At 73.3% G+C, this 57,671-nt stretch carries 49 protein-coding genes, 1 rRNA gene and 1 riboswitch (1 of these 51 running past the window's edge); of the genes, 21 read left to right on the top strand and 29 right to left on the bottom strand.

What is annotated here, in order from left to right; genetic code table 11:
• From LUM46_RS25365 to LUM46_RS25340, 6 genes are all read right to left on the bottom strand, one after another.
• Positions 1-2,341, bottom strand: partial view of a S8 family serine peptidase gene (locus LUM46_RS25365; protein WP_274998000.1) — the 5' portion only. The gene continues 734 nt to the left of window position 1, outside the view; the window shows 2,341 of its 3,075 coding nt (coding positions 1-2,341); the start codon lies at positions 2,339-2,341; its stop codon lies off the left edge, out of view.
• A 171-nt stretch (positions 2,342-2,512) separates the two neighbouring features.
• Positions 2,513-2,869, bottom strand: coding sequence for an RNA-binding S4 domain-containing protein (locus LUM46_RS25360; RefSeq protein ID WP_274997999.1), 357 nt, complete (start codon positions 2,867-2,869; stop codon positions 2,513-2,515).
• Between the two features lie 27 nt (positions 2,870-2,896).
• Positions 2,897-5,344: a beta-xylosidase/alpha-l-arabinosidase gene (locus tag LUM46_RS25355; protein ID WP_274997998.1), complete on the bottom strand. Its 2,448-nt coding sequence runs from the start codon at positions 5,342-5,344 to the stop codon at positions 2,897-2,899.
• 90 nt (positions 5,345-5,434) lie between these two features.
• Complete coding sequence (locus LUM46_RS25350; protein WP_374727014.1) at positions 5,435-6,310, bottom strand: carbohydrate ABC transporter permease; 876 nt, start codon at positions 6,308-6,310, stop codon at positions 5,435-5,437.
• Positions 6,311-6,333: 23 nt separating this feature from the next.
• Complete coding sequence (locus LUM46_RS25345) at positions 6,334-7,296, bottom strand: carbohydrate ABC transporter permease (protein ID WP_374726962.1); 963 nt, start codon at positions 7,294-7,296, stop codon at positions 6,334-6,336.
• Between the two features lie 4 nt (positions 7,297-7,300).
• On the bottom strand, positions 7,301-8,620 hold the full coding sequence (locus LUM46_RS25340) for an ABC transporter substrate-binding protein (protein WP_274997996.1): 1,320 nt from the start codon (positions 8,618-8,620) through the stop codon (positions 7,301-7,303).
• 178 nt (positions 8,621-8,798) lie between these two features.
• On the opposite strand from LUM46_RS25340, the gene LUM46_RS25335 reads away from it, so the two are divergent.
• Entirely contained in the window at positions 8,799-9,908 is a 1,110-nt protein-coding gene (locus LUM46_RS25335) for a LacI family DNA-binding transcriptional regulator (protein WP_274997995.1), read from the top strand.
• 64 nt (positions 9,909-9,972) lie between these two features.
• Positions 9,973-11,109 (top strand): GNAT family N-acetyltransferase, encoded by a 1,137-nt coding sequence (locus LUM46_RS25330; protein WP_274997993.1) that lies wholly within the window; start codon positions 9,973-9,975, stop codon positions 11,107-11,109.
• 62 nt (positions 11,110-11,171) lie between these two features.
• On the opposite strand, the gene LUM46_RS25325 is transcribed toward LUM46_RS25330, so the two are convergent.
• The gene (locus LUM46_RS25325; protein ID WP_274997992.1) at positions 11,172-13,649 is read right to left on the bottom strand and encodes a glycoside hydrolase family 3 C-terminal domain-containing protein; all 2,478 of its coding nucleotides are present in this window, start codon (positions 13,647-13,649) and stop codon (positions 11,172-11,174) included.
• A gap of 63 nt (positions 13,650-13,712) precedes the next feature.
• Here LUM46_RS25325 and LUM46_RS25320 point away from each other — a divergent pair, with 63 nt between their 5' ends.
• Entirely contained in the window at positions 13,713-14,837 is a 1,125-nt protein-coding gene (locus LUM46_RS25320; RefSeq protein WP_274997991.1) for a GNAT family N-acetyltransferase, read from the top strand.
• Positions 14,838-14,853: 16 nt separating this feature from the next.
• Here LUM46_RS25320 and LUM46_RS25315 read toward each other — a convergent pair whose 3' ends face one another.
• From LUM46_RS25315 to LUM46_RS25285, 7 genes are all read right to left on the bottom strand, one after another.
• Positions 14,854-16,347, bottom strand: coding sequence for a M81 family metallopeptidase (locus LUM46_RS25315; protein WP_274997990.1), 1,494 nt, complete (start codon positions 16,345-16,347; stop codon positions 14,854-14,856).
• Positions 16,348-16,431: 84 nt separating this feature from the next.
• Positions 16,432-16,884, bottom strand: a complete 453-nt coding sequence (locus LUM46_RS25310; RefSeq protein ID WP_274997989.1) for a hypothetical protein — start codon at positions 16,882-16,884, stop codon at positions 16,432-16,434.
• A gap of 139 nt (positions 16,885-17,023) precedes the next feature.
• Complete coding sequence (locus LUM46_RS25305; RefSeq protein WP_274997988.1) at positions 17,024-17,689, bottom strand: response regulator transcription factor; 666 nt, start codon at positions 17,687-17,689, stop codon at positions 17,024-17,026.
• Entirely contained in the window at positions 17,686-19,170 is a 1,485-nt protein-coding gene (locus LUM46_RS25300) for a sensor histidine kinase (protein ID WP_274997987.1), read from the bottom strand. Before LUM46_RS25300 ends, LUM46_RS25305 begins: the two co-directional genes overlap by 4 nt.
• Positions 19,167-20,420, bottom strand: coding sequence for a phosphotransferase (locus LUM46_RS25295; protein ID WP_274997986.1), 1,254 nt, complete (start codon positions 20,418-20,420; stop codon positions 19,167-19,169). Before LUM46_RS25295 ends, LUM46_RS25300 begins: the two co-directional genes overlap by 4 nt.
• An 84-nt stretch (positions 20,421-20,504) precedes the next feature.
• A complete protein-coding gene (gene pgi / locus LUM46_RS25290; RefSeq protein WP_274997985.1) occupies positions 20,505-22,220 on the bottom strand; it encodes a glucose-6-phosphate isomerase in 1,716 nt (571 codons plus the stop codon).
• Positions 22,217-22,981, bottom strand: coding sequence for a copper homeostasis protein CutC (locus LUM46_RS25285; RefSeq protein WP_274997983.1), 765 nt, complete (start codon positions 22,979-22,981; stop codon positions 22,217-22,219). Before LUM46_RS25285 ends, pgi begins: the two co-directional genes overlap by 4 nt.
• 75 nt (positions 22,982-23,056) lie before the next feature.
• On the opposite strand from LUM46_RS25285, the gene LUM46_RS25280 reads away from it, so the two are divergent.
• A complete protein-coding gene (locus LUM46_RS25280; protein WP_274997981.1) occupies positions 23,057-24,241 on the top strand; it encodes a PrsW family intramembrane metalloprotease in 1,185 nt (394 codons plus the stop codon).
• Positions 24,242-24,259: 18 nt separating this feature from the next.
• Here LUM46_RS25280 and menC read toward each other — a convergent pair whose 3' ends face one another.
• From menC to LUM46_RS25255, 5 genes are all read right to left on the bottom strand, one after another.
• Positions 24,260-25,396, bottom strand: coding sequence for an o-succinylbenzoate synthase (gene menC / locus LUM46_RS25275; protein ID WP_274997979.1), 1,137 nt, complete (start codon positions 25,394-25,396; stop codon positions 24,260-24,262).
• Positions 25,393-26,268: a GNAT family N-acetyltransferase gene (locus LUM46_RS25270; RefSeq protein WP_274997977.1), complete on the bottom strand. Its 876-nt coding sequence runs from the start codon at positions 26,266-26,268 to the stop codon at positions 25,393-25,395. Before LUM46_RS25270 ends, menC begins: the two co-directional genes overlap by 4 nt.
• The gene (locus LUM46_RS25265; RefSeq protein WP_274997976.1) at positions 26,265-27,413 is read right to left on the bottom strand and encodes a M20 family metallopeptidase; all 1,149 of its coding nucleotides are present in this window, start codon (positions 27,411-27,413) and stop codon (positions 26,265-26,267) included. The genes LUM46_RS25270 and LUM46_RS25265 overlap by 4 nt, the downstream gene beginning before the upstream one ends.
• Before the next feature lie 148 nt (positions 27,414-27,561).
• Positions 27,562-29,352 carry a CocE/NonD family hydrolase gene (locus tag LUM46_RS25260; protein WP_274997975.1) on the bottom strand — a complete coding sequence of 597 codons (1,791 nt, stop codon included), beginning with the start codon at positions 29,350-29,352 and terminating at the stop codon, positions 27,562-27,564.
• 114 nt (positions 29,353-29,466) lie between these two features.
• Positions 29,467-29,889, bottom strand: coding sequence for a DUF6069 family protein (locus LUM46_RS25255; RefSeq protein WP_274997973.1), 423 nt, complete (start codon positions 29,887-29,889; stop codon positions 29,467-29,469).
• A 163-nt stretch (positions 29,890-30,052) separates the two neighbouring features.
• On the opposite strand from LUM46_RS25255, the gene LUM46_RS25250 reads away from it, so the two are divergent.
• Positions 30,053-31,243 (top strand): sensor histidine kinase, encoded by a 1,191-nt coding sequence (locus LUM46_RS25250; RefSeq protein ID WP_274997972.1) that lies wholly within the window; start codon positions 30,053-30,055, stop codon positions 31,241-31,243.
• On the top strand, positions 31,243-31,890 hold the full coding sequence (locus tag LUM46_RS25245; RefSeq protein ID WP_274997970.1) for a response regulator transcription factor: 648 nt from the start codon (positions 31,243-31,245) through the stop codon (positions 31,888-31,890). The genes LUM46_RS25250 and LUM46_RS25245 overlap by 1 nt, the downstream gene beginning before the upstream one ends.
• Before the next feature lie 28 nt (positions 31,891-31,918).
• Here the strand turns inward: LUM46_RS25245 and LUM46_RS25240 are convergent, their stop codons facing one another.
• The 3 genes from LUM46_RS25240 to LUM46_RS25230 form a co-directional block, all read right to left on the bottom strand.
• Positions 31,919-32,686 (bottom strand): ABC transporter ATP-binding protein, encoded by a 768-nt coding sequence (locus LUM46_RS25240; RefSeq protein ID WP_310243053.1) that lies wholly within the window; start codon positions 32,684-32,686, stop codon positions 31,919-31,921.
• Entirely contained in the window at positions 32,686-34,389 is a 1,704-nt protein-coding gene (locus LUM46_RS25235) for an ABC transporter permease (protein WP_274997969.1), read from the bottom strand. The genes LUM46_RS25240 and LUM46_RS25235 overlap by 1 nt, the downstream gene beginning before the upstream one ends.
• On the bottom strand, positions 34,365-35,453 hold the full coding sequence (locus LUM46_RS25230) for a thiamine ABC transporter substrate-binding protein (RefSeq protein ID WP_274997967.1): 1,089 nt from the start codon (positions 35,451-35,453) through the stop codon (positions 34,365-34,367). The genes LUM46_RS25235 and LUM46_RS25230 overlap by 25 nt, the downstream gene beginning before the upstream one ends.
• Positions 35,448-35,552, bottom strand: a riboswitch (TPP riboswitch). Its footprint overlaps the gene before it by 6 nt.
• A 37-nt stretch (positions 35,553-35,589) precedes the next feature.
• On the opposite strand from LUM46_RS25230, the gene LUM46_RS25225 reads away from it, so the two are divergent.
• Entirely contained in the window at positions 35,590-35,871 is a 282-nt protein-coding gene (locus tag LUM46_RS25225) for a DUF4235 domain-containing protein (RefSeq protein ID WP_274997966.1), read from the top strand.
• Positions 35,872-35,930: 59 nt separating this feature from the next.
• On the opposite strand, the gene LUM46_RS25220 is transcribed toward LUM46_RS25225, so the two are convergent.
• A complete protein-coding gene (locus tag LUM46_RS25220) occupies positions 35,931-36,722 on the bottom strand; it encodes a PAS and ANTAR domain-containing protein (RefSeq protein WP_274997964.1) in 792 nt (263 codons plus the stop codon).
• 272 nt (positions 36,723-36,994) lie between these two features.
• Between LUM46_RS25220 and LUM46_RS25215 the strand changes: the two genes are divergently transcribed.
• From LUM46_RS25215 to LUM46_RS25165, 10 genes are all read left to right on the top strand, one after another.
• A complete protein-coding gene (locus tag LUM46_RS25215; RefSeq protein WP_274997962.1) occupies positions 36,995-38,416 on the top strand; it encodes an FAD-dependent oxidoreductase in 1,422 nt (473 codons plus the stop codon).
• 131 nt (positions 38,417-38,547) lie between these two features.
• Positions 38,548-40,221, top strand: coding sequence for a carbamoyltransferase family protein (locus LUM46_RS25210; RefSeq protein WP_274997961.1), 1,674 nt, complete (start codon positions 38,548-38,550; stop codon positions 40,219-40,221).
• Positions 40,218-41,774, top strand: a complete 1,557-nt coding sequence (locus LUM46_RS26665) for an HAD-IIIA family hydrolase (RefSeq protein WP_310243050.1) — start codon at positions 40,218-40,220, stop codon at positions 41,772-41,774. The genes LUM46_RS25210 and LUM46_RS26665 overlap by 4 nt, the downstream gene beginning before the upstream one ends.
• Positions 41,771-42,877, top strand: a complete 1,107-nt coding sequence (locus LUM46_RS25195) for a glycosyltransferase family 9 protein (protein ID WP_274997959.1) — start codon at positions 41,771-41,773, stop codon at positions 42,875-42,877. Before LUM46_RS26665 ends, LUM46_RS25195 begins: the two co-directional genes overlap by 4 nt.
• The gene (locus LUM46_RS25190) at positions 42,874-43,881 is read left to right on the top strand and encodes a glycosyltransferase family 4 protein (protein WP_274997957.1); all 1,008 of its coding nucleotides are present in this window, start codon (positions 42,874-42,876) and stop codon (positions 43,879-43,881) included. The genes LUM46_RS25195 and LUM46_RS25190 overlap by 4 nt, the downstream gene beginning before the upstream one ends.
• On the top strand, positions 43,878-45,176 hold the full coding sequence (locus LUM46_RS25185) for a glycosyltransferase (RefSeq protein ID WP_274997955.1): 1,299 nt from the start codon (positions 43,878-43,880) through the stop codon (positions 45,174-45,176). Before LUM46_RS25190 ends, LUM46_RS25185 begins: the two co-directional genes overlap by 4 nt.
• Positions 45,173-45,838 (top strand): D-sedoheptulose-7-phosphate isomerase, encoded by a 666-nt coding sequence (locus LUM46_RS25180; RefSeq protein ID WP_274997954.1) that lies wholly within the window; start codon positions 45,173-45,175, stop codon positions 45,836-45,838. Before LUM46_RS25185 ends, LUM46_RS25180 begins: the two co-directional genes overlap by 4 nt.
• Complete coding sequence (locus LUM46_RS25175; RefSeq protein ID WP_274997953.1) at positions 45,835-47,370, top strand: PfkB family carbohydrate kinase; 1,536 nt, start codon at positions 45,835-45,837, stop codon at positions 47,368-47,370. The genes LUM46_RS25180 and LUM46_RS25175 overlap by 4 nt, the downstream gene beginning before the upstream one ends.
• Positions 47,367-48,122, top strand: a complete 756-nt coding sequence (locus LUM46_RS25170; RefSeq protein ID WP_274997952.1) for an SDR family oxidoreductase — start codon at positions 47,367-47,369, stop codon at positions 48,120-48,122. Before LUM46_RS25175 ends, LUM46_RS25170 begins: the two co-directional genes overlap by 4 nt.
• A 25-nt stretch (positions 48,123-48,147) precedes the next feature.
• On the top strand, positions 48,148-49,236 hold the full coding sequence (locus LUM46_RS25165; RefSeq protein ID WP_274997951.1) for a glycosyltransferase family 9 protein: 1,089 nt from the start codon (positions 48,148-48,150) through the stop codon (positions 49,234-49,236).
• Here the strand turns inward: LUM46_RS25165 and LUM46_RS25160 are convergent.
• Positions 49,130-50,092 carry a UDP-glucuronic acid decarboxylase family protein gene (locus tag LUM46_RS25160; protein ID WP_274997950.1) on the bottom strand — a complete coding sequence of 321 codons (963 nt, stop codon included), beginning with the start codon at positions 50,090-50,092 and terminating at the stop codon, positions 49,130-49,132. The genes LUM46_RS25165 and LUM46_RS25160 overlap by 107 nt on opposite strands.
• A 177-nt stretch (positions 50,093-50,269) precedes the next feature.
• Here LUM46_RS25160 and moaC point away from each other — a divergent pair, with 177 nt between their 5' ends.
• Together moaC and LUM46_RS25150 are read left to right on the top strand one after the other, a co-directional pair.
• Positions 50,270-50,740 (top strand): cyclic pyranopterin monophosphate synthase MoaC, encoded by a 471-nt coding sequence (gene moaC / locus LUM46_RS25155; RefSeq protein ID WP_274997949.1) that lies wholly within the window; start codon positions 50,270-50,272, stop codon positions 50,738-50,740.
• Positions 50,737-50,976 carry a MoaD/ThiS family protein gene (locus LUM46_RS25150; protein ID WP_274997948.1) on the top strand — a complete coding sequence of 80 codons (240 nt, stop codon included), beginning with the start codon at positions 50,737-50,739 and terminating at the stop codon, positions 50,974-50,976. Before moaC ends, LUM46_RS25150 begins: the two co-directional genes overlap by 4 nt.
• Before the next feature lie 12 nt (positions 50,977-50,988).
• On the opposite strand, the gene LUM46_RS25145 is transcribed toward LUM46_RS25150, so the two are convergent.
• The 3 genes from LUM46_RS25145 to LUM46_RS25135 all read right to left on the bottom strand — a co-directional run bounded on the left by LUM46_RS25145 (position 50,989) and on the right by LUM46_RS25135 (position 53,025).
• Entirely contained in the window at positions 50,989-51,486 is a 498-nt protein-coding gene (locus LUM46_RS25145) for a MogA/MoaB family molybdenum cofactor biosynthesis protein (RefSeq protein ID WP_274997947.1), read from the bottom strand.
• Positions 51,483-52,418 (bottom strand): sulfite exporter TauE/SafE family protein, encoded by a 936-nt coding sequence (locus LUM46_RS25140; RefSeq protein WP_274997945.1) that lies wholly within the window; start codon positions 52,416-52,418, stop codon positions 51,483-51,485. Before LUM46_RS25140 ends, LUM46_RS25145 begins: the two co-directional genes overlap by 4 nt.
• Positions 52,419-52,566: 148 nt before the next feature.
• Entirely contained in the window at positions 52,567-53,025 is a 459-nt protein-coding gene (locus tag LUM46_RS25135; RefSeq protein WP_274997943.1) for an RrF2 family transcriptional regulator, read from the bottom strand.
• A 54-nt stretch (positions 53,026-53,079) separates the two neighbouring features.
• Here LUM46_RS25135 and modA point away from each other — a divergent pair, with 54 nt between their 5' ends.
• Both modA and LUM46_RS26660 read left to right on the top strand, forming a co-directional pair.
• Positions 53,080-53,877, top strand: a complete 798-nt coding sequence (gene modA, locus LUM46_RS25130) for a molybdate ABC transporter substrate-binding protein (RefSeq protein WP_274997941.1) — start codon at positions 53,080-53,082, stop codon at positions 53,875-53,877.
• The gene (locus LUM46_RS26660) at positions 53,874-55,949 is read left to right on the top strand and encodes an ABC transporter permease (protein WP_310243048.1); all 2,076 of its coding nucleotides are present in this window, start codon (positions 53,874-53,876) and stop codon (positions 55,947-55,949) included. The genes modA and LUM46_RS26660 overlap by 4 nt, the downstream gene beginning before the upstream one ends.
• Positions 55,950-55,967: 18 nt before the next feature.
• Here LUM46_RS26660 and LUM46_RS25115 read toward each other — a convergent pair whose 3' ends face one another.
• Together LUM46_RS25115 and rrf are read right to left on the bottom strand one after the other, a co-directional pair.
• Positions 55,968-57,224, bottom strand: a complete 1,257-nt coding sequence (locus tag LUM46_RS25115) for an AGE family epimerase/isomerase (RefSeq protein WP_274997940.1) — start codon at positions 57,222-57,224, stop codon at positions 55,968-55,970.
• A 141-nt stretch (positions 57,225-57,365) separates the two neighbouring features.
• Positions 57,366-57,482: ribosomal RNA gene (rrf, locus tag LUM46_RS25110) — 5S ribosomal RNA — on the bottom strand.
• Positions 57,483-57,671: the final 189 nt, after the last annotated feature.

The following is a 57,671-nucleotide window of genomic DNA, read 5'->3' as shown; positions in this document are numbered from 1 at the left end:
GCTTCGGGAAGGGTGCCCTCGTGTACGGCTTGCCCACCTTGTAGCCGATCGACTCCAGCGACTTGGTCGTGAACCCGGCGCGCTGCCCCTTCACCGTCACGGTGAGCACCCGTCCGGTCGCGTAGCTCGACGGGACCCGGAAGCTGGAACCGGTCGCCCCGCTGATCGCCCTGCCGTCGATCTTCCAGGTGTAGCTCGTCGTGCTCCGTGCGGGCACCCACTGGGGCGTGGACGCCTTCACGGTCGCGCCGCGGGCGACGTTCCCGATGATGCGGGGGTACCGCGCGGAGAACGTCCCGTAGCCCACCGTGACGGCAGGGCTGGTGCGGGTCTCGGACACGTAGCCCGGGCGCTTGCCCGTGATCGTGACCGTGAGCTGCTTGCCGCGGTGGCTGCTCGTGGGGACGAACGTGAAGGACCTCGCACCGGAGACGGGCGTCCCGTTCGCCAGCCACTGGTAGGTGAAGGTGGTGCCGGAGGTCCAGGCGCCCGACTTCGCGTAGAGCGTGGTGCCCACCTTCGCCGCCGGGCTGATGGTGGGCCTGGTCGCGGTCATGACCCCGGGCGCGACCACGGCGGTCTCCGCACTGGTCCGAGCCGTGGGCGTGCGGCCGGTGGCCGACCCGAGCACCGTCACGGAGAGCCGGGAGCCGGCGTCGGCTCCACGCGGCGTGTAGGTGTTCTTCGTCGCCCCGAGGATCTTCGCCCCGTCCCGGCGCCACTGGTACGTGAAGGAGGCGGCCGGCGACCAGGCGGGCACCGTGGCGGTGAGCTGCACGCCGACCTTGGTCTGCGCGCCGGAGACGACCGGCTCGGGGGAGGCGGCGAACGCCTGCGCCTGCGCCAGCTCGTACGCCGCGAGGACGTCGAGCTTGCCCTCGCCCCACACGTTGTTGTCGTCGGTGGTGCCGCCACAGCTCGTGTCGCGCACGTCGGCTGCGGACCCGTCGAGGATCGCCCGGGTGCGCGTCACGTCACCCACGAGCTCGGGCACGGCGTCCCACAACAGCGCGACGGCGCCCGCGACGTGCGGGGCGGCCATGGACGTCCCGGACCACTGCTCGTAGCGTCCGCCGGGCACGGCCGAGCGCACCTTCTCGCCGGGGGCCGCGATGTCGGGCTTCACGGTTCCGCTCTGCCCCGGACCACGGGACGAGAAGGACGCGATCGCACCCGTCGGCGTGAACGCGCCGACCGAGTAGGACAGCGTGCGCGACCCGGGGCTGCCCGACGACTCGCAGCCGTACTCGCCCTCGTTGCCGTTGGCCCACGTGCTGAAGATGCCTGCGGCCTCCCAGGCGGAGATCACGTCCTCCATGAACGGGTCGGTGGAGAAGGACAGACCCCACGAGTTGTTCACGACGTGCGGCCGCTGGGCCGCGTCGGGCGCGCTGCCGTCCAGCCGCGTCGGCGCGAGGATCCACTGGCCCGACGCGATCAGCGCGGCGTCCGCGCAGTCGTCGGCGCAGCCGTTCGTCGCGATCCACTGCGCGCCGGGCGCCACGCCGATGTTCATCGCGCCGTCGTCCGTGCCCACCATGGTGCCCATGGTGTGGGTGCCGTGCCCGTGGTCGTCCCGCGGGGCGCTGGCGCCGACACGGGCGGCGTCGAACCAGTTGTAGTTGTTGCCCGACGTCGCACCGCGATACTGCGCGGCGAGGGCCGGGTGCGTACGGCTCACGCCGCTGTCGAGGCCCGCGACGACGATGCCGTCGCCGGTGGCCCCGCGGCGCCACACGTCGTCGGCGTTGATCGCCTTGATGCCGTACGTCGAGTTCGCCGCCGCGTTCGGTACGGCGCCGTCCGTCGTCTCCGGCTCGTCGATCACGTGCCGGGTCGTGGGCCGGACCTCCAGGACCTGGGTGTCCGCCGCGAGGTCGACCGCCTGGTCGAGCGAGCCGTCCTCGACCAGGATCGCGTTCGTGGCCCAGAACGAGGTGTACTCGGTCCCCGACTTCTCCAGGGCGGCGATCGCCTGCTCCTGGGACGCCTCCGCCGCGGCGACGAGCGTGTCGTGCACGTACTCGCCGCGCTCGGACCAGCTCGTGATCCCGCCAGCCGCCGAGAGATCGGGCTCTTCGGCGAACCGTAGCCAGAAGTCCGTCTCGCCCTCCGCCCGGAAGGCCCGGGCAGCCGCCGGGGTGATCTTGTCCGCCGGGTCGACCGCGGCACGCGGAGCCTGAAGACCTGGCTCGCCCCGGCCGGCGGTGGCGCTGGGCCGGACCCCGGACCGGTCACCCGGGGCGGGGTCCGGCGCGGCGACCGCTGCCGCGGGGGACGCGAGGAACGCGACGGCGGCTGCCGACGCGACAGCCCGGGTCACGAACGTACGACGATGCATGTGGGCACTCCGGAGAGTTGGACGGGGGTGCCCAGTCACGGGCCGGGGGCCCTGCCCGACCGGACAGGGAAGACAGCCGCACACTAGCGGCCGCAACGGCCCGATATCCCGCAATTTCAGAGAAATCACCCACCCCGCCCGGACGACCGCGGACGCCCGGGCCCGGAGGGTTCAGTGCCGTCCGCGCAGCTTGTCGATCTCGCGCCGCTCACGCTTGGTGGGACGCCCGGCGCCGCGGTCGCGCAGCCCGACCGCCTCCCGTTCGACCCGCGTCGGCAGCGGCGGGCTGTGGTCCAGGTACGCCTTGGCGGCGAGGGGCGCACCGACCCGCTTGGGCACCAGCTCCACAACCTCCACGACCCGGTCCCGGAGAGGGTCTCGCCACGTCACGCGGTCGCCGACGGCGACGGAAGCCGACGCCTTCGCCACCTTGCCGTTGATCCGAACCCTGCCGCTGCGGCACAGGTCGGCGGCGACCGACCGGCTCTTGGTCAGCCGCACCGCCCACAGCCAGACGTCGATGCGCATCGGCCTATCCTCCCACCACCTGGCCCGTCAGCAGGCTGCCACCACCGCGACCCATCGGGGGTCGGCGGTGGTCACCTCGTGCACGTCGCCCGTGATCGCGACGACCTTGCGGGCCGCCGGCGCGGCGACCACCGCACCGTCGCCCGGCACGTCGTTGGGCTCGTCGAGGTCGGCGATACCCTCGGCCACCACCCTGACAACGCTGTCGGCCGCATGCGCACCTACCCACACCTCGACGTCCCCCGGCTCGACGACCCGCACCATGTTCCGGTCGGTGAACGCGAACCTGGTGGTCGGCACGTCGAACGCGATCGTGGTGGACTCCCCCGGCTCCAGCGTGACCCGGTGGTAGCCGAGCAGCTGCGCGGTGGGCCGGGCGAGGGAGCCCAGCACGTCGTGCCCGTACAGCTGCACGACGTCGGCCCCGGCCACTGCACCGGTATTCGTCACCGTCACGACGGCGCGGAACGTGCCACCAGCGGCGACCACCGGGTCCACGGAGACCAGCTCGCGCGCGAACGTCGTGTACGACAGGCCGAACCCGAAGGCGCGCGGCGGCGTCGAGTCGGTCGACGTCACCTCGGACGCACCACCGAGGATCGGGTGCAGGTACGAGTACGGCTGCGAGCCCGTGGACCGCGGGAGCGACACGGGCAGGCGGCCCGAGGGGTTCACCCGGCCGGAGATGACGCCGGCGAGCGCACTGCCGCCCTCCTCGCCCGGGAAGAACGCCTGGAGCACCGCGCCGGGCTTCCTCGCGCCGACCTCGCCCGAGTCCTCCGGGGCATCGAGCGCCCAGCCCACCGCGTACGGACGGCCGGTGATGAGCACCATGACGACCGGCTTGCCGGCGGCGAGCACCGCCTCGACCAGCTCGCGCTGGACGCCGGGCAGCTCCAGCGACTCGCTGTCGTTGCCCTCGCCCACGGTGCCGCGGCCGAACAGTCCCGCCTGGTCGCCCACGACGACGATCGCGACGTCGGCGGCCTCCGCCGCGGCGACGGCCTCGGGGAACCCGGAGGTGTCCGCACCCTCGACGTCACAGCCCCGCGCGAACGTCAGCTCGGGCGCGGGCAGGCCCGCGCGGTCGAACTCCACGGCCAGCGCCTCGGCCACCGACGGGATCTCGAAGCCCGCCGGCACGCCGGGGAAGTGCGCGAGCACGTGGTTCGCGAACGAGTAGCAGCCCATCAGTGCCTCGGGCCGGGCGGCGTTCGGCCCGATCACCGCCACGCGGGCCGGCTTGTCGTGCCACGAGCCGAGCGGCAGCACGCCGTCGTTCGAGAGCAGCACCACCGATTCCTCGGCGAGGCGCCTGGCCACGTCGCGGTGCGCCGGCGAGTCCAGGTCGACGACGGCGGGCGGCGCGTCCTCATACACGTCCGGCTCGAGGAGACCCAGCTCCTCCTTCTGCTTGAGCGCGCGCAGCACCGCCCGGTCCACGATCTCGACGGGTACGGTGCCGTCCGTCACGAGCGCGGCGAGCGGCTCGAGATACGCGTCGCCCGACGGCAGCTCGATGTCGACGCCGGCTTCGAGCGCCGCCGCGGCGGCCGCGCCCCGGTCCGCCGCGATCGCGTGCATGACGTTCAGGAACGCCACCCCGAAGTAGTCGGCGACCACGACGCCATCGAACCCCCACCGCTCGCGGAGCACGCCGGTGAGGTACTCGCCCGACGAGTGCATCGGCACGCCGTCGACGTCGTTGTACGAGGCCATGACGCCGCGCACCCCGCCGTCGAGCACCGCCATCTCGAAGGGCGGCAGGAAGATGTCGGCGATCTCGCGCGGACCGGCGCTCACCGGGGCGTGGTTGCGCCCCGCCTTGGAACCGGAGTAGGCGACGAAGTGCTTGAGCGTGGCGTGCACGCCCGCCCCCTGGAGCCCGCGCACGTAGGAGGTGCCGAGGGTGCCGACGAGGTACGGGTCCTCGCCGATGCACTCGTCGACGCGCCCCCAGCGAGGGTCCCGGACGACGTCGAGCACGGGCGCCAGCCCCTGGTGGATGCCGAGCTCATGCATGGACTGCCCGATGACCCGGCCCATCTCGGCCACCAGGTCCGGGTCGAAGGAGGCGCCCCAGGCGAGCGGCGTCGGGAAGGTCGCTGCCTGCCAGGCCGCCAGGCCGGTGAGGCACTCCTCGTGGACCAGCGCCGGGATCCCGAGGCGCGTCTCGCGCTTCAGCCTCCGTTGCTCGTCCCAGAGCCACGCCGCCCGCTCGACGGGATCGACCGGGCGCGTGCCGTACACACGGGTGTAGTGGCCGAGGCCGTTCTTCGTGATCTCGGGGAGTGTCGCGGAGCCCTGGGCCCCGGCCATCTCGCCCTGCATCGGTGCCACGACGTTGCCGCCCTGGTCCAGCCAGTACCCGACCAGCTGGGCCAGCTTCTCCTCGAGAGTCATCTGGGCGTGCAGCTCGCGCACGCGCTCCGACACCTCGGGCATCGCCCGAAGCGCCACGGGCAGCTCCGTCATAAAAATCCCTTTCTCGACCTGCTTGTCCAGGCCTGCTTCGAAACGTGCCGGCCCGGGTCACGTGACCCGGGCACGGCGGCCACGCCCTGCTCAGCCCTTGACGGCTCCGCTGAGACCACCGACGATGCGCCGCTGCATGGCCAGGAAGAACACCAGGGCAGGGATCATGGCGAGGGTCGTGAAGGCGAACACGCCTGCCGTGTCCGCCGCGTGCTCCGACGAGAAGTCGGCGACGCCGAGCGGCAGCGTCTTCATGTCGGACTGCAGCAGGAGCAACGGCAGCAGGTACGCGTTCCACGAACCGACGAACGCCAGCACGCCGACCGTCACCATGCCCGGACCCGACAGCGGCAGCAGGATGCGCCAGAAGAAACCGATCCGTGAGGTGCCGTCGAGCTGCGCGGCCTCCTCGAGCTCCTTCGGGATCGCGGCGAGGAACGGCCGCAGGATCACGACGGTCACCGGCAGCGCGAACGCCGCCTGCGGCAGCGCCACGCCCATCCAGGTGTTCCCCAGCTGCAGGTTCTGCGTGATGAGGATGAACAGCGGGACGATCGCCACGGTGGCGGGGAAGAGCAGGCCCACCACGAAGACCATGAACAGCGTCTCGCGGCCCTTGAACTGGTACCGGGCCAGCGGGTAGGCGGCCATGACGCCGAACACCACGGTGATCGCGGTGGTCAGCACGGCGATCACCGTCGAGTTGAGCGCGTACTGCCAGAAGCTGGGACCGGTCAGGACGCCCACGTAGTTGTCGAGCACCCACGGGCTCGGCAGGCCCGACGGGTCCTGGGCGATCTGCGCGTTGGTGCGGAAGCCGCCCAGCACGCCGTAGAGGACCGGCCCGAGGGTGAGCGCGACCACCACGAGAGCGATCGCGTAGACGACGGGGTTGCCGCCCCCGAAGGAACCGCGCCTGCGGGTCCGGCCCGGCTTGGCGGGTTCGCGCGTGGTCGGGGCGTGCATCAGGACAGCCGCGTTCGACGTACTCACCGGATCACCTTCTTCGTCTTCTTCCTTCTCGCCGTCACCACGTCGGACCGCGTGTCCCGGCTGAGGATCAGCTGCTGGTACAGGACGGCCATGATGAGCGCGATGACGAAGAGGATCACCGAGGCGGCTCCGGCGATACCGAAGTTCTGGCTCCGGGTGCCCTGGTTGATCAGGTAGGTGGCCATGGTGGTCGTGGAGTTGGCGGGGCCACCGCCGGTCAGGATCCACACCATGTCGAACAGCTGGAGCGCGCCGATCATCGACAGGAACGCCCAGGTACGCATCGTCGGGCCGAGCAGCGGGACGGTGATCTTGCGCTGCACCTGCCACCACGAGGCGCCGTCGAGCTGGGCGGCCTCGTAGAGCTCGTCCGGCACACCCTGCAGCCCCGCGAGGAACAGGATCACGGCGAGACCGAGGTACTTCCACGTGAGCACGACGAGCACCGTCCACAGCGCGAGGTCGGGGTCACCGAGCCAGCCCTGCTCCGGCGCCCGCAGGCCGACGGCGCCGAGCAGACCGTCGATCACGCCGTACTCCGGCTGCAGGAGCTGGAACCAGACCACGCCCGCGATGACCTCGGCGAGCACGTACGGCACGAAGATGATCGTGCGCAGCAGGCCCTGGCCCCACATCTTGCGGTTGAGCAGGAGGGCGATGGCCAGGCCCAGCGGGAGCTGGATCGCTATGGAGCCGCCGACGATGATCAGGTTGTGGACGATCGAGTTGACGAAGACGTCGTCGGCCAGCACGGTCACGTAGTTGCGCAGGCCGACGAAGTCGACCAGCGGGCCGAAGCCCTTCCAGCGGTACACCGAGAGCTGGACCGCCGTGATGATCGGCCACACCACGAAGAGGCCGAAGAGTGCCAGGGCGGGCGTGACGAAGAAAAGGATCTCTAGGCGCTTGCGCCACGCAGAGGTCACCCTGCCGCGCCCGCCCATGGCTGGTGCAGTCACTGGCTCACTGCTCCGCTTCTGCCGCGGACTGGATGGCGTCGACGACGTCCTGCGGGCCGGACTCGCCGGCGAACATGAGGGCGATCTCGTCGTTCATGGCGCCGCCGACCGACTGGCCGAGGCGCGTGTCGAGGTAGAGCTGGGTCACGCCGCCGCCGTCGCGCACCGGGATGAGCTGCGCGAGGGTCTCGTTCGTGAGCGAGTCCGTCGCGGCGGGGTTGGTCGGCAGGCCCATGTCGAGCTCGGCGAAGCCCTGCTGGACCTCGTCCGAGAGCAGGTAGTTGGCGAAGTCGACCGCCGCGTCGGGTGCTGCGGCCGAGACCGACCATGCGTCGCCGCCGCCCATCTGGTCGGCAGGGTCGCCGCCCTGGCCGTCGAACGTCGGGAAGGCGAACCAGCCGAGGAAGTCCGGCACCTCGCCGCTCTCGGTGAGGCCACCGGCCACGCCGGGCTCCCAGTGACCCGCGAGCTCCATCGCGACCTTCTCGGTCGCGAGCAGGCCGGAGGCCGACGTCGGGCCCGTCTGGGCCGGGGTGGTCAGGAAGCCCCGGTTGAACGGCTCCTGCGCGATGATGTCCTCGACGTGCTCGCCCGCCTTGAGGAAGCACGGGTCGGAGTAGTCGGTGCTCTCGATGGCGGCCTCGACCACGTCGTACGGGCACTCGCGGACCACGCCGTAGTACCAGTAGTGCGCGGCCGGCCACTTGTCACCGGCACCCACGGAGATCGGGGTGGTGCCGGCCTCCTCGAGCTTCTCGAGGTAGCCGTCGAACTCCTCGATCGTCGGGCTCTGCGACACGTCGGTGATGCCCGCCGCCTCGAAGAGGTCCGTGTTGTACCAGAAGCCGACCAGGCCCATGGAGTACGGCAGGGCGTAGACCTTGTCGTCCACCGAGTACTGATCGGTGAAGTTGGAGATCGTGCTGATCGTGTCGGCGGAGTCCTCGGTGAGGTCACGCACCAGGCCGGCCTCGACCTCGGCGGCGAGCTCACCGCCACCACGGCTCATGTAGACGTCGGGGATCTGCGCGTCGTCACCGGACTGGAAGGCCGCCTGCAGCTTGGTCAGCATGTCCTCGTGCTGCATGGCCTGGACGTCGACCTTGACCCCCGTCTCGGCCTCGAAGTCGGCGGCGACCTGGTCGTAGTACGCCTTGCCCTCGCCGGTGTTGGAGTTGTGCCACCAGGTGAACTCCTGGGCGTCGGCGTTCTCGTTGGTCTCGCTCTCGCTGGGGCCGGAACCGGCTCCGACACAGCCGGCCGCCAGCAGGGCGACGGTGCTGCCGAGCGCGATCAGTGCCGCGCCGCGCATCTTCCTCTTCATTGTGGAACCCCTTGTAGTCGTCATCGACGGTCGGCAGGAGTCTGCCGGTGACGGACGACAGGTCCGTCAGTCAGGAGCGTGGCAGCCGGGCGACCGTTTCGTCAAACGGTTTCGATATCGATTTCGAAACGGATCGGTCTGCCAGACATACCGCGTTGCCCGGGGTACCCTCACTTCCGTGCACAGTGGGACAGGCTCACCCGGGTCCACTGCCGGACCGGGTGACAGCGTGGCGAAGGTTCCGGGGACCCCGGAACCGTTCGCCACCCAGGAACGTGCGACCGGCCGCGCCACCATCACCGACGTCGCGCGCGTCGCCGGCGTATCGGTCGCCACCGTGTCCAAGGTGGTCAACGGTCGCTACGGCGTGGCGGCCGCGACCGCGGAGCGGGTGCTCGGTGTCGTCGCCGACCTCGGGTACGAGTCGTCCCTCGTCGCGCGCAGCCTGCGCCGCCGTCAGACCAACGTGATCGGCGTGCTCGTCGCCGAGTTCGAGCCGTTCAGCACGGAGCTGCTCAAGGGCATCTCCGCCGCGGTCGACGGCACGGGCTACGAGCTCCTCGCCTACTGCGGTGACGCCGGGCACTCGGACCACGTGGGCTGGGAGCGACGCTCCCTGTCCCGCCTGGCCGGCACCCTGATCGACGGCGTGGTGATCGTCACGCCCACCCTCGCCCTGCCCGAGCACGACGGCGTCCCGATCGTCGCCATCGACCCGCACACCGGCCCCACCGGACCGGCCACCGTGGACTCCGACAACCTGGGCGGTGCCCGCGCCGCGACCGAGCACCTCATCGGCCTCGGCCACACGCGCATCGGCTACCTGGGCGGACGTTCCGACCTGGAGTCGGCCCGCCTGCGCGAGCTCGGCTTCTTCGAGGCGATGGCGGCAGCGGGTCTCACCCCGGACCCCAGCCTGGTGCTCGAGGGCGGCTACCGTCCGGACCGGTCCGACCGGCCCACGCACGACCTGCTCGAACGCACCGACCGGCCGACCGCCGTCTTCGCCGCGAACGACCTGTCGGCCATCCACGTCATCCAGGTGGCCCAGGAGCTGGGGCTGCGTGTCCCCGAGGACCTGTCGGTCATCGGGTTCGACAACATCCCCGAGGCCGCGGCGTCGACCCCGCCCCTGACCACGATCGCGCAGTCCCTGCACGAGATGGGCGCCGAGGCGCTCCGCATGGTCATCGCGATGCTCGAGTCGGGTACGACGGCCGGCAAGCACACCCGTCTGCCCACGCGGCTGGTCGAGCGCGCGAGCACGGCTCCCCCGCCTGCCGCCTGACCCGGACGTCCTGCTCCGCCGAAATAACCTCGCCGCCGACGGTGGACCGGGGCACTCTGGTGGCATGAGCTCCCTCACCGGTCCGACAGCGGCACCGAAGCCGTGGCACGTCCTCGAGGTGGCGGCCGTACCGTCCGCCGACCATCCGGACGCCTGGGCGTACCACGGGATGGCCGCCGTCGAGCGGGCCACGGAGATCGCCGACCGCGGGTACGACGACCTCGCCCGCCCGGCGCTGCAGACCATCAGCGGCATGCTGCACCAGGAGTACGCGCGCAAGCAGCGGTTCGTCGCGGTCCTGGACCGGCCCGACGGCGGGGCGCCCACTGCCGACGACGTGGTCGGCTTCGGGTTCCTGGCGATGACGCTCCAGGACAACACGCATGCCGCGGACGTCTACGTGGGCGTCCATCCGGACCACCGTCGGCGGGGCATCGGCACGGCCCTCGCGGCACGCGTCGAGGAGGCGGCCGCCGATGCCGGGCGGACGACGTTCTTCGTCTGGGCGGCGTCGCCGCGCGAGGCCACCGCCGACGAGGAAGCGGTGGTGCCGACCACCGGCGTCGGGCGGATCCCCGCCGATGCCCCCGCCGTGCGGTTCGCGCTCGGGCGGGGATACACCGTCGAGCAGGTGGAACGCATGTCGCGGCTCGACCTGCCGGCGGATCCTGACAGGCTGGCGGCGTTCGAGGCGGAGGCGCGGGCCACGGCCGGCGCCGACTACCGGACGCACACGTGGGAGGGCATCCCCGAGGAGTGGCACGAGGGATACGCCCAGCTCATGACCCGGATGACGACGGACGTGCCCCAGGGCGACCTGGACTTCGGCGAGGAGACATGGGACGCCGAGCGGGTGCGCGTCTACCTCGAGGAGCGCGCCGCGAGCGGCCAGCGCCTGCTGACCACCCTGGTGGAGCACGTCCCGTCGGGCGAGGTCGCGGGCGGCACGTCGTTCCTGCTGCAGGACGGCAAGCCGGCGTTCGTGTTCCAGGAGGAGACGATCGTGCTGAAGTCGCACCGCGGGCACCGGCTCGGCATGCTGGTCAAGGCGGTCAACCTGCGCGAGCTCGCCGCCCGGTACCCGCAGACCGAGCGCGTGCACACGTTCAACGCCGAGGAGAACGCGCACATGCTCGACATCAACGTGGCCCTGGGCTTCCGCCCCTCAGGCGCGGAGGCGGCCCTCCAAAAACGCCTCTGACCCCTCGTTGAGTGCTGGGTATCTGCGGCTTCGCGGGCCCGAGACCCGCAGATAGCCAGCACTCAACGGTGCTTGCGGAAGCGGCCGGCCAGGGTGAGGAGGCGGCCGGTCGCCCGGGTGACCACGCCGCCCGTGCCGTTCGCGACGTCCAGCAGCTGACGTACCTGCTTGTGCGTGACGTCCGAACCTGGCTGATAGGGCAGGCGGTCCAGGGGCATCGCGCTGGTCATGATCATGACGTCGTCGGACAGGCCCGCGCCCTGCAGCATGCCCATGACCGTCGGGCCGATGACGGGGTGGGCCATCGCCTCGCCCAGCGAGGAAGCGGCGGTGAGCGGCGCGACGACGCCGTCCGACGGCACCTCGGAGTCCGTCGTGGCGCGGACATCGCGGCTCGAGGCGCCCACCTCCACCCGATAGGTACCGCCCTCGACGCGCCAGCGGTCGGCCAGGACGTCCCAGTACGCGAGGTCGTCCCGGGCCACCGAGAGCTCCACCTCGCGGGACTCCCCCGGCGCGAGATCGACCACGGCGAACGCGGCGAGCGAACGCGGGGCACGCGGGATCTTCGATCCGGGCAGGGATACGTAGCACTGCACCACCTCGCGTCCGGCGACGTCGCCGGTGTTGGTGACGGTCACGCGCACGGTGAGTCCGACGTCGCCGGACACACCCTTCCCGTTGGTCGAGCCTGTCGAGACCCCCAGCCCCGAGTACGCGAACGTCGTGTACGAGAGCCCGTGCCCGAACGGGAACTGCACGTCCAGGGCGCGCGCGTCGTACCAGCGGTAGCCGACGTAGATGCCCTCGCCGTAGGTGACGCGCAGGCCCGTGCCGGGAAAGCTCGTCCAGGCAGGGGTGTCCTCGATGCGCAGCGGGACGGTCTCTGCGAGCCGGCCCGACGGGTTGACGCGTCCGTACACCACGTCGGCGAGCGCCCCGCCGCCCGCCTGCCCCAGCAGCCAGCCCTCCACGATCGCGGGCACCCGGCCCGCGAACCCGGACAACCGGACCACCGAACCGTTGGACAGCACCACCACCACACGCGGATTGACCTGCAGCACCCGGTCGAGCAGCTCGAGCTGGACGGCGGGCAGCTCGATGTCCACGCGGTCGCGGCCCTCCGCCTCGGCCGACTGCGGCAGGCCCGCGAAGAACAGCACCACACCGGCGTCGCGGGCCGCGGCCACCGCGTCGGCGGCCAGCGCCTCGACGGCGTCGGCCGCAGCGGCCGACCTCTTCCACGACCTTCCGAGCGCACCCCCACGGGCCGCGCCCCCGTTGCCGGCTCTTCCGCCGGTCGAGCTCGTCGAGGCCCCTCCCGGGCCGAGCCCGTAACCAGGCGCGAAGACGACGTCGGGCGCTGAGTCCTGGATCGCCGCGAGTGCGTCGTCGAGCTGGGTCGGGACGATCTGCGACGATCCCGACCCCTGGTAGCGCGGCGTGCGGGCGAGCTCGCCGATCACCGCGACGCGCGTGCTCGGCGCGAGCGGCAGCAGGCCGTCGTCGTTCTTGAGCAGCACCACCGCACGGCTCGCCGCCTCCCGGGCCAGGGCGTGGTGTGCGGCGTCGTGCCAGGCCTCGGGGTCGTGGCCGCGCTCGGCGAGCGGTGGTGCGCCAGCGTCCGCCGCCTCCTCGCGCGCGGCCCGCGCCGCGAGCGCCAGCGCGACGACCCGGGTGGCCGAGCGGTCGACGTCGACGACGTCGAGGGTGCCGGACCTCACCGCCGTGACGAGCTCCTTGACGCGGGTCTCCCCGGCGGCGGGCATCTCCAGGTCAAGACCTGCGCCGACTCCGGCGACCCGGTCGTGGACCGCACCCCAGTCGGACATGACGAGGCCCTCGAAGCCCCATTCGCCACGGAGGATGTCGGTGGTGAGGCGGCGGTCCTCACCGGTGTGCGTGCCGTTGACACGGTTGTAGGACGACATGAGGGTCGCCGGCTGCGCCGTGGTGACGACCCGCTGGAAGCCGCGCAGGTAGATCTCGCGGAGGGTGCGCTCGTCGATGTCGGCGGAGACGCGCATGCGTTCCGTCTCCTGGTTGTTGGCGGCGAAGTGCTTGAGGCTCGTGGCGACGCCGTTGCCCTGGATGCCGGTGACGAGGGCCGCACCGATCTCGCCGGCGAGCAGCGGGTCCTCGGACACGTACTCGAAGTTGCGCCCGCACAGCGGGCTGCGCTTGATGTTGATGCCGGGCCCGAGCACCACGTCGACGCCGCGCCGCTTGGCCTCGTCCGCCACCGCCTCGCCCACACGCCGGACCAGGTCGACGTCGAACGTGCTGCCGAGTGCGACCGCCGGCGGGAAGCAGGTGGCGGGAACCGCGCCCTCGATGTCGCCGACGTCGGGGGCGAGCCGCCGCACCCCGTGCGGGCCGTCCGCGAGAAACACCGAGGGGACGCCGGGCACCTCGGCGGTGGTCCAGAACGAGGCGCCGGACAGGAGCCGCGCCTTCTGCTCGAGGGTGAGCTTCCTGACGATCGCCCCAGGCCCCGCTGCGGTGGCGACTGCGGTGCGGGCCTGCGGCTTCTTCGTCATGTGGTCACGCTACCCGGCGCAAAAAGCCGTGCGTTCCGGCACGTCCGGGAGCACTCTGGGCACATGACCTCACCCTCAGCAGTACCCGCCCCGGCGACGTCGGCGTGGCGGTTGATGGCCCCTCCGCACCCGTCCTCGCTCGAGGACGCCGACGCCTGGGCGTACCGGGGTATAGCGAACCTGCACGCGGCCGCGCAGCGCGCCGACCTCGGCAATCCGGACGGCGCCCCGGCGCCGCTCGGGATCCTGGTCGGGATGAACAACCAGAGCTACATGCGCAAGCTGCGTCAGGTCGCCGTCGTGGCGACGCCGGGCGGCCCGCAGGTTGTCGGCGAGGCCACGGTGTTCCTGCACGTCCGGTCGAACCCGGAGCTGGCCCACACCGGCGTGGTGGTGCATCCGGACCACCGGGGACAGGGCATCGGCACCGCCCTGGCCGAGTGGGCGACGAGCACGGCCCGGGCGGAGGGCCGGACGTCGCTCAGGGCCTACGTCGACTTCGGACCGGACGGCGCAGACGGCGAGACGCTGGTCCCGGCGTCGGGCAACGGAAAGGTCTCCGCGGACCTGCCGGGGGTGCGGATGGCGCAGAAGCTGGGCCTCACCCTGCAGATCGTCGAGCGGCGGTCCCGCCTCGATCTGCCGGTCGCGCCGGAGACGGTCGCCCGCCTCGAGGCCGAGGCGCGGGCCGCCGCGGGTGATGCGTATCGGCTCCACACCTGGCTCGCCCCCACGCCCGAGCAGTGGGTGGCGCCGTATGCCGCGCTGGAGCAGGCGCTGGCCGACGACGAGCCGCGTGGCGGTCTCGACATCGAGTCCGACGTCTGGGACGCCGACCGGATCCGGGCGCAGGAGGCCGTGATCGCCGCGCGGGGTGACCGGTACGTGGTGACCGCCGCGGAGCACGTGGCCACGGGCGAGCTCGCCGGGATCACCATGCTGCTCTGGAACGACGAGAAGCCGGACCACACCGATCAGGAGTCCACGGTGGTGCTGCGTGCGCACCGGGGGCACCGGCTCGGGATGCTCCTCAAGGCGGCGAACCTGCGCGAGCACGCTCGGCTGCGGCCCGGCGCGCAGCGCATCTACACCTGGAACAACGAGGAGAACCCGCACATGCTCGGGATCAACATCGCGCTGGGCTTCGTCCCGGCGGGCGGCTGCGCGAACTTCCAGGGCCCGCTCTAGCGGTGTGTTGTGAGCGTCAGAGGAGGTGCGGGGTCAGGTTCGGAGACTCGCCGAATGCCTCGTCCGGGTCGAACGGGTGCACCGGGCCGCCCAGGTTCGTGTGCCGCAGGCGGAGCAGGTCCTGGTCCACGGCGCCCGGGCTGAGCATGAGCATCCAGTCGTCGGCCATGTCGTAGAGCTCGGTCTCGAGGTTCCCGATCTTCACCACCACGACGTCAGTGCCGCGCGGGTCGAGCCCGAGCGCCGTGAAGTCCGACTCCAGGTGATAGGGCCTGCGGCGTTCGGTGAGGATCACCTTGAGCCCGCCGGCCGCCACGACGCAGACGGTGCCGCCCACCGGGTCGTCCTCCCGGACGTGCTCCACCACGCCGCGCAGCGTGACCGGCCCGTGCGGGCCGGCGTCGACCCGGGCACCGGCCGTCACCTCGACGACGTGGCCCACGCCGGCGTCGGCCACGGTACGGACGGCGTCGGGGTCGGGCAGGGACGCGTAGATGGCGCTGCGGCCGCCTGCCTCGGGCAGGTTGGCGAAGGCGGGCTCCGCCAGGAGCCGCGCGAGGGTCCAGGTGACGTCACCCGCACCGCCTGCCATGGGGTTGTCGCCGGAGTCCGAGAGGACGAACGGCTGCGCGTCGCTCGCGAGCACCGCCTTCAGGCACTCCTCGTAGGTTCCCGCCGGCGCGACGAACTCGAACTGGTCGCGGGCGTCCCAGTACCGGCGCGCGAGCCGCTCGGCCTCGCGAGCGATGAGCGCGTCGTCGTCCCCCATGACCACGACGGCGGCCCGGCAGCGCGGCTCGTCCGCCCACGCGTACCCGACCCATACCGAGGCGTCCAGGACGCCGTCCAGCGCTCCGACCCGAGCCACGTCCTCGTAGATGCCCCGCGCCGGCTCGAGCCGGGTGCTCGTCTTCTCCCCCGGCAGCAGCACCGGGACCTGCACCCAGGCCTTGCGTGGCCGGCCCGACCCGTCGATCCGGCGCAGCAGGTTCGTGGCCGCGCGGTCCCGCGCCTCGTCATCGTCCTCGTGCGGGGTCATGCGGTGGCAGGTGACCAGGTCGGCGGTCTCGGCGAGCTCCCGAGACACGTTGCCGTGCAGGTCCATCGAGGCGGAGATCAGGCAGTCCGGCCCGACGGCGGCACGCACCGCCCGCGCGAGGTCCGCCTCCGCGTCCGTGTACCCGAGCACCGTCATGGCGCCGTGGACGTCGAGCAGCACGCCGTCGAACGGGCCCTGCGCCTCCAGCGCCAGACCGATCTCGGTCCGGACCGTCTCGTAGACGTCGGTGAGGACCGCCCCGCCCGGGAGCGCCCCGGCCCGCAGCACCCCCACCCATTCGGCCTCCCGGCGCAGCGGCGCGCCGTCCCGCAGGAACGGGTACCGGCGGACGAGCTCGTTGCCGCGCAGAAGGGTGAACGCCTCCCAGCCCGAGCGGTGCGGAGAGAACGTGCTGGACTCGATGGCCATGCCGCAGATCGCGATCCGCGGCCGTCGGAGGGTACGGGTCACGCGCGCAGTGTAGGCGGGACGGGTTACGACTTAGCGCTTATTCCACGGTAAAAGACCAGGTGTCGGGCATCGGGCCGCCGGACGTCAGTCGTCGCCCCGGTCGTCCGCGTCGTCGTCCGCGTCGTCGTCCGCGTCGTTCGGGGTGTTGTCGTCCTCGTCATCGACGTAGTTCGCGTCGCCCGGCGAGTCCGCCGACTGCGCGGAGCCCGGGGTGTCGTGCGCCGACTCGTTCGGCGAGTCCGCCGACTCCGGCGAGGGGTCGTAGTTCGCGTCGCCCGGCGAGTCCGCCGACTGGGCGGAGCCCGGGGTGTCGCGGGCCGACTCGTTCGGCGAGTCCGCCGACTCCGGCGAGGGGTCGGCGGTCGCAGGGGCCGCACCGCCGTCGGGCTGCGTGGGGCCGTCCAGGGCGACGGCCGCGGAGGACACCGCCCGCGGGGCCGGGTCGTTCAGCGCCGCGGCAGTCGTCGCGCCGGCGACTCCGAGCACGGCAGCCGCCCCGACGATGGCCCAGCGCTTCTTCATGGTCGAGGGGTTCATCTCTGTGACCTCCGGTCTCGCGGCACCCCCTGCCGGGTGCCTCCTGGTAGAGAGTCTGCGCCGCCAGGATGAGGCGATGAGGAGACCCGCATGAGACACCTCTCATCTCGAGCCGGACGGCAGGAGCCCCTGCGGCGAGTCAGCCCCGGAACCGGTAGCCCGCCCCGCGCACCGTCTCGATCCGGTCCGCCCCGAGCTTCTTGCGCAGGTATCGCACGTACACGTCGACCACGTTGGAGCCGGGATCGAAGTCGTACCCCCAGACCCGCGACAGCAGCTGCTCGCGCGACATCACCTGGCCCGGGTGCTGGAGGAACACCTCGGCGAGCGCGAACTCGCGCGCCGACAGCTCCACCGCACGCCCCGACACGGTGGCGGTGCGGGTCCGCAGATCCAGTCCGACGTCGCCGTGCTCCAGCCGGTCCGACGACGCGGCCTCTCCCGTGGCACGGCGCAGGCGCAGCCGGATGCGGGCGAGCAGCTCGTCGAAGCCGAAGGGCTTGGACATGTAGTCGTCCGCACCGCCCTCCAGGCCCGCCACCCGGTCGGACAGCGAGTCCCGGGCGGTCAGGATCACCACCGGCAGCGTCGAGCCGACGTCGCGCAGGCGCTGCAGCACCGTGAACCCGTCCAGCACGGGAAGCCCGATGTCCAGGACCATCAGGTCGTAGCCGCCGGACATGGCATGGGCCAGCGCGGACGCGCCGTCGGACACCACGGTGGGCTGGAACCCGTGCGCCTTCAGCCCTTTGCGCACGAACTGCGCGATGCGTTCCTCGTCCTCCGCGATCAGGATCTGGTTCACCCTGTCTCCTCCGTCGCCGAACTCCTCGAACCGGGCTGGCTGCTCGCCGGCGCGGCGCCGTCGGCCGGCCAGGTCATCACGAAGCGTGCACCGCCACCATCGGACCGCTCGACCACCACGTCACCGCCGTGCCCCTGCGCGATGGCCCGCACGATGGCGAGGCCCAGGCCGGAGCCGGGCGCGCCACCCGTCGTGCTGCCCCGCGCGAACCGGTCGAAGATGCGCTCCGCCTCCCCGGGCGGCACGCCGGGGCCGGTGTCCCGGACCCAGAGCCGCACCTGGCGGCCGGCGGGCCCGTCGAACACCTGCGTGCCGATACCCACCTCGTCGTCGGGTCCCGTGAACTTCACCGCGTTGTCCGCGAGCTGCAGCACCGCCTGGGTGAGCCGGTGCGCGTCGGCGACCACCTCGGCGTCGGCCCGGGCGTCCACCACCCAGCGGCGCGCGCCCAGCGCGCGGGCCTTGTCGTGCACGTCGTCGGTGAGACGGCCGAGGTCCACGGGCGCGGTGGTCACGAAGTCGGACCGTTCGGCCTTGGCGAGCAGCACCAGCTCCTCGACGATCTGGCCCATCCGGGACGTCTCGTCGAGCAGGAGGTCCCGGGTCTCGCGCACGTCCGCCGGGTCGTCCGGGTCGAGCACCTCCAGGTGGCCCCGCAGGACGGTCAGCGGCGTCCGGAGCTCGTGCCCGGCGTCGTCCAGGAACTGGCGCTGCGTCTCGATGGCGGTGGACAGCCGGTCGAGCATCGTGTTGAACGCTCCCGCGAGCTCGCCGAGGTCGTCGTCGGTGGCCACGGGGACCCGCTGGGACAGGTCGGTCTCGGTCACCCGGGTGGCGGTCGAGCTCAGCTGCCGCAGCGGGCGCAGCAGGCGGCTCACGACCAGCCACGCGAACAGCCCCAGGAGCACCAGCGCCACGCAGCAGACGATCGCGTAGGTGCGCATCACGTCGGTCTCCGCCCGGAGCGCGTCGTCCAGCGCGGAGGCCATGACGAAGGCGCCCACCTCCTGACGGTCGGGCACCGTCACGGGCACGATGACGAACCACACACGGCCCATCTCCGGGGTGTCGATCTCACGCTGGACCGTCCGCGCCGACTCCGGCGTCAGGTCCTGGACCGCGGCCTGGACCACCGGGTGCTCCGCCACCACCCGACCCCTCGTGGGCGGGTTGGTCTGCTGGTGCTCGCCGTCCAGGTAGCTCACGAACATCTCGTTGGTGCCTGGCACGTTCCGCTCCATGGCGATGCTCATGAGCCGGCCGGCGCCGTGGAACTCCTCGCCCGTCTCCGGGTCCACGCCGGTCTCGGCGAGCTGCTGCAGCTCCCCGATCTCCTGGTCGAAGTCCTCGGAGATGTCGTCCATGATCTGCTGGGACTGGATGGCGTGGGTGAGCAGACCCGTCGCGAGCAGCCCGATGGCGGTCACCGACACGACCACCGTCACCACCTTGGCCCGTACCGACGGCCGACGCAGACTCATGCGCGGCCCACGCCGGACTCCGCGAGCCTCGACCCGTCGAGCCAGCCGGCCACGACGTCCAGACGGCGTGATGTCGCCGCCTGCCACCCCTGCTCCTGCACCCGGTGCGGCCCGGTGGCCAAGGACAGCAGCACCCCGGCGACCCGTGCGGCCAGGTCGCTCCGGTCGGCGCCCCGACCGCCCGGAGCCGCCACGAACCCCGCGGCGTAGTCGGCGGCGAGCTTGCGCATCCGGGCCGCGTACGTCGTCTGCGCGGCGTCCGGACTCTGCACCAGGGACAGCACGTCCAGGTGGGCGACGAGGCAGGCGAGGTCGTCGGCCCGGTGACCGGGACCGGCGGAGTCGACGTCGAGCAGCCCGGTGATCCGGCCGTCGGTGAGCATGATCTGTGCCTCGTAGAGGTCGCCGTGCGTGGGGTCGGCGCCGGTCCCACGTTCCGCGAGCCGCGCCTGCACGTCGCCGGCCAGATCGGCGGCCCGGCCTGCCTCTGCGGGCAGCGCCGCCCCGATGACGCCGGCGTAGTGCGCTGCCGACTCGCTCCAGGCGGGGCGCCGCGGCAGGTCCCGCACCTCGGCGGGCAGGCGGTCGAGCAGCTCCAGCACCTCCAGCGGGGTCGGGATGCGCCCACCGTCCCGGACGGCGGTGCGCATCTCGGTGCCGTGCAGCGGGGACAGGACGAGCAGACCGTCCTCCGACCAGCCGAGCGGCCGCGGGACGGGCAGGCCGGCCCTCGACAGGAGCTCGTGCCGCCGGTGCAGGTCGGCGACCTTGCGGGGGCGCAGCACCTTGAGGAACACGCGCGCTGCCCGGGCCCTGGCCTCGATCACCGCGCGCCGGGTCGGGCGGTAGGCCCGGACCTTGAGCTCGGGGTGTGCGCGCGCCTCGGGGCCGACGCCGAGGCCTGCGAGGAGCTCCTCCACCGCGTCAGGGCTGAAGGCGCGGGGCAGCGCGGGCAGTGCCGGGTCGCCGGGGAACCGCCACACGGCGACCGTCGCGTCGCCGTCGGACAGCGTGACCACACCCGGCTTGCGGCCGTCGCGGGAGCGGCCGACGCTCGCGCCGAGCGTCTCGGACCGCTCCACGCCGTCCCAGCGCACCGTCGCCCGGTAGGCGACGGTGGTGGTCGAGCCCGGTCGATGGTCCACCTGACGCACCCGCCAGTCCACGAGCTCGCCACCGGCCGTGGCCACGGCGGCATCGAGCAGCCCCGCGGCGGCGTCACCGGTCAGCAGGTCGAGGTGCGTGTTCACCCGGCAATCCTCGCAGCCGCCACCCACGGAAGCCCCTTGGTGCGGATGAGAAACCTCTCATCCACCCAGTCCCTTGGTTGTGGGTCAGGCGCGCAGCTCGCGGTACTTCGCGATCAGGGCTGCCGTCGACGGGTCCTGCGCCGCCAGGGCCGCCTCGTCACCGGCGACCGCCGGGGCGATCTCGAGGGCGAGCTTCTTGCCGAGCTCGACACCCCACTGGTCGAACGAGTCGATGCCCCAGACGACGCCCTGCACGAACGTGATGTGCTCGTACAGCGCGACCAGCTGCCCGAGCACCGACGGGGTCAGTGCGGGGGCGAGGATCGACGTCGTCGGCCGGTTGCCGCTGAACACCTTCGCCGAGACCAGGTCCTCCGCGACGCCCTCGGCCCGCACCTCGTCCGCCGTCTTGCCGAACGCGAGCGCCTTGGTCTGCGCGAAGAAGTTCGCGAGGAACAGGCCGTGCACGTCGGCGCCCGCCTCGACCGCGCCACCGTCGCCCACGGCGTCGGTCAGCGGGTAGGCCGGGTTCGCGACGGCGATGAAGTCGGCCGGGATGGTGCGTGTGCCCTGGTGGATGAGCTGGTAGAACGCGTGCTGACCGTTGGTGCCCGGCTCGCCCCAGAAGACCTCGCCCGTGTCCGACGTGACGGGCGTGCCGTCCCAGCGCACGGACTTGCCGTTGGACTCCATGGTGAGCTGCTGCAGGTACGCCGGGAACCGGTGCAGCTGCTGCGCGTACGGCAGGACGGCGTGCGTGTGCGCGTCGCGGAAGTTCACGTACCAGACGTTGAGGAGCCCCATCAGGACCGGCACGTTGCGCTCGAGCGGCTCGGTGCGGAAGTGCTCGTCCATCGCGTGGAATCCGCCCAGGAACTCGGCGAACGCGTCCGGCCCGATCGCCACGGCGAGCGAGGTGCCGATCGCCGAGTCCACGGAGTAGCGGCCACCCACCCAGTCCCAGAACCCGAACGCGTTCTCGGGGTCGATCCCGAACGCCTCGACCTTGTCGAGGGCGGTGGACACTGCCACGAAGTGCTTCGCGACGGCGTCGGCGCGGCCCTCCTCGGAGTCCTCGACGGCCCCGGCGGCCACCAGCGAGCGCCACAGCCAGTCGCGGGCGAGCCGCGCGTTGGTGAGGGTCTCGAGGGTCCCGAACGTCTTGGACGCGACGATGAACAGGGTCGTGGTGGGGTCGAGGTCGGCGGTCTTCTGCGCGACGTCGGTGGGGTCGATGTTGGAGACGAACCGGACCTCCAGCCCGTCCTGGACGTACGGCTCGAGGGCCTCGTACGCCATGACGGGGCCGAGGTCGGAGCCCCCGATGCCGATGTTCACGATGGTCCGGACCGGTTCGCCGGTGACGCCCGTCCACTCTCCGGAGCGGACCTTCTCCGCGAACGCGTACACCTTGGCGAGCTCGTCCTGCACGTCCGCGGTGATGTCCTGGCCGTCGACGGTCAGGGGCTCCTCGGCCGGGCGGCGCAGCGCCGTGTGCAGCACCGCGCGGTCCTCGGTGACGTTGATGTGCTCGCCGGCGAACATCGCGTCGCGGCGCTCGGTGAGCTTCACCTCGTCGGCCAGGGCCAGGAGCGCGGCGAGGACGTCGTCCGTGACCAGGTTCTTCGACAGGTCCACGTGCAGGTCGGCGGCCTGGTGGCTCAGACGCTCGGCCCGGGCCGGGTCCGCGGCGAACCAACCGCGCAGGTCGGGCCGGAGGTTCTTGGAGAGCTCGGTGAGCGAGCCCCAGGCGTTGGTGGTGGTGGCATCGACAGGCAGACGGGCTGGCACTGAGGTCATGGGACAACCGTAGTCCGGAGCGCCTCCGCCGCAGCCCTGGCCAGTGTCGGGTCGGTCACCTCGTAGCCGGCCTCGTCCCCGCCGCCGGGTCCGCCGGCGTCGACCACCGAACGCTTCGCCGAGAGATGGACGGCATCGACACCGGTGCCGAGCAGGGCCGGGATGTCCGCCGCCGTCACGCCGCCGCCCGCCATGACCTCGATGCCCAGCTCCGCGCTGCGCTCGACGAGGGCGGCCAGCCGGCTCAGGCCGGCACCCGCGCGGGCCGCGCCGCCGGAGGTGAGCACACGCGCCACACCCAGCTCGGCGAGCGTGTCGAGGGCGGCCAGCGGGTCGGCGATCACGTCGAGGGCGCGGTGGAACGTCACCTCGGCGTCCTCTGCGGCGGCGATCAGGTCGCGCATGCGCGCGACGTCCACGGTGCCGGACGACGTCAGGGCGCCCAGCACGACACCGTCGGCGCCCTGGTCGGTCGCCAGGGTCACGTCGCGGAGCATCAGGTCGATCTCGGCGGACGAGTACACGAAACCGCCCGGCCGGGGCCGCACCAGCACGTGCACCTCGAGGAGAGGGGCGTTGTCGGACGACGGGACCACCGCCGCGGCGTCGACCACGGCCTCGATGAGTGCGGCGCTCGGTGTGAGGCCACCGGTGGCGCCGAGCGCGGAGCAGAGCTCGACGCGCCGGGCGCCGACGTCGGCTGCGATCACCGCCCCGGCCGGGTCCTGGACAGCGAGCTCGAGAGCGACACGTTGGGGCACGGGCGCCAGCGTAGCCGTGCGTGGGGGCGGTCTGTCGCCCGCCGTCCCAGGCGTCGAGTCGGTAGTGTCCCTGGCATGGCCATCGATCCCAGTGCGATCCTCACGGGTCGTGCCCCCGGGCGTGCCCCGATCGGAGTGATCCTGGGGATCGTCTTCGCGTCGCTCTGCCTGCTCCTCATCCTCGCGTTCGACGCGATCACGGGCGGCGCGTCGTTCGTCGTCGGGCTGCTGCTCGCGGTGCTGCCGGTCGCCGTCTGGCTGCCGCTGGTGCTCGCGCTGGACCGGCTGGAGCCGGAGCCGCCGAACGCCCTGATCTTCGCGTTCCTGTGGGGCGCCGGGGTCGCCGCGCTGTTCGCGAGCATCCTCAACACGCTGGGCCTGTCGCTCCTGACCGAGACCGAGCTCACCGGCGAGGAGGAGGGCTGGTACATCGTCGCGACGTTCGGCGCGCCGGTGGTCGAGGAGCTGCTCAAGGGCGCGGTCCTGTTCGGCATGCTCTGGTGGCGCAGGGAGGAGCTGAACGGACCGACCGACGGCGTCATCTACGCCGCGATGGTGGGTCTCGGCTTCGCCGCGACGGAGAACATCCAGTACTTCATCGACGCGCTCGAGGTGAACCAGCTGGGGTACGTGTTCGTGCTGCGGGCCATCGTCTCGCCGCTGCTGCACCCGCTGTGCACGGCGATGACCGGTATCGGCGTGGCGGTGGCTGCCCTGGCCGGGCCCGGGAAGCTGCGCCGCCGGGCGCCGCTCTACGGTCTGCTCGGCGCCATCGCCCTCCACAGCCTGTGGAACGGCTCCACGAAGTTCGGGCTCCCCGGCCTCGCCGGCGCGTACCTCGTCGGGTTCATGGTGCTGATCGGGCTGATCGTGATCCTGGCCCGCGACCGGCGTCGGATCGTCCAGCTCATCGGCCACTACCTGCCGCTGTACGGCCCGGTCGGCATCGTCACGCCCGACGACCTGCGGATGCTGTCGACCCTGCCCGGCCGCCGGGCGGCGCGGCGCTGGGCCCGGGCCGCGGGCGGCCGCCCCGCCGAGCGCGCCATGACCGACTACCAGCAGGCTGCCACGGAGCTCGCCCTGCTGCACCAGCGCGCGGGCGCGCAGAGGGACCTCGACCCGCACGGGCTGGAGCAGCAGCGGCAGTACCTGGTGTGGGTCATGCAGCAGGCACGGGCCACCTTCCTCGCGAGGCAGCCGCGCCCGCCGGCCAGCCCCTGGGGCGCCACGGGCTTCGGCCCCCCGGGCCACCACTGACCCTGGCTGTGCGGTGGGTCAGGGCAGCGGTATCCACTCGGTCGTGGTGGTCACCTCGTCGAGTATCTCGGGCAGCGGCGTCACGCCCAGGCCGGGGCCGGTCGGCACGGCGATGTGGCCGTCGTCGAGCACGAACGGCTCCGTGATGTCGGTGGCATAAAAACGGCCTGATGCCGAGATGTCACCGGGCAGCGTGAACCCCGGCAGCGCGGCGAGCGCCGCGTTCGCCGCCCGCCCGATCCCGGTCTCCAGCATTCCGCCGCACCAGACGGCGACACCGTGCGCGACGGCGAGATCGTGGATGCGCCGGGCCTCGAGGTAGCCGCCCACGCGCCCGGGCTTGATGTTGATGATCGAGCAGGCGCCGAGCGTGATCGCGGCGGCCGCGGTCTGCGCGGAGACGATGGACTCGTCGAGGCAGACCGGCATCTCGATCCGGCGCGCGAGCTCCGCGTGCCCCAGCACGTCCTCCTCCTCCAGCGGCTGCTCGATCAGCAGCAGGTCGAACGGGTCGAGGCGTGCGAGGTGGCGCGCGTCCCGCAGCGTGTAGGCGGTGTTCGCGTCGACCTGCAGCAGCACGTCGTCGCCGAAGCGCTCCCGTACCGCCCGGACGGGCTCCAGGTCCCAGCCCGGCTCGATCTTCAGCTTGATCCGCACGTACCCCTCGGCGAGGTAGCCGCCGACGGCGTCGAGCAGCCGCGGTATCGAATCCTGGATACCCACGGAGACGCCGCTCGGCACCCGGTCGACGACGGAGCCCAGCTCCCGGGACAGCGGCCGCCCCTGGGCGCGCAGCTCGGCGTCGAGCACCGCCATCTCCAGGGCCGCCTTGGCCATGCGGTGCCCCTTGACCGGAGCGAGCGCCTGCCCGACGTCGATCGCCGACGTGATCCCGGCGCCCTCGCGGTACGCGCTCAGCGCGGGGACGAGGAACCGGCGCAGCACGTCGGCGGAGGCGTCGACGTACTCCGAGGAGTACAGCGGGTCCTCCCCCGCGACGCACTCGCCCCAGCCCTCGCCGTCATCGGTCTCGACACGCAGCAGGAGCACGTCGCGCTCGGTCTGCGTGCTGAACGACGTGCGGAACGGCGACACGAGCGGAAGCTCGACGCGGCGCAGCTCGATGCCCCGGATGTTCATGCCTGTGCTGGTCATGCGGTCTCCTCGGTGGTCGGGTCGCTCGTCGGTCCGCTCGTCGGCTCACCGGGCGGCGCGGTGGGCGCCGCCGTACGCACCAGGTAGCCGTCACGGCCGAACCCGACGACGGCCCCGCCACCGGACAGCACCGGCAGCAGGCCGTCGCGGACCGCCGCGCGCCAGCGCCGGGCCGCGGCCGGGTCGGTCGTGCGCAGGGCTTCGATGTCGGCGGGTACGGCCACCGTGCGGAGGCCGCCCTCCTCCGCTGGTCGAGCCGATCGAGATCCCATGCACGCCGCCGCGACGTCCGGGTCGCGCAGGTCCCAGCGCACGAGGACCCGGTCGGACTCGTCGCCCCGGTTGATCGCATCGGGCATCGCGCCGTAGAAGTTCGGCAGGTACTCGACCGGCCGCGCGTGCAGCTTGGTGAGGTTGAAGTGGGCGTTCCGGGCGATCAGCGGGTCGTAGGTCCAGGTGATGGCGTCGAGGCCCCGTTCGAGCGCCCAGACCCGCTGGTGCAGCTTGAGCGCGAACCCGACCCCGCGGCCCGCCGCCTCGGCGGACACCCCGGCGACGTGGCTGTGCAGGGCCCGCTCGGCCGGGGCGTGGAAGAACCCGGCGCACGCGCCGACCATCCGGCCGCCCGCGTAGGCGGCCGCGACGTAGTTGTGCGCCTTGGCCAGCGCCCGCAACAGCTCGGCGGACATCGCGGACCCGCCCCAGACCGCCGTCCACAGCCGGTCGACGGCGGTGTGGCCGGCCATGTCGTCGACCTCACGGATCTCGATGCCGGCCGAGCGGGCTGCGGCGTCGGCGGCGCGGACGGCGTCGGCGAGCGGCTCGTCGGCGGCGGCGACGTCGCCCACCGCGTCGCCATCCGGGGCGGTCACCGGGCACCTGCCGGGCTCGTGCCGTCCCGGTCGCCGGCCGGGTTCGCGATCAGGTCGACCACCAGCGCGCGCAGCAGCGCCGTCCGGTCGGCGATCCGGTCGACGAGGACGTGCTCGTCGTCGGCGTGCGCGCCGCCGCCCACTGCCCCGAGACCGTCCAGCGTGGGCGTGCCGACGCCGGCGGCGAAGTTGCCGTCGGACGCCCCGCCCACCGCCACTCCGGTGAGCGTCGGGAAGCCGGCCGCCGCCGCGAGCCGCGACGCACGCGCGAAGAGTGCGGCGGACAACGCTCCCTCCAGCGGCGGCCGGTTGATCCCGCCCTCGATCTCGAGCACCGCGCCGGGCAGCACGGGGACCAGCGCACGCAGAGCGGTGTCGACCCGGTGCTGCTCCGCGGCGGTCCGCGCCCGGACGTCGACGGCGAACGACGCGTCGGCCGGGACCGTGTTCCGGGTGGTGCCGGAGACGGCGTCGGTCGGCGTGACGGTGGTCCCGAGCGCCGGATCGCCCAGCGCGGCGACCGCGAGCACCTGGTGCGCCAGCTCGACCGAGGCGTTCACGCCCTTCTCCGGCTCCAGGCCCGCGTGCGCGGCCCTGCCCTTCACCAGCACCCGGTAGATCGAGGTGCCCTTGCGCTCCAGCTTGAGCGCACCGCCGTCGGCCGAGGCCTCCAGCACCAGCGCGGCGTCCGCCCCGCGCGCCTCGTCCTCGATGAGCGCCTGGGACGACGGCGAGCCGAGCTCCTCGTCGCCGGTCACCAGCAGGGTGACGCCGGTCCGGTCGTCGAGGGACCCCAGCACGTGCAGCACCATGGCCAGGCCGGTCTTCATGTCGAAGCTGCCAGGACCGCGCAGCACCCCGTCGGAGATGCCGAACGGGTGCGTCCGGAGGGTGCCGACCGGCCACACCGTGTCGTGGTGCGCCAGCAGGAGCACACGCGTCGGGCCGCCGAGCCGCCACCGCAGGTGGATGCCGAGCCGCTCGGGCTCGGCACCGAGGTGCGCGGTGCCGAGCCGGGCCACCAGGTCCGCCGACCGGGCCAGCGCGCCCGGGTCCGACGACGGTGACTCGCACTCGACCAGCGTCCGCAGGTCCTCGATCAGTGCGTCGACGTCGGGTCCGGCGGGAGTCTCGTGGAAGGCCATGCAGGCACGGTATCGGCCGCCCCGCCTCGGGGTGGACCTCCTCGCTGTGCTCCGCCCCTCCCGCGCGGGGGCAGCACGTGGTGGACGTGATCGTTGCGCCAACGACGGACACGTCGTCGCAACGGTCACGCCCACCACAAGGCAGGGGTCAGGGGTTCAGGACGAAGCTGCCCTTCCCCACGTCGGCGAACGTGGTCGTGTACCAGGAGAGGTAGCGCTCCAGGTAGGGCGCCGGCGCGCCCTCGGTCGCGGTGTCGCCGGACGGGTCCTGCAGGTCGAGCGAGAGCCGGGCGCCGGTCACGAGCACCCGCTTGCCGGACGGCTCGGCCAGCCAGCCGTCCGACTCGATGGTCCCGATCTGCACGCCGAGCTGGTGCCCCTCGGCGAGGGTCCAGTCGGCCGACTTCAGGTCGAACGCCGTGCGCCCGCGCCGCTCGATGCGGGCCACGTTCTCGTCGAACATGGTCGCCGTGCCGTCCGGCGCGACGTCCCACAGCCGCACCATCACGTCCCCGGAACCTCCCGCGCGGAGCGAGACCGAGGGTGTGCCCGTGATCCGCACGGCCGATGCCACCGGCCTCGAGAAGGTCAGGTACGACGACGACGCCGCGCCCGCCCTGGCAGCTGACCGGCCCCGCTCGGGGAGCGCCGGCGCGTTCTCCATGTCCCAGCCGTCGACCCGCGCCGCCGTCCGCCCCGTCGCCGCACGCGACGACGGCCCGCCGTCGTCCACGTAGGCGCCGTGCCGCAGCCTGGCCACGGTCGAGCGGTCGACCTCGGGCCACGTGTCCTGTGCACGCCAGGCGCCGGTGCTGTCCTGGATCGCGTACGCCGGGTCCTCGGCGCTCGGCTCCACGCCCTTGAGGTGCTCGTCGTAGAACCGCATCACCTCGTCGAAGAAGCCTTCCCGCCCCATCGCGAGGCGCCCGTCGGAGACGGTGTCGTTGCCCCGCACGTGGTCCCACGGGCCGAGCCAGCCGCGCTCGACGCCCGTGTGGTTGTCGAGGTAGACCTGCATGTCCTCGGGCTTGGTGTTCGGCTCGATGAAGCCCTGGGTCACGAACAGCGGGGTGTCCGTGCCTGCGGCGTCGTCCGCCAGGTTGCGGGCGTCCCAGTACTCCGACTCCGGGTCGGGGTGGTTGGGGTCGGACAGGTTGTCCGCCAGGCACTCGGGGTGCTGGTCCTCGTAGCGGGCGTTCGCGGCGTACCGCTCGCTGTCGCCCGCCATGGGCCCGATCGTGGCGATGTGGTTGTACGCCTGGGGCGTGCCCGTCACGTTGGGCCGGGCCACCTCGTTGCTCCACAGGTAGTTGTACATGTTCCACACCGGCTCCTGGGCCACTACCGCCTTGAGCGGGTCCAGGCCCAGGTTGTTGCCGACGAGCCCGGTGACGGCGTCGTACGACTTGCCGTACATGCCGACGTCGCCGGTGGACCACGGCTGGCTCGCGGACCACTCGATCGCCGCGCCGACGTCGGCCTGCTCGCCCGGACCCACCCAGTCGATGCAGCCGGTGCTGCCGCCGTAACCACGGAGATCGACCATGACGAACGTGTACTCGTTCGCCATCAGCTCGGCGCCGTCGACGAAGTCCTGGAACCGCACGGACGGGCCCACGACGTCCCAGCCCTCCGGCCCGGTCTGGCCGGCGTGCGCGAAGTAGGGCCCGACGGACAGGATCACCGGCGTCCGCGCGTCCGGTGCCAGGTGGGCGGGCCGCAGGATGTCGGCGTGCAGCTCCACGCCACCCGCCGACGGGAAGTACGCCTCGGTCCACGCCGCGCCCTCGGGAACGCGCTCGTTCTCGTCATGGGTGACCGGGTCGTCGACCGTCGTCGACGTGCCGCTGGAGCCGCCCTCCGCCGGGTCGGCGACCGCGGCGGGCACGGCGCCCGTGGTCAGCACGAGCGTTGCTGCGGCCGCGACCGCGGGCGCCATCCTGCTCCATCTCGTTCGGATTCTCATTCGAGCGTCCTCCCTGGGGGAAATTCAGGACTTATCAACCTGGTTCACCCGAGAGGTTAGAGAACTTTTACCCGCAATGCCCTGAAATTACGCAGGTGTTGACGCGGCCGTGACACGCTGCCCAGACCGGCACAGGCCCAGCGCCACGACGAAGCCCACCACCACGTGCTCGGCCATCAGGACTGCTACCGCGCCGGGCGTGGTGCCCGAGGCCGCACCCAGCAGCGATCCGAGCAGGAGGACGCCGCACAGCACGAGCCACGCCACCTCGCCGCCGCCCTTCGTGAGCCGCGCGATCAGAGCCCGCACGCCCCAGCCGGCCAGGCCGACGACAAGCGCGGCGACCAGCACCGCCACCACCGTGACCGACCGGGTGATCGCACCTGTACGCGCCTCGAGCTCGACTCCGAGCGCCGCTCCGACGAGCCACACAGCCACGGCAGCGGCTCCCGCGACGAGCGGCACCGTCCAGGCGGGCCACCGGCGCTGGGCTGCTGTGTTCTCGGTCATGGGATTCCTCCTTCTCGGTACGTCCCTCGCACCTGGTGACAGCCTCGCGAGAGCCTGCGCCGGCCGGCATCAGCCTGCAGTACCGACTTGACCGGTCCTTTGACCGGGGGCCCCCTACTTCGGTCGGTTCCACGCCCTGCTGGCCGTGCGTAGGGTCGCCGGCATGACAGCTGCTGACCCGCTGGACTGCCCACCCGACGACGGCACCACATCTGCCCGACCCGGCCGCCATCCCTGGTCGTCGTGGCACGTCGCAGCGCCGGCCATGATGGTGCTGACCGCGCTCATGGTCTGGGCGGTCCTGTCGCAGCGCGCCGCCGTCCCCGGGGTGCTCGGTGCGCACCAGCTCCTGGTGCTGGACTCCGCCGTCGCCCTGGCAGCGCTCGCCCTCGTGCCCCTCCTGTGGTCGCGCCGCCCGGTGGCGGTCGTGCTGATGTTGACGGTCCTCGCCGCGATCTCGCCCGTCGCCACCCCCGCGGCGACGGCCGGGACCCTGCAGATCGCCCGCTGGTTCCCGCTCCGGACAGCGGTCCTGGTCACGTCCGCGGGCGTCTGCGCGCATGCCGTGCAAGCTCTCTGGCGGCCTCCGGCGCTGCCGCTGGGCTGGTGGCTGCTGTGCGACGTCGCCGTGCACGCAGCCCTCCTGGGCTGGGGCGCGTTCGGGCAGGCGCGGGCGCAGGTCCTGCGCGACCTGCGGGAACGTGCCCGGCGGGCGGAGACCGAGCGCGGTCGTGCGCTGACGGAGGCCCGCGCCGCCGAGCGCAACCGGATCGCCGCCGAGATGCACGACGCGCTCGGCCACCGCCTGTCCCTCCTGGCCGCTACGGCGGGCGCGGTCGAGTTCCGGCCGGACGCCCCGCCGGAGCAGCTCGCGGCCGCCGCCGGGCGGGTCCGGTCCGGGGCGGCCGAGGCCTTGGAGGACCTGCGGCAGCTGGTGCGCCTCCTGCGCGACGGCTCGGACCGGCTGGCTCCGCCGCCCGTCCTCACCGACGTCCGCGGGCTCGTCGACGCCGCCCGGTCCGTCGGGACCACCGTGACCCTCGACCTGCCGGACGTCCCTACCGGCGAGGGGCCACCACCCGCGGTCGCCACTGCCGCCTACCGTGTGGTCCAGGAGGGCCTCACCAACGTCCGGCGGCACGCACCCGGCGCGACCGTCCGGGTCACCGTGGCCGCTCGTGCGGGCGAGGTCCGGATCACCGTGGCCGACGACGGCCCGCCTCGCCCGGAGAGCAGAGCGCCCGGCACCGGCCTGGTCGGACTGCGGGAGCGGGTGGAGCTGCTGGGCGGCACGCTCGACGCAGATCGCTCCACCGCCGGTTTCACCCTGGACGTGCGGATACCGTGGCGTTGATGGAGACCCGGATCGTGATAGCCGACGACGACGCGCTGGTCCGCGCGGGACTGCGCCTCATGCTCGACGGCGCCGACGGGATCAGTGTGGTTGGCGAAGCCGCGGACGGCGGTGACGTGTCTGGGGTCCTCGACGCCCATCCGGCCGACGTCGTGCTCATGGACCTGCGGATGCCGGGCGTCGACGGGATCGAGGCCACGCGCCGCGTGCGGGCCCGGCCGTCCCCGCCCGCCGTCGTGGTGCTCACGACGTTCGACACCGACGCCGAGGTGGCGGGCGCTCTGCGCGCCGGGGCCGCCGGATACCTGCTCAAGGACATGCCTCCGGCGCGGATCGCCGCGGCGGTCCGGACGGCAGCCGCCGGCGAGCCCGTGCTCGCGCCCGACATCGCACGCCGCCTCATGGACACGGTCGCCGCGGGCGGCGACGGGACACGGCAGGCGCGGGCAGCGCTGGACCGGCTCACCGGCCGCGAGCGCGACGTCGCACTCGAGATCGGCCGCGGGTCGTCCAACGCCGAGATCGCGCAGCGGCTCTACCTCAGCGTGCCCACGGTCAAGGCGCACGTGTCGAGCGTGCTGGTGAAGCTCGGCGTGGAGAACCGGACCCAGGTGGCGCTGCTGGTCCGCGAGGCCGTCGCGGAGTGAGGTGCGCCGCACCGCCTGGACACTTCTCTCAGACGCCGGACTGGCTGCCGCGCAGCCCCAGGAACTCCGTCACCCGGTCGGACGCCGGGGCGGTCCGCAGCTCGTCCGGCGCAGCCACCTGCAGCAGCCGGCCCCTGTCCATCACGCCGACCCGGTCGGCCACCGCGGACGCCTCCGTGTGGTCGTGCGTGACGAACATCGCCGTCGTCCCGGTCTCGACGAGCGCGGCACGCACCTCGCCCGCCAGCCGTTCGCGGAGCTGGCGGTCGAGCGCGGACAACGGCTCGTCGAGCAGGAGCAGGCGCGGACGCGGGGCCAGGGCGCGCGCCAGGGCCACCCGCTGCTGCTCCCCGCCGGACAGGGTGAGCACCGACCGCCGCTCGTAACCGGCGAGCCCGACCAGGTCGAGCAGCGCCGATACCCGGGTGTCCCGCTCGGCCCGGGAGAGCTCCTGCGTCTCCAGCCCGTAGCCCACGTTCCGTCGCACGTCCCGGTGCGGAAAGAGCTGACCCTCCTGGAACATGAGCCCGAACCGCCGCTTGTGCACGGGCACCCCGGCGAGCTCCTCGCCGTCGTACCCGATGCTGCCGCCCGCCAGCGGCTCCAGCCCGGCCACCGCGCGCAGCAACGACGACTTGCCGCATCCGCTGGGGCCGAGCAGCGCGACCACCTCGCCGGGCGCGACCGTCAGCGACACCCGGTCCACCGCGGTGACACCGGCCGAGCGCCCCGAGCGGGCCGAGCCCGTCGGGACCCCGTACCGCACGGTGGCGTCCCGGATCTCCAGCCCCGCCATCAGAACTCCCCTCCGGCGCGCTCGTCGCGCAACCGCTCCGCCACCATCATCACCGTCGCGGTGAGCACGGCGAGCACCACCGATGCCGCGAGCGCCATCCCGTAGTTCTCCGCCCCGGGCCGCCCGATGAGGCGGTAGATCACGACAGGCAGGGTGGCGCCGTCGGGCCGAGCGAGGAACGACGTCGCGCCGAACTCGCCGAGCGACACCGCGAAGGCGAACCCGGTGGCCAGCCCGACCGAGCGCAGGGCGATCGGCAGGTCCACGGTTCGCAGCACGCGGCCCGGGCCGGAGCCGAGCACCGCGGCGACCTCGCGCAGCCGCGGGTCGATGGCCCGGAGCACGGGCAGCACCGTGCGCACCACGAGGGGTATCGCGACGACCGCCTGGGCCACGGGCACGAGCAGGCCGGAGGTCCGCAGGTCCACCCCGAGCACGGGCTGGTCCATGGTGATGAGGAACCCGAAGCCGACGGTCACCGCGGACACGCCGAGCGGGAGCATGAACAGCCCGTCCAGGGTGCTGACGGCGCGACGCGCGCCGGCGGACCGCGGGCGCCGGGACACCACGAGCGCGACGAGGCCTCCGACGACCAGCGAGATCACCGTCGCGGCCAGCGCGATCCGCAGCGAGGTCGCTGCGGCCTCCCACACGGTCACCACCAGCGCGTTCCGTTCGCCGGTGGTCCCGAGCGCGGCGTAGTTCCCCAGACCCCAGGAGCCGTCCGGCTCGCGCAGGGACCGGGTCACGAGCCCGGCCATCGGGAGCACCATGAGCCCGACGACGATCGCCGCGCCCACCAGCGCCACCGTCACGTCCTGCGGCGACCGCCAGGACAGCCGCCGGGCCGATCCCCGCGCGGACACGAGGTGCAGCGCGGCCTCGCGGCGCCGGCGCGCCCGCGCGGAGACGGCCAGGGCGCCCGAGATGACCACGAGCTGCATGATCGAGAGCACGGAGGCCGACCGCAGGTCCAGGAACTGGGTGGTGCGGGTCCAGATCTCGGTCTCGATGGTCCCGTACCGCACACCACCGAGCACCAGCACCACCCCGAACGCGGTGGCACAGAACAGGAACACCACGGCGGCCGCCGAGGCCACGGCGGGTGCCAGCGAGGGCAGCGTCACCGTCCGGAACACCCGTGCGGGTCCCGCGCCGAGGGACGCGGCCGCCTGCTCCGTCCGGGGATCGAGCCGCTCCCACAGCCCGCCGACGGTCCGCACGACCACGGACACGTTGAAGAAGACGAGGGCGACGACGATCCCGGCCAGCGACTCCTCCAGACCGAGGAAGCCGAGCGTGCCGCCGGGCGCGAACAGGGTGCGGAACGCCACCCCGACCACGACGGCGGGCAGCACGAACGGCACGGTCACGAGCCCGCGCACCAGGCCGCGGCCCGGGAACGAGCGGCGGTACAGCAGGTACGCGAGCGGCAGGCCGAGCAGCACGGAGAAGGCGGTGCCGAGCACCGCCTGGGTCAGCGTGAGCCCGACGAGCCGCCACGTGCGCGGGCTGGACAGCACGTCGGTGAAGCCGGTGAGGTCGAGTGCGCCGTCGGGCACGAAGCCGCGTACGACGAGCGCGGCCACCGGCCACGCGAAGAAGACGCCGAGGAAGCCGAGGGGGACGGCGACCGCCGTCCCCCAGAGCAGCGGTGCGGGCCGCAGGCTCGCCCGACTCAGCCGACGACGGTCTCGGTCCACCGCTCGATCCACTCGTCCCGGTGCTCGCTCACCTCGGCGGGCTCGACCTCGAACGGCGCCTCGGCCTGGGGGGCGAACTTCTGCCAGTCCTTCGGGAGCTCCACCGAGGAGTCGGCCGGGTACATGTACATCGACTCGGGCAGCGCGGCCTGGACGTCCGCGCTGAGCAGGAAGTCGACGAGCGCCTGCGCGCCCTCCGGGTTGTCCGACCCGGCCAGCACGCCCGCGTACTCGACCTGCCGGAAGCATGTCTCCAGCAGGGCGCTGGTGGTGGTCCCGGTGCCGTCCTCGGTCACGGTGAACGCGGGCGACGTCGCGTACGACAGCACGAGCGGCCGCTCGCCGCCCTCGCCCGCACCCGAGAAGTCCACGTAGTAGGCGTCCTCCCACGAGTCGGCGACCTTGACGCCGTTGTCGGCCAGGGAGGCCCAGTAGTCCTCGAACCCGTTCTCGCCGAACGCCCCGACGGTCGCCAGCAGGAAGGCGAGCCCCGGGGACGACGTCGCCGGGTTGCTCACCACGAGCAGGTCCTGGTACTCGGGGTCGGCCAGGTCCTCCAGCGTCCTCGGCACGTCGAGGTCCGACTTCTCGAACCAGGCCTCGTCCGCGTTGACGCAGACGTCACCCTGGTCGATCGGGGTGAGGGCGCCGCCGAGCTGCTCGGCGCCCTCGGGCAGGTCCGCCGGGGTGTACTCCTCGACCACCCCCGCCTCCAGCGCGCGGGAGGCGAACGTGTTGTCGATGCCGAACACCGCGTCGCCGAGCGGAGAGTCCTTGGTGAGCACCAGCTGGTTCACCAGCGTCCCGGCGTCACCCGCCGCGCTGACCTCGACGGTCAGGCCGGACTCCTCCTCGAACCCCTCGACGAGCTTCTCGTCGAGAGCCCAGGAGTCGTGGGTCACGAGGGTCACGGTGCCCGACGCCGCCGGATCGCTCCCGTCGGACCCGGAGTCGCCGGACCCGGAGCCACCGCCACAACCGGCGAGCAGGAGCGCGACAGCGGCAGCTCCAGCGACCGTCCCTGCCTGGATGGTGCCCGCGTGGGCACCGGAAAGACGCAACATCGTGCCTCGACTTCCTCCGCCGGTCTGAGCCGGATCAGGTTCAAGGGTCTGCGGTTCTCCGCACTCTCAGCGCTGTGGGGCGCTCCCCTGTCGTGTCCGGCCAGCCTACTGGCCCGGAGAGGGCTACGGTGTAGACGTGGCCCAGATTGAGACGGAACAGACACTCGCTGAGAAGGTCGGCACTCTTGCCCTGATGCTCGCGGCCGGCTGGGTCGCGCAAAAGGCGGTCAGCATGATCTGGAAAGGCGTGACCGGCAACGACGCACCGAACAAGGCGGACGACCCGGAGCTGGACCTGGTGCAGGCCACCGTGTTCGCTGCGGTCGCCGCCGGCACGGCGGTGTTCGCCAAGCGCATGGCGGCGAAGGGCGCGTCGAAGGCCGCCCTGCGGCTCGCCGCCCGCCGCACGGCGCACTAGAAGACCCCGCGCCGGCGGGGTGCCCGGCCGGACGTCCGGCCAGGCACCCCGCCGAACGCTCAGCCGGACGTGTCGCGCGCGGGCGCCTTGCGCGGCCGCCGGGTGAGCAGCGGGTCGTGCCCACGGGGCCGGCCCACCGGCTCGACACCTTCGAGCGCGCGCGTGAGCGCTGCCTGCGTGACGCCCTTCTGCTCGGTGTCCGCCCGCAGCCGGGCCATCACCTGGTCGGCTGCCAGCCGCAGCGGGATGCCCGCCCGGCCCGCGGCGTCGAGCAGCAGCTGACCGGCTGTCTCCTCGTCCACGCCGCGTACCGCGATGATGATGCCCTTGGCCTGCTCGATCACGGCCTGGCTGACGAAGGCCCGGGTCACGACACCGGTGGACCGTCGCGTCAGCGCCTCCCGCTGGACCGGCGTGACGTCCACGACGTACCCGACCAGCTCCGGCGACCGGTCAGGGCCACCGCGCCAGCCCTGGCCGATGACGACCACCGAACGGGTGCGGCCCTTCCGGTCCACGATCCGGTGCGCGCAGGCGAACGGTCGGCCGAGCCGCAGGGCTTCGGCGGCGGCCCGCACCACGCGGACCCGGTCGTCGGGATGCTTGCGGGAACGGAGCGCCTCGAGGCTCGGCTCGACCTCGTGCCGCTTCCACCCGTGCATCGTGTAGAGCTCGTCGGACCACCACCAGGTGCCCGTCATCAGATCGACCCGGTAGCGACCGACAAGAAGGTTGGTCCCCAGACCGAGAGCATGCGCCAGGTCACCCGCCGAGAAGCTCGGTGACTCCGTAGCCGTGTCGCCGCCGGCGCCGTCCACGACGCTGAGCCTGGGCTGCTTGAAAGGGGGCATTTTGTACCTCCCGGATCCACAGCGGACCAGGAGCCGCTTCATGACTCCGCAGCCTTGATTGTAAAGCGGTTCGCTCACTTCGACAGCCCCCGCTGCCCTACTTTTTCCGCACGCTTTCCCTGGGCCTTGCGCAGCAGGCGTTCCCGCGCCCTTCCCCGCGGCGCACCGCCCGGCACGAGCGGGACGCTGCGAGTACCGGACCTCCGTGCCAGCCTGGGACGAGCCGGCCCGCAAGGGCCCGACCGGCACGGACCGACCACCGGAGGTGCACCGTGAGCGAGACACCCTTTGCCGCGACGGACCCGGGAGACACCGGCGCGGGTACACCAGAGATCATGGCCCCCGGCCCGCTACGCACCGACGTGGCCGTGGTGGGCGCAGGGCTCACCGGTGTCGTGACGGCTCAGCTGCTCGCCGACGGCGGCGCCCACGTCGTGGTGCTCGACGCCGACGGCGCACGCGCCACCACCACCGCCCGTTCGACGGGCAAGCTCTCGGTGCTGCAGGGCACCCGGCTCGCGCGCATCGCGCGGTACGGCGACGAGGTGGTGCAGGACTACCTCGCGGCCAACTTCGCGGGCCTCGGGTGGCTGCGCCGCACTCTCGACGACCTGAACGTGCCGGTCGAGAACCGCGACGACCTGACCGTCGCGTCCACCCCCGAGGAGGTGGCCGACGTCGACGCCGTGCTCGCGACCTGCGCGCGCCAGGGACTCGCTGCCCAGTGGGAGGAGGACCCGCCGTATCCCGTGCGGTCCTACGGCGCGGTGCGCCTGCCGGGACAGGCCCAGGTCGACCCGTTGCGCATGCTCTCCGCGTTGCGCGCCCGCCTCCGGTCCCGGGGCGTGCCGGTGTACGACGGCGTCCGGGTCCGGCAGGTGCGTCGGGCCCGCTCCGGCGTCGCGCTGCGCACCACCCACGGCACCGTGCTCGCCGATCGGGTGGTGCTGGCCACCGGCACCCCGCCCGGCCGCCTGGGTGGCCTGTTCCTTCGGCTGGAGGCCGGCCGGAGCCTGCTCACCACGTGGGAGGTCACCGACCCGACGGCGCTGCCGCCGGGCTTCACCGAGACCATGTCGATCACCGCCGGATCCCCGGTCCGCTCGCTCCGGATGGCCGACGGGCTGCTCATGGTGGGCGGCGAGGGCTATACCGTCGGACGGGAGCGGGACCCTGCCCGGCGGCTGGCCGTGCTCGACGAGTGGACCCGTGTCCACTTCCCGGTCGACCTTCCCCGGCACGCGTGGGCGGCCCAGGACTACACCAGCGACACCGACCTACCGCTCGTCGGGCCGGCCGTGCCGGGTGACGACCGCGTGCTGGTGGCCACCGGCTACGCCAAGTGGGGCCTCACGAACGGTGCGGCGGCCGGCCTCGCGCTCGCCGGCCGCATCCTCGGGGATCCCGTCGAGTGGGGCCCCACGTTCGAACCGTGGGCCCGCCGACCAGCGCCGAGAACGAGCACCGCCGCCACGTTCGGCGTGCAGACCAGGGACTGGGCCTGCGCGGCCACCCGTCCCTCCGGAGAGCGGCCAGGCGCCCCGCGTGTCTCCCGGATCTGCCCGCACCTCGGCGGCGTCGTGCGGTGGAACGACCAGGAGCAGTCCTGGGACTGCCCCGTGCACGGCTCGCGGTTCGGGCCGGACGGGACGCTGCTCGAAGGCCCCGCCACCGAGGACCTCGCACGTCACTGAGCAGTGCGAATATCCACCGGCCCGCCGAGAAGCGGTTCGAGATGCGAGTGCTCCGGCACCCGGAGAACGTAGAACCACCGGAAGAAGCCCGGTGACGACCATCCGTGGAGGTCACTGTGCGAGTTCTTGGCGTGAATGCTCTCTTCCATGACCCGTCGGCCGCCCTCGTCGTGGACGGCCACGTGCTTGCCGCAGCCGAGGAAGAGCGGTTCACCCGGCGCAAGCACGGCAAGCGTCCCGTCCCGTTCGCGGCCTGGGAGCTACCGGAGCAGGCGATGCGGTGGTGTCTCGACGTCGGCGGGCTCGCGCCGGAGGACCTGGACGCCGTCGCGTACTCGTTCGACCCGGCCCTCGCCAAGCCGTCCGACGAGATGAGCCTGCCCGACCCGTGGGACTGGCTGCGGCAGCTGTACGCCGAGCGGGTACCGCAGTTCATCGCCACCGCGCTGCCCGGGCTGAGCCCGGCCGCCGTCCGCTTCGTGCCGCACGAGGTGGCGCACGCCGCGTCGGCGGCGCTCGCCTCCCCGTTCTCCACGTGCAGCGTCATGTCCCTCGACGGCCGCGGCGAGCGGTCCTCCTACCTGGCGGGCCGGTACGACGGCGGGCAGCTCGAGGTGCTGGCGAGCCAGGAGCTGCCGCACTCCCTCGGCCTCGTGTACGAGTCCCTGACCGAGCACCTCGGCTTCCTGCGGTCCAGCGACGAGTACAAGGTGATGGCGCTCGCGTCGTACGGCCGGCCGCGGTTCCTGCCCGAGCTGCGGGAGCTGCTCCGGACCACGCCGGAGGGCGGGTTCGTGGCCGAGGCCCCCGACTGGTCGCGATGGGCGGCTCCGGCGGAGCCCGGCACCATCCAGGAACCCAGCGGCGCAGGCGGCCTGCCTCCCGACCAGGCGGACCTCGCGGCGTCAGTCCAGGCGCGGCTGGAGGAGCTGCTCGTCGAGCTCGCCACGGCGCTGCACGAGCGGACCGGCGACACCGCGCTGACCCTGGCCGGCGGCACTGCGCTGAACTGCGTGGCCAACTCCCGGATCTGGCGGGAGACCCCGTTCGAGCACGTCTGGGTCCAGCCCGCCGCGGGTGACTCGGGCACGGCTCTCGGCGCGGCCCTGCAGCTCACGGCGGAGGCGGGCGTGCCCACCGTGCCCATGGCTTCGGCGGCACTGGGCCGCGAGTGGTCCGACGACGAGCTGGCGGACGCGCTGCGCACGGCGCGTGTGCCGTTCACGACCCCCGCCGACCTCCCGGACCAGGTGGCCGGCGTGCTGGCCGACGACGGGATCGTCGCCTGGTTCGACGGCCGCTCCGAGTTCGGGCCGCGGGCCCTCGGCCAGCGCTCGCTGCTCGCGCACCCCGGTACGCGGGCCAACACGGAGCGCCTGAACGTGGTCAAGGGCCGTGAGCAGTTCCGCCCGGTCGCGCCGATGGTGCTCCTGGAGGACGCCCCCGAGATCTTCTCGGGCGGTCCCGTCCCCAGCCCCTACATGCTGTTCGTCCACGACGTCGCCCCCGCATGGCGCGACCGGATCCCCGCGACCGTCCACGTGGACGGCACCGCCCGCATCCAGACGGTGGACGACGCGCAGCCGCGCCTCCAGTCGATGCTCAGGGCGTTCCGGGCGCGCACCGGGCTGCCGGTGGTGGTGAACACCAGCCTCAACACCGCGGGCCGCCCCATGGTGGACACCCCCCGCGACGCGCTCGAGCTCTTCGGCTCCGCGCCCGTCGACCTCCTGGTCCTGGGTCCCCACCTCGTCCGGCGCGCGGACCTCTTCCTGTCCGAGCGGCAGTCCGGAGGTGCCGCGTGACTCCGTCGTACTCGATAGTCGTCCCGACGATCGGCCGTCCGCAGCTGCGCGCGCTGCTGGACTCGGTGCGCGTCGCCTGTGCGCGCGGCCCTCGGCCGCTCGACGTCGTGGTGGTCGACGACCGGGCGTTCCCGGACGACGGCGGGAACGCTCCCCTCGACCTCGGACCCGATCCGGTCCCTGGCGTGCGGGTGGTCCGCACCGGCGGGCGCGGCCCCGCCGCCGCCCGCAACGCCGGGTGGCGCACCGTCCGGACGGAGTGGGTGGCCTTCCTGGACGACGACGTGGTGGTGCCGGAGCGCTGGGCCGCCGCCCTGGAGCAGGACCTGACGGCGGCCGGCCCCGACGTCGCCGGTGTACAGGGCCGGATCGTGGTGCCGCTGCCGAACCACCGGCCCCCGACCGACCTCGAACGCAACACCGCCGGACTGGAGACGGCGGCCTGGGCGACCGCCGACATGGTCTACCGCCGGGCCGCGCTGGAGGCGGTGAGCGGCTTCGACGAACGCTTCCCCCGCGCGTACCGGGAGGACGCCGACCTCGCGCTGCGCGTCCGCGACGCCGGCTGGGACCTCGAGCACGGCGTCCGGTTCGTGGAACATCCCGTCCGGCCGGCCGGGAACCTGGCAAGCGTCCGGGCCCAGGCCGGCAACGCGGACGACGCGCTGCTGCGCACTCTGCACGGCCGCGACTGGCGCCGGCTCACCGGAGCCGGCCGGGGCCGGCTGCCCTGGCACGTGGCGACGGTCGCGGCCGGTCTGACGGCGCTCGGTGGTGGTGTGGCCGCCGCCGTGCCCGGTACGCGGGCGCCTCGCGCGGCCGGCACGATCGCCGCCCTCGCCGGGACCGCGTGGGCGGGCCTCACCGCGGCGTTCGCCGCGCAGCGGATCGGCCCCGGACCACGGCCCGGCGACGAGGGCTACGGCCCCGAGCTGCGCCGCATGCTCGTGACGAGCACGCTGATCCCGTTCTTTGCGGTCGCCCACCGCGCGCGCGGTGCGTGGACGTGGCGAGGAGGGCTCGGCGGGCGGGTGCCTGCCTGGCCGCCGCCCGTTCGCGCCGTGCTGTTCGACCGGGACGGCACGCTCGTCCGCGACGTCCCCTACAACGGCGACCCCGACGCGGTCGTGCCGATGCCCGGCGCCCGGCGGGTGCTGGACGGGCTACGGGCCGGCGGCGTACGGGTCGGCGTGGTCTCGAACCAGTCGGCCATCGGGCGCGGGCTGCTCACGAGCGCCCAGGTGGACGCCGTGGACGAGCGGGTCCGCCGGCTGCTGGGCCCGTTCGACACCTGGCAGCGCTGCCCGCACCGGCCCGAGGACGAGTGCACGTGCCGCAAGCCGGATCCGGGCCTCGTGCTCCGGGCGGCGGCGGTGCTCGGCGTGCTCCCGGCGGAGTGCGCGGTGGTCGGAGACATCGGCTCGGACGTGGGCGCCGCCGTGGCGTCCGGTGCACGCGGCGTCCTCGTGCCGACCGAGGTGACCAGACGGGAGGAGCTGTCCGCCGCTCCCGTCGTGGCCGCCACTCTCGATGAGGTGGTGATGCTGCTATGACCTCCGCGGAACGCTCTGTCCGCGTGCTGGCGATCCGGCTCGACAGCGACGGGGACCTGCTCCTGACCGGCCCCGCCGTGCGCGCGCTGGCCGCTACCTACGACCAGGTGGACCTCCTGGTCTCCAGCTCCGGCCTGCAGGCGGCCGAGCTGTTGCCCGGTGTGACCGAGATCCTCCGGTTCGACGCGCCGTGGTCCGGCACCGAGCCGCCTCCGGTCTCGGCCGAAGCAGTGCTCGACCTCGTTGCGGGCCTGGTCGCACGCCGCTACCAGCTCGCGGTGATCTTCACGTCGTTCCACCAGTCACCGCTCCCGATGGCACTGCTCGCCCGCCTCGGTGGCGTGCGCAGGATCGTCGCGGTGAGCGAGGACTACCCCGGCTCGCTGCTCGACGTCCGGCACAAGCGCCCGCCGGGACTGCACGAGGTAGAGGCAGCCCTCGACCTCGCCGAGCGGGCCGGGGCCCGGCTGCCGGTGGAGGACGACGGGCTGCTCGCCGTCCGCCGTCCGCTGCCTGCCGTGCCGGAGCCGGCCGAGCACACCCTCGGCGTCGGGGGCACCTGGCGGCAGCGTTCGGTGGTGCTCCACCCGGGGGCATCGGTACCCGCCCGGGCGCCGCTGCCCGAGCACGCCCGGGCCATCGCGGCGCGCCTCGCACGTGATGGTTGGGACGTTCTCGTGACCGGGTCCCCCTCGGAACGCGACCTCACCGCCTACGTGGCCGGCGGCCACGCCACCGACCTGGGCGGGCTGACCGACCTGGCCCAGCTGGGCGCCGTCCTCGAGTCGGCCGCCTGCGCGGTCGTCGGGAACACCGGTCCCGCCCACCTGGCCGCCGCGGTCGGCACGCCGGTGGTCAGCCTGTTCGCTCCTGTCGTCCCCGCGGACCGGTGGGCCCCCTACGGGGTGCCCCGGCTCGTGCTCGGCGACCAGGGCGCGGTGTGCCGCGGCACGCGGGCCCGCACCTGCCCGGTGCCGGGCCACCCCTGCCTCGCATCGGTCACGCCGGAACAGGTGTCCGACGCCGTCACGCGGCTCACGCGCCAACCGCCCCGCGCGCCGGCCCCGACCGGCGGGAGCCACGCCGAGGGGTGGTCCTCATGAGAGTCCTCCTGTGGCACGTGCACGGTTCGTGGACCACGGCCTTCGTCCAGGGCGAGCACGAGTACCTGGTGCCGGTGCTCCCCGACCGGCCCGCCGACGGGCGCGGACGGGCGCAGACCTGGGACTGGCCGGCGTCGGTGCGGGAGCTGGGACCCGCGGAGCTCCGCCGGGCGTTCGACGACGAGGGGGTGGACGCCGTCGTGCTCCAGCGGCCGCACGAGGCCCGGCTCCTGCGGGAGTGGACCGGACGCCGCGCGGGGCGGGACGTGCCGACCGTGTATCTGGAGCACGACGCCCCGGGCGGGCCCGCCGCCGCCACACGGCATCCCCTGGCCGACGTCGACGTCGCGGCCGAGGGGCACGTCCCCATCGTGCACGTGACCCAGTTCAACGCCCTCATGTGGGACACCGGCCCGGCGCGCACCGCGGTGATCGAGCACGGCATCCCCGACCCGGGCCACCGCTACACGGGAGAGCGCGAGCGCGTCGCGGCGGTCGTGAACGAACCGGTGCGCCGGTGGCGAGCCGCGGGCACGGACGTGCTGCTGCAGGTCGCCCGCCAGGCGCCGGCCGAGGTGTACGGGATGGGGACCGCGCTGCTGGCCGAGCACCTCTCCCCCCTGGGCCCGACGGCGGCGGGAGCCGCCGACCGCCTCTACGACCTGCCGCAGGCGGAGCTGCACGACCGCCTGGCGGGAGCCCGCGTCTACCTGCACCCCTACCGGTGGACGAGTCTGGGGCTCGCGCTCCTGGAGGCCATGGCCCTCGGCCTGCCCGTCCTGGCCCTGCCGGTCACCGCCGCCTATGCGGCGGTCCCGCCCGAGGCCGGCGTGCTCAGCGCCGACCCGGACGAGCTCGCGGCGGTAGCCCGCCGCTGGCTCGCCGACCCGTCGGAGGCCGCCGCCCACGGCAAGGTCGCCCGCGAGCACGTCCTCACCCACTACCCCCTCGACCGGTTCCTCGACCGCTGGACCACGCTGCTGACACAGGAGGTGTCGCCATGAAGATCGGCATGATCTCGGAGCACGCCAGCCCGCTCGCCGTACTCGGCGAAGCGGACGCCGGTGGACAGAACGTCCACGTCGCGGCGCTGGCCCAGCGGCTCGCCGCGGACGGTCACACCGTCGACGTCTACACGCGGCGGGACGACCCGGCGGTCCCGGAGCGGGTACCGCTCACGGAAGGCGTCGACGTCGTGCACGTCGACGCGGGCCCGCCCGAACGGCTGCCGAAGGACGAGCTGCTGCGCTGGATGAACCAGTTCGGCGACGACCTCGCGGCCCGCTTCACCGACCCCGGGGTGCGGCCGGACGTGCTGCACGCCCACTTCTGGATGTCGGGCCTGGCCGCGCTGCGAGCCACCCGCCGATCGGACGACGGGCACCTGCCCGCCGTGCCGGTGGTCCAGACGTTCCACGCGCTGGGCTCGGTCAAACGCCGGTACCAGGGCGCCGCCGACACCAGCCCCACCGCGCGGATCTCCCTGGAGAAGTCCCTGTGCGCGGATGTGGACCTGGTGATCGCCACATGTCAGGACGAGGTGCGCGAGCTGCGGGAGCTGGGCGCGTCGGACGACCGGGTCCGCGTGGTGCCCTGCGGCGTCGACCTCGGTGTGTTCACGCCGGGCGCGGCCCGGGCGCAGCACGCGGACGACGGCCGGCCCTTGCGCCTGCTCTCCCTGGGCAGGCTCGTGGAGCGCAAGGGCGTCGCGACCGTCGTCGAGGCGCTCGCCCGGCTCGGTAGGCACGGTCCCCCGGTGGAGCTGCTGGTCGCGGGCGGACCGCCCCTCGGCGAGCTCGACCGCGACCCCGAGGTGCGCCGCCTGCGTGCCCAGGCCGAGCGGCTGGGCGTCGCGGACCGGGTGCGGTTCCTCGGCGCTGTGTCGCACGAGGAGGTCCCGGAGCTGCTCCGCAGCGCCGACGTGGTGGCGTGCACGCCCTGGTACGAGCCGTTCGGGATAGTCCCGCTGGAGGCCGCGGCGTGCGGTCTGCCGGTCATCGCGTCGGCGGTCGGGGGCATGCTCGACACGGTGGCGCACGAGCGCACCGGACTGCTCGTGCCGCCGCGTGACCCCGCCGCCGTCGCCGACGCGTTGCTGCGGCTGGCGGACCGCCGGTTCCGGCTCCGCCTCGGTGCCGCCGCCCGCGTCCGCGCGGAGCGCCAGTACGGCTGGGTCTCCGTGGCCCGGCAGACGGCCGAGGCCTACGCCGAGGTCGTCAGTTCCTCGTCCGCACGCACGCCGCTGCCGCAGTGGTCCGCGACGGACGCTCCGCTGGTTTCTGCAGGAGGTAACCGATGAGTTCGCAGCCCGTCCGTCCGACCGCCCTCCAGCCCTCCTCCAGCGGCCGGACCTGGCTCCGCCAGCACCGTGCCGACCTGTTGACCGGCCTCGACCACCTGAGCGCCAGCTTCGGCCGCATCGAGGCGTGGGGACAGGACCTCGCCGAACGGCTGGTCTCCGGCCAGCGCCTGCTCGTCGCAGGCAACGGCGGCAGCGCCGCGGAGGCCCAGCACCTGACCGCGGAACTTGTCGGCCGCTTCGAGGGCGAACGTGTCCCGCTCGCGGCGATCGCCCTGCACGCCGAGACCTCCAGCCTCAGCGCGATCGTCAACGACTACGGCCAGGACGAGATGTTCGCCCGGCAGGTCGCGGCGCACGGCAGGCCTGGCGACGTGCTGCTCTGTCTGTCGACGTCCGGGGCGAGCGCCAACGTGCTCGTCGCCGCCCGGCGGGCCCGCGAGCTGGGGCTCACCACCTGGGCGCTCACCGGCCGCGCACCCAACCCGCTCGCGGCACTGTGCGACGACGCGCTCACCGTCCCGTCGGTCTCCACGTCCGCGGTGCAGGAGATCCACCTCGTCGTCGCACACACCCTGTGCGCGGTGCTCGACGCCCACATCGCCGCCGGCGGCACAGAGGTCCGCCGGACCAGGTCGCGCACGGCAGGGGCGAGCGCATGACCGGGAACGGCACCCCCGTCGGCGATCTCTCGCGCAAGCAGGCCGAACCCCCCGGGGACGGCGGCCGGCCGCGGGTCGCCGTCGTCGGCGACATCCTGCTCGACCGCGACGTCGACGGGTCGGTCACCCGGCTGGCCCCCGACGCCCCCGTACCCGTCGTCGACGTGTCGGAGGTCCGCCAGAGCCCAGGAGGTGCGGGGCTCGCCGCCCTGCTGTGCGCACAGCGAGCCGACGTCGTCCTCGTCGCACCGATCGCCGACGACGCGGACGGCCAGGAGCTGCGCCGACAGCTCTCCGACGTCACCGTCGTCCCGCTCCGCCACGACGGTCCGACCCGCCGCAAGACGCGCGTGCGCAGCTCCGGACAGGGGCTGGTCCGCCTCGACGACGGCGGACCGGGCACCCCGCTCGGCGTGAACCAGGCGACCGCCGAACGCGTGCGCGACGCCCTCACGGGCTGCGACGCCGTCCTCGTCGCCGACTACGGCGGCGGTGTCACCCAGGAGCCGCTGCTGCGGGAGGTCCTCGCCGAGTCGGCGGCGCGCGTACCGCTCGTCTGGGACCCGCACCCGCGGGGTGGTGAGCCCGTCCCCGGGGCGGCACTCGTCACGCCGAACGCCGCGGAGGCCGAACGGGCGGCGCGGCAGCTTCCGCTGCCGCCCGCGGAAGCCGACACCGGGGTCCCGGGGGTGGCCGACGTGCTGCGCAGGGCCTGGGACGTGCGAGCGGTCAGCGTCACCGCCGGTGACCGCGGCGCCTTCGTCGCCACCCGGCCGGCCGACGACGACGGCAGCACCGACGACGCCCCTGGTGTCATCCGGCACCTGCCCACCGAACCCGCCCACGGTCCCGACCCCTGCGGCGCCGGCGACCGGTTCGCCGCGACGGTGACGGACCGGCTGGCCCGCGGGGACGAGGCCACCACCGCCGTCCGGGAAGGTGTGGTCGCCGCGAGCGCCTGGGTCGCGTCCGGGGGCGCCGACGGCTTCCGCCGCGCCCGAACGGCCGCTCGACAGCCCGTCGAGCAGAGCAGCCCGGCGTCCCTGGAGGAGCTCGGCGCGCGGATGCGTGCGGCGGGCGGTGTGCTGGTCGCGACGAGCGGGTGCTTCGACCTGCTGCACGCCGGCCACGTCACGATGCTCGACGCCGCGCGGCAGCTGGGCGAGCACCTGGTGGTGCTGGTCAACTCCGACCGGTCGGTGCGGCACCTCAAGGGGCCCGAGCGACCGGTGGTGCCCCTGGCCGACCGGCTCCGCGTCCTGGAGAGCCTCGCGAGCGTCGACGCCGCCGTCGTGATGGACGACGACGAGCCGTCCGCCGCCGTGTCCGCGCTCCGCCCCGACATCTGGGCCAAGGGCGGCGACTACACGTGGTCCGACCTGCCCGAGGCCTCGGTCGTCCGCTCCTACGGAGGGCGCGTGGTCACCCTGCCCTATCTCCCGGGCCGCTCCACGACCGGGCTCTTCAGCCAGGTCCGGGCGGCCGAACCCCTGTCGTCCTCGATCCCGTCGACCCTGAGGAGGTCATCATGACCGCAACCACCACAGACACCACCCAGTCATCCACCGCACCCGCTCCCGCATCGTCCCCGCTCGCGCCGCGGTCGGTCGGCACGGTGTTCGTCACCGGCGGCTCGTCCGGGCTCGGCGCGGCACTCGTCGACGTCCTGGCCGCCGCCGGCGGCACCCCGGCGGTCCTCGACGTGGCCGAGCCGTCCGCCGACGTGCCGTTCGCGGCCGCCGACCTCGGCGAGCCGGGCGCGGCACAGGCCGCCGTCGACTCGCTGGTGGAGCAGGTGGGACCACCCGACGCGGTGGTGACCGCCGCCGGGATCGACGCGTGCGGCCCGCTGCTCGACATCGCCGCGGAGGACTGGGAGCGCGTGATCCGCGTCAACCTGCTCGGCACCGTGGCAGTGGTCCGGGCCGTGCTTCCCTACCTCGAGGAGCGGCGCGGCACGGTGGTGACCGTCGCCTCCACGCTCGCCCTGCGCGGCGCCGGCGACGCGACGGCGTACTGCGCGTCGAAGTGGGGCATCCGCGGGTTCACCCAGGCCCTCGCCGCGGAGTACGCGGGCCGGGTAGGCGTGACGTGCCTGATCCCCGGTGGCATGCGGACGCCGTTCTTCGACGGCCGCACCGAGCAGTACAAGCCGGGCCCGGATGCCGACCTGAACGACCCGGCCGCCACGGCCGCCGCCGTGGTGACGGCGCTGACGCAGCCGCCGGGCAGCGAGATCCGCGAGATGCTCGTCATGGCGTCGGGCGAGGCGTCATGGCCGTGACCGGGCGGGCCACCGGGAGCCCGTCATGACCGTCCTCGTCCTGCGGGCGCTCGGGCTCGGCGACGCGCTGACCGGCGTGGCCGCGCTCCGTGGGGTGCGGCGAGCATGGCCCGGACACCGGGTGGTGCTCGCCGCACCCCGACCCCTCGGCCAGTGGCTGGCCGACCACGGGATAGTGGACGCGGTCCTGCCGGCCCAGGGGCTGACCCGGCTCCCCTGGCCCTGGGCGGGCCCGGGCGGTGCCCAGGACGCCCCCGGGTGCCTCGCGGTGAACCTGCACGGGCGTGGGCCGGAGAGCCACCGCGTGCTGCAGGCGACCCGGCCGGACGCGCTGCTCGCCTTCGACAACACCGACGCCGGCCACATCGGGCCCGACTGGGACGAGAACGAGCACGAGGTGCTGCGCTGGTGCCGGCTCGTGCGGAGCGTGGGCGGGCACTGCGAGCCGGAGGACCTCCGCCTCGGCCCGCTGGACCCGCCGGGCGGACGAGGGCAGGAGAGCACCGGGGCGCAGCAGGGTGGCCGGGGTGCGGTGCTCGTCCACCCGGGCGCCGCCGCCGAGGCCCGCCGCTGGCCCGCCGCCCGCTGGGCGCGGGTCGTGCACGCGCTCGCGGCGCAGGGTCACGACGTCGTCCTGACCGGGTCGGAGGCCGAGCGCGGCCTCTGCGCCCGGGTGCGGCTCGAGGCGGACGCGGGCGACGCGGTGCGCGACGCCTCGGGCCGGCTCGGCCTGCCCGCGCTGGCCGACCTGGTGTCCACGGCCCGGCTGCTCGTGAGCGGGGACACGGGCGTGGCGCACCTCGCGACCGCGTACGGCACGCCGTCGGTCACCCTGTTCGGGCCGACGCCGCCCGCGCTGTGGGGGCCGATGATCGACCTGCCCCGGCACCTCGTCATCTGGCACGGCGACCCGGACGCTCCACCGCGGGACCCGAACGCGGGCCGGCTGGACCCGGCGCTCGCTCAGGTGCCGGTGGACGAGGTGGTCGCGGCGTGCGAGTCCGCGCTCACGCAGCCCCCTGCGACCGGGAACGGAACCACGACACCGTCCGGGTCAGACCGTCCGTCCAGCCGACACGCGGCTCCCAGCCCAGCTCCGTCCGCGCCAGGGTGATGTCCGGGCAGCGCATCCCCGGGTCGTCGACAGGCCGCTCGACGTACTCGATCCGTGACCGCGAGCCCGTCGCCCGGATCACGTCCTCGGCGATCTGAAGGACCGTGAGCTCGTGCGGGTTACCGAGGTTCATCGGGCCGGGGTGCCCGCTGCGCGCGAACGCCAGCAGGCCCTCCACCAGGTCGTCGACGTAGCAGAGCGACCGCGTCTGGCTGCCGTCACCCGCGACGGTGAGCGGCTCGTCCGCGAGCGCCTGCCGGATGAAGGTAGGTACCACGCGTCCGTCGTGCTCCCGCATGCGGGGGCCGTACGTGTTGAAGATCCGGACGATGCCCGTGTCGGTCCCGAGGGCGCGCCGGTACCCGGCGGTCAGTGCCTCACCGAACCGCTTGGACTCGTCATAGACGCTCCGGGGGCCGACGCTGCTCACGTTTCCCCAGTACTCCTCGGTCTGTGGATGAACCTGTGGATCGCCGTACACCTCCGAGGTCGAGGCGAGGACGAGGCGCGCGCCGTGCTCGCCCGCCAGGTCGAGCGCGGCGCGTGTGCCACGGGAGCCGGCGTCGAGCGTCTCTATCGGGTGCTCCAGGTAGTCGACGGGCGACGCCGGGGAGGCGAGGTGCAGCACCAGGTCGACACCGGGCCGCAGCGCGGCCCGGACCGCACGCGAGTCGAAGCCCTCGGTGACGTCGCACTGCTCGAAGCGGAACGCCGGGTGCCCGCGCAGGGCGCCGACGTTGTCCGGGGCGCCCGTCAGGAGGTTGTCGAGACACACCACCTCGGCGCCGGTACCCAGGAGTACCTCGCACACCCTGCTGCCCACGAACCCGGCACCACCTGTGACGACGACCCTCATCGTGGGGCCTCGCCGGGGCACGGTGTCCAGCTGTCGCTGCGCATGGGATCGTCCTCTCGCCAAGCTCCCGCAGCCTGGTCTCGACCGCACCGTTCTACGGTGCACCGGGGCCGGTTCACTCGCAGCCGAGCACGGAGGGGCGCTCCGACAGCGCTCGGGACATGACACCCTGGTCCCGTGAGCTTCACGCACCTTGACGACCGCGGCCAGGCCCGCATGGTCGACGTCACCGCCAAGCAGCCGACGATCCGCTCCGCCACGGCATCGGGCACCGTCCGGTGCGGCCCCGACGTCGTGCGGGCGCTGCGCGACGGCGCGGTGCCCAAGGGCGACGTGCTGGCGGTCGCCCGCATAGCCGGTATCGCCGCCGCCAAGAGGACGCCGGAGCTGCTGCCGCTGGCGCACGTGATCGGCGTGCACGGCGCGGCAGTGGACCTCGCGGTGACCGACGACGGCGTCGCCATCACCGCGACCGTACGCACCGCGGACCGTACGGGGGTCGAGATGGAGGCGCTCACCGCAGTCGCCGTGGCCGGCCTCGCCGTGGTCGACATGGTCAAGGGCCTCGACAAGTCGGTCTCGCTCGCGGACGTACGTCTGGAGCGCAAGACGGGCGGCAAGTCGGGCGACTGGACGCGTCCCGAATGATCACCGTCCGCTACTTCGCCGGCGCCCGCGAGGCGGCCGGGGTCGCCACCGAACGCCTCGACCGCCCGACGACGGTCGCCGCCCTCCGCGACCGCCTGACCGCCGCGCACCCGGGCCTGGCCGCAGTGCTGCCGAAGTGCGCGCTGCTGGTCGCGGGCGCCCGGGCGACATCGGACGAGGCAGAGATCCCGGACGACGTCACGATAGACGTGCTCCCCCCCTTCGCAGGCGGCTGACGCGCTTGGCTGTCAGTGGTCGCCGCCCACCAGCTGGGAACGGACGTGCGGCCAGAGCGTGAGCACCACCTGGAGCCCGTCGCGCACCCCGCCGGACGAGCCGGGGAGGTTCACCACGAGGGCGCGGCCGCCGTCCGCGGCGGTGGCGAGCCCCGCCAGCCCGCGGGAGAGCGCGGCGGTGGCCACCCCCGCCGCGATGCCTTGCTGGCGGACCGCCTCGGCGATCCCGGGGATCTCGTAGTCGAGCACCTCGCGCGTGCCCTCGGGCGTGAGGTCGCGCGGGGCGATCCCCGTACCGCCGGTGGTGATCACCAGCCGGGCACCCTCGTCGAGTGCGGTGCGCAGCACGTCCCGGACCGTCTCGACGCCGTCGGGCACCAGGTGGCTGCGCACGTCGGTGAGCCCCGCCTGCTCCAGGAGCGACACCGCCGTCGGTCCGGACCGGTCCTCGGACTCGCCGCGTGCACAACGGTCGGAGACGGTGATCACCGCGACCTGGTCGGACGTCATACCGACACGCTATCGGTCTCCGGCTCCCGAGGCGTGGCCTCGGCCTCCTGGGGTGCGGCTGCCTCCGCCGCCCTGTCCCGGCGGTAGGCGCGCACGGACCAGGCGACGGCGCTGGCCCAGCCGAGGCAGACCACCACGTACACGGCGATCTTCACGCCGTCACCCGCGGCGATCCAGTCGCTGTTGAGCAGGGTGCGGGAGTTCGTCAGGATGATGACGCCGCCCACGAGCGAGCCGAGGACGCGCGGTGGCACCAGGCGGACCAGCCAGGCGGCGATCGGGGCCGCGATCAGGCCGCCGATGAGCAGGGCGAGCACCCAGGTGTAGTCGATGCCCTCGCCGCTGAGGCCGACGAAGAACCCGACGCTCGCCGCGACAGCGACGAAGAACTCGCTGGTGTCGATCGAGCCGATCACCTTGCGGGGCTCCATGCGGCCGCTCGCCAGGATCGCGGGTGTGCCCACGGGGCCCCAGCCGCCGCCACCGGTGGCGTCCATGAACCCGGCCACCAGGCCGAGCGGGGTGAGGAACCGGCGGCGCAGCGGCTTGTCCGAGCGCGCCGGCAGGCCCTGCACGGTGAACCGGAGCAGCACGTAGAGGCCGAGCGTCAGCAGGATCAGCGACATCACCGGCGCGGCGATCGCGGTGGAGAGCGACGACAGGAACGTGGCTCCCGCGAACGCGCCGATCGCACCCGGGATACCGATACGGGCCACGACCTTCCAGTCCACGTTGCCGAACCGCCAGTGCGAGGCACCGGAGGCGAGCGTGGTGCCGATCTCGGCGAGGTGCACCGTGGCCGACGCCGCAGCGGGGTTGGTGCCGATGGCCAGCAACAGCGTGGTGGAGGTCACGCCGTAGGCCATGCCCAGACTGCCGTCCACGAGCTGCGCACCGAGGCCGACGAGCGCCAGCAGGATGAGGGTCTTCATGGTGGTGACCTTCCAGGTCCGAGGATGCGGCACAGGCCGCACGAGGACGGCCCGGACAGAGTATCCGCCCAATCCGGTCGGAAACAAGCAGTATCTTAAAGGTCGGATAAGTGGCCATGCTCAAAGGGCCCGGAGGTCCTGCGGTTCGTCAGGAGTTGGCCCAGGCCGACTCGCCCTGCGTCAGGGCACGAACGTCGTCCGGCAGCGTGCCGGACACCAGGTCAGCGAGCGAGACCGCCTCCAGCACGGCGCGCACGTTGGCACGGAGCGCCACCCACACGTGGAGCAGGGGGGCGGCTGGACCCTGGAACTCCAGGTCGGACGGCCGGTTGCCACGGACGAAGACCAGCGGCCCGTCGACGGCCCGCACCACGTCGGCGATGGTGATCGCGTCGGCAGCGCGCGCCAGCCGGTAGCCCCCGCCCGCGCCACGGTGGCTCGTGACGAGACCGTCGCGGCGCAGATCGCTCAGGATCCCCTCGAGGAAGCGGTGCGGGATGTCCTGTGCGCGGGCCAGAGCCTCGGCGCGGACGGGCCCGTCGTGGTCGGTCGCCGCCAGCTCGGCGGCTGCCCGGACGGCGTAGTCGGCTCGTGCGGAGATCCTCATGGACCCATTCTCTCCTGTACGTCGTGCGGGGTGTGCCGGGATAACCTCGGCACCGTGTCGAGACTCGTGAGGTTGCCCGTCGGCGTCCGCCGCCAGGTGTTCGCACCGCGCGCCGCCGCCGCTCTGGGCTCCTGCCTGGGGGCCGGCCTGGTCCTGGCCGGGTGCGCCCCGGCGCCCGGCGGCGAGACGCTGACCGTGCTGGCAGCCGCCTCGCTGCGCGAGCCCTTCGCCGCCCTCGAGACCACCTTCGAGAGCGCACACCCCGGCGTGGACGTGAAGCTGTCGTTCGGCGGGTCGTCCGACCTCGCCGACCAGATCGAGGCGGGCGCCCCCGCCGACGTCGTCGCCACCGCGGACGAGCCCACCATGGCCCGCCTGACCGATGCCGGCCTCGTCGCCTCGCCCGCCGTCTTCGCCACCAACGTGCTCACGATCGTGGTGCCCACCGGCAATCCCGCGCGCGTCGAGAGCCTTGCCGACCTGGGACGACGCGATGTCGACGTGGTGCTCTGCGCGCCGGAGGTGCCGTGCGGACGTGCCGCCGCCGCGGTGACCGACGCCGCCGACGTCACCCCGCACACGGTGAGCGAGGAGCCGAGCGTGACGGACGTGCTGGCCAAGGTGTCCCTCGGCGAGGCGGACGCCGGCCTCGTCTACGCCACCGACGCCGCCACGGAGCCGGAGGACGTCGAGACGGTCCCCACCCCGGAGGCCGCCGACGTCGTCAACCGGTACCCCGTCGCAACGCTCTCCGACCCGCCCGCCCCCGACCTGGCCGACGAGTGGGTAGCCCTCCTCACGGGTACAGAGGGTCGGTCGGCGCTGTCGGAGGCGGGGTTCGGCACGCCGTGAACGGCCTGCCGCGGTGGGCGGTCCTCCCGGCGGCGCTCGGCGCGCTGCTGGTGGTCCTGCCTGTCGCATCGCTGCTCACGCGCGTCGACGTCGGCTCGCTCTGGCCGCTGCTGACGTCTCCCGGTGCGCGCGACGCGCTCTGGCTGTCCCTCCGCACCGCGGTCGTCGCGACGATCCTGTGCGTCGTGCTCGGTGTGCCGCTGGCGCTGGTGCTGGCCCGGGCGTCGTTCCCGGGGCGTCGGGTGGTGCGCGCGCTGCTCCTGCTCCCCCTGGTGCTGCCGCCCGTGGTGGGCGGTCTCGCGCTGCTCACCCTGCTGGGGCGCAGCGGGCTGCTGGGCGGTGTGCTCGAGGTCATCGGGGTCCGCGTCCCGTTCACGACGGCGGCAGTGGTGCTCGCGCAGGCGTTCGTGGCCCTGCCGTTCCTGGTCCTGACGCTGGACGGGGCGCTCCGGTCCCATGACACGGCGTACGAGGACGTCGCCGCGACGCTCGGCGCGCGACCCACCCGTGTGCTGCTGCGGGTGACGCTGCCCGCGCTCGCGCCGGCGCTCGTCTCGGGAACGGTCCTGGCCTTCGCCAGGGCGCTCGGTGAGTTCGGGGCGACGATCACGTTCGCCGGTGCCCTCCAGGGCGTGACCCAGACCCTGCCGCTCGAGATCTACCTGCAGCGTTCGTCCGATCCCGACGCCGCCGTCGCGCTCTCCCTGGTGCTCGTGGTGGTGGCACTCGCGATCATCGTCGCGGCGTACGGTCCATGGTTCCCCCAGGTCCCGGAGCTCCCCGGGGCCCAGCGGCCCGACGGACCGCCGTCCGGCCCCGTGCCTGGCGGGACCGGTACCGACGCAACCGTGCCCGGGGTGACTGCGTCAGGGACGACTGCGTCCGGAGCGGGCGGCCGGCCGCCGGTCCCGCTGGTCGTGCGTGTCCGCGTGCCCGGACGGGGTGTCGACATCTCTCTCGACGTCCCCGCGGGCGAGGTGGTCGCCGTCCTGGGCCCGAACGGGGCGGGCAAGTCGACGTTGCTCCAGGCCGTCGCCGGACTCGGCGACCGCAGCGGGGACGTCGCGGTGACCATCGGAGACCGTGTGCTCGCGGGCCCCCGCGTGTCCACCACGCCACCACGCGACCGCCGCGTCGGCTGGCTCGGGCAGCGCGCGCTGCTGCTGCGGCACCTGTCCGTCACCGACAACGTGGCCTTCGGCCCGGTCTCCCGTGGCACTCCCCGGGCCGCGGCACGCCCGTTCGCGCGCGCCCTCCTGTCCGACGTCGGCGCCGCGCACCTCGCCGGACGGCGCCCGCACGAGCTCTCCGGCGGTCAGGCGCAGCGCGTGGCGATCGCCCGGGCGCTGGCCACCGACCCGGACGTGCTGCTGATCGACGAGCCGTTCTCCGCGCTCGACGTGGGGGCCGCCCAGCATGCCCGTCTGCTCCTGCAGGCGGCGCAGCGGGCAGCACCTCGCACGACGCTGCTCGTCACGCACGACCTGCTGGACGTCGCCCAGCTCGCCGACCGTGTCGTCGTCCTCGAGGACGGCCGCGTCGTCGAGGACGGGCCGACAGCGGAGGTGCTCGCACGGCCGCGTTCAGCGTTCGGTGGACGTTTCGCCGGGGTGAACCTGCTGGTGGGCCGGGTTGTTGCGGTGCGGGACACGACGGCGAGCAGGGCGGCGGTGGGGGACGCAGCGGCCGGGGTCGAGAGCGGACCCGAGGGTGGCGCTGCCGAGGTGTGGGCCGCCGTGCTGACCACCGCGTTCGGCGACGTGCACGGAACGACGGAGGACACGCTCGAAGCAGACGCCGAAGCCGTCGCCCTCTTCGAACCACGCTCGGTCTCGGTGTACAGGGACCCGCCGGGCGGCAGTCCACGCAATGCCTTTGCGGTGGTGCTGACCGGGATCGAGCCGCACGGCCCGCTCCTGCGGGTCTGGGCCGTCGCCGACCTCCCCGGCGCGGGCCCGGAGCAGATAGCGGCAGACCTGACTCCCGCCGCCGTCGCCGAGCTCGGCGCCGTGCCCGCGGAGCGCCTCTGGTTCGTGGTGAAGGCCGCCGAGGTGACCGTCCTGCACCGCTAGCAGTCGTCGGTCGCGGCGTCAGCCCAGGATGTGGCCCGCCCGCTGTGCCGAGGCAGCGAACGACCCGGTCAGTGGCAGCTCCGGCAGGATGACGGCCTGGGCAGCGTGGTAGACGTCCGGCTTGCCGACCCACGTGCGACCCGACGGACGGTTCTCCGTGTCGAGCTCGTGGTGCCAGGAGCCGTGCTCGGTGTCGATGAGATGTGCTCGGATCCAGGCCCACCATTCGGCCTCGAGCTCGGCGTAGCGCGCCTCGCCGGTGACGCGCGCCAGCACCTGTGCGGTGGCGACCGCCTCCGCCGCCACCCAGTGGAAGCGACGCGCCTCGACAGGCGTGCCTGACCAGTCAGTGGTGTAGACGAAGCCGCCGCCCTCGCCGTCCCAGCCGTCGGCGACCGCACGGTCGAACAGCGCGACCGCAGCCCCGGTCCGGCGACCCGGAGTTCCGGACTCGGCGTCGATCTGCAGCAGCAGCCGCGACCACTCGAGCCCGTGCCCGGGAGTCGCGCCGTACGGCTTGAACGGGTCGTGCGGCCGGTCCGCGTTGTACTCGAGGAGCGGATTCCACGCTGTGTCGAAATGCTCGGGGATCCGCCACCCGTTCGACTTCGCCCAGCTCACCACTCGATCGCCGATGGATGCAGCCCGCCCGAGCCAGAGCCCGTCCCCGGTCGCGGCGTGCGCCGCCAGAAGTGCCTCGACGGAGTGCATGTTCGCGTTCACTCCGCGGTAGTCCGACGTCGACGACCAGTCTCGTGACCGCTCGTCCACGTGCAGCTCCTGCTCCGGGTCCCAGAATCGCGCGTCCAGCACGGCAAGCGCCTTGGTGAGCAGCTCGGATGCACCGGTGATGCCAGCGACCTTGCCGGTCGAGGCGGCAAGTACCACGAAGGCATGCGCATACGCCTCCTTGGTACCGACCAGCTCGTCGCCCTCACCACGGGCCGCCAGCCAACCGCCGAACTCCGGGTCGGCGAGCACGTTCTGCAGACCACTGATGGCGCGCGCCGCGTACTCACCCGCTCCGCTCACTCCCAACAGGTGCCCCACCGCGAAGGTGTGCGCCATACGGGAGGTGATCCACGTCTCCACGGGATGCGAGCTGTCGGGCCGTCCGTGGTCATCGAGCCAACAAGCTGCCCCGTCCTCACGGACAGACCCTTCAGCGAAACGCAGCAGCGAGACGAAGTGGTCCCTGCGCCATGCGGAGTCAGCGGTGCTTGCGGGCTGGGAGCTGGTCGAGCCCGCGCCGGTGCGGGTTGCGTCTGCGTTCACACGGCCACGATAACCGCGGGCGCTGTGTCCACGGCAAGTTGCCCAGAGTACGGCCGGCCATGGTGGGGGAATGCAGTCAGGGGGTGGAACCAGCACCACCCGTGTGGGTTGTGCTGGTTCCACCCCCTGCTGGGAATGGTTGTCCGGCGGCGTCCTACTCTCCCACCCCGTCTCCAGGGCAGTACCATCGGCGCTGTAGGGCTGAGCTTCCGGGTTCGGAATGGGACCGGGCGTTTCCCCCACGCTATGACCACCGTAACGCTATCGAGAAGGCAACACCCGACCAGACCCTGCCCGGCCTGTCAGAACCCCGTGGAACGGGGCCCGACAGTGGGTGGGTGGTGGGTGTGGCGCCCGTGACTCGGGAACCGCATAGTGGACGCGTAACAATCAAAGAGAACTTATTAGATGTGTTGTTATGTTGTGAAGTTATCGGCAGTTAGTACC

Origin of the sequence: Promicromonospora iranensis (assembly GCF_028994805.1) — a bacterium.
GTDB classification, from domain to species: domain Bacteria; phylum Actinomycetota; class Actinomycetes; order Actinomycetales; family Cellulomonadaceae; genus Promicromonospora; species Promicromonospora iranensis.
This window is presented reverse-complemented; position numbering and strand designations above follow the sequence as displayed.

Coding starts and splice junctions, on each gene's coding strand:
- LUM46_RS25360 (WP_274997999.1), bottom strand. CDS start 2,869: ATGCGCATCGACGTCTGGCTGTGGGCGGTGCGGCTGACCAAGAGCCGG.
- LUM46_RS25355 (WP_274997998.1), bottom strand. CDS start 5,344: ATGACGGAGCTGCCCGTGGCGCTTCGGGCGATGCCCGAGGTGTCGGAG.
- LUM46_RS25350 (WP_374727014.1), bottom strand. CDS start 6,310: ATGCACGCCCCGACCACGCGCGAACCCGCCAAGCCGGGCCGGACCCGC.
- LUM46_RS25340 (WP_274997996.1), bottom strand. CDS start 8,620: ATGAAGAGGAAGATGCGCGGCGCGGCACTGATCGCGCTCGGCAGCACC.
- LUM46_RS25330 (WP_274997993.1), top strand. CDS start 9,973: ATGAGCTCCCTCACCGGTCCGACAGCGGCACCGAAGCCGTGGCACGTC.
- LUM46_RS25325 (WP_274997992.1), bottom strand. CDS start 13,649: ATGACGAAGAAGCCGCAGGCCCGCACCGCAGTCGCCACCGCAGCGGGG.
- LUM46_RS25320 (WP_274997991.1), top strand. CDS start 13,713: ATGACCTCACCCTCAGCAGTACCCGCCCCGGCGACGTCGGCGTGGCGG.
- LUM46_RS25310 (WP_274997989.1), bottom strand. CDS start 16,884: ATGAACCCCTCGACCATGAAGAAGCGCTGGGCCATCGTCGGGGCGGCT.
- LUM46_RS25300 (WP_274997987.1), bottom strand. CDS start 19,170: ATGAGTCTGCGTCGGCCGTCGGTACGGGCCAAGGTGGTGACGGTGGTC.
- pgi (WP_274997985.1), bottom strand. CDS start 22,220: ATGACCTCAGTGCCAGCCCGTCTGCCTGTCGATGCCACCACCACCAAC.
- LUM46_RS25280 (WP_274997981.1), top strand. CDS start 23,057: ATGGCCATCGATCCCAGTGCGATCCTCACGGGTCGTGCCCCCGGGCGT.
- menC (WP_274997979.1), bottom strand. CDS start 25,396: ATGACCAGCACAGGCATGAACATCCGGGGCATCGAGCTGCGCCGCGTC.
- LUM46_RS25265 (WP_274997976.1), bottom strand. CDS start 27,413: ATGGCCTTCCACGAGACTCCCGCCGGACCCGACGTCGACGCACTGATC.
- LUM46_RS25260 (WP_274997975.1), bottom strand. CDS start 29,352: ATGGCGCCCGCGGTCGCGGCCGCAGCAACGCTCGTGCTGACCACGGGC.
- LUM46_RS25255 (WP_274997973.1), bottom strand. CDS start 29,889: ATGACCGAGAACACAGCAGCCCAGCGCCGGTGGCCCGCCTGGACGGTG.
- LUM46_RS25250 (WP_274997972.1), top strand. CDS start 30,053: ATGACAGCTGCTGACCCGCTGGACTGCCCACCCGACGACGGCACCACA.
- LUM46_RS25245 (WP_274997970.1), top strand. CDS start 31,243: ATGGAGACCCGGATCGTGATAGCCGACGACGACGCGCTGGTCCGCGCG.
- LUM46_RS25240 (WP_310243053.1), bottom strand. CDS start 32,686: ATGGCGGGGCTGGAGATCCGGGACGCCACCGTGCGGTACGGGGTCCCG.
- LUM46_RS25230 (WP_274997967.1), bottom strand. CDS start 35,453: ATGTTGCGTCTTTCCGGTGCCCACGCGGGCACCATCCAGGCAGGGACG.
- LUM46_RS25220 (WP_274997964.1), bottom strand. CDS start 36,722: ATGCCCCCTTTCAAGCAGCCCAGGCTCAGCGTCGTGGACGGCGCCGGC.
- LUM46_RS25195 (WP_274997959.1), top strand. CDS start 41,771: ATGACCTCCGCGGAACGCTCTGTCCGCGTGCTGGCGATCCGGCTCGAC.
- LUM46_RS25190 (WP_274997957.1), top strand. CDS start 42,874: ATGAGAGTCCTCCTGTGGCACGTGCACGGTTCGTGGACCACGGCCTTC.
- LUM46_RS25185 (WP_274997955.1), top strand. CDS start 43,878: ATGAAGATCGGCATGATCTCGGAGCACGCCAGCCCGCTCGCCGTACTC.
- LUM46_RS25180 (WP_274997954.1), top strand. CDS start 45,173: ATGAGTTCGCAGCCCGTCCGTCCGACCGCCCTCCAGCCCTCCTCCAGC.
- LUM46_RS25175 (WP_274997953.1), top strand. CDS start 45,835: ATGACCGGGAACGGCACCCCCGTCGGCGATCTCTCGCGCAAGCAGGCC.
- LUM46_RS25170 (WP_274997952.1), top strand. CDS start 47,367: ATGACCGCAACCACCACAGACACCACCCAGTCATCCACCGCACCCGCT.
- LUM46_RS25165 (WP_274997951.1), top strand. CDS start 48,148: ATGACCGTCCTCGTCCTGCGGGCGCTCGGGCTCGGCGACGCGCTGACC.
- LUM46_RS25160 (WP_274997950.1), bottom strand. CDS start 50,092: ATGAGGGTCGTCGTCACAGGTGGTGCCGGGTTCGTGGGCAGCAGGGTG.
- LUM46_RS25150 (WP_274997948.1), top strand. CDS start 50,737: ATGATCACCGTCCGCTACTTCGCCGGCGCCCGCGAGGCGGCCGGGGTC.
- LUM46_RS25145 (WP_274997947.1), bottom strand. CDS start 51,486: ATGACGTCCGACCAGGTCGCGGTGATCACCGTCTCCGACCGTTGTGCA.
- LUM46_RS25140 (WP_274997945.1), bottom strand. CDS start 52,418: ATGAAGACCCTCATCCTGCTGGCGCTCGTCGGCCTCGGTGCGCAGCTC.
- LUM46_RS25135 (WP_274997943.1), bottom strand. CDS start 53,025: ATGAGGATCTCCGCACGAGCCGACTACGCCGTCCGGGCAGCCGCCGAG.